Source organism: uncultured Pseudomonas sp., from assembly GCF_913774235.1.
Taxonomy (GTDB): domain Bacteria; phylum Pseudomonadota; class Gammaproteobacteria; order Pseudomonadales; family Pseudomonadaceae; genus Chryseomonas.
This window is the reverse complement of sequence record NZ_CAJYDW010000006.1, coordinates 57,480-112,081: the sequence shown is the minus strand read 5'-3', so window position 1 is coordinate 112,081 and position 54,602 is coordinate 57,480. Positions and strand designations below refer to the sequence as shown.

Below are 54,602 nucleotides of genomic sequence, written 5' to 3'. Positions count from 1 at the left end.
GCCGACCGCGACCACTGCCTGCAATACATGATCGCCGTGCCGCTGCTGTTCGGCGACCTGATCGCCGAACACTACGAGGACGCCTTCCACCAGGCCCATCCGCGTATCGATCAACTGCGCGAGAAGATGGAGATCGTCGAGGACGAGCGCTACAGCCGCGAATACCTGGAAGCCGATAAGAGATCCATCGCCAACGCCCTGCAGGTGTTCTTCACCGACGGCAGCAGCACCGAGAAGATCGCCGTGGAATATCCCATCGGCCATCGCCGGCGCCGCGAAGAGGGCATTCCGCTGCTGGAGCGCAAGTTCCAGAACAACCTGGCCACGCGCTTCCCGGCCGGTCGCTGTGCCCAGATCTTCGACCTCTGCAAGGACCAGGCAGGGTTGGAGGCCACCCCGGTGCACCGCTTCGTCGATCTCTTCGTGCTGTAAATAGAAGAGGCGACTCGCTCGATCCTGGAGGGCCATCCGGGATCAGGCGAGTCGCCTCGAAGGTGGGGCAGGGCGCGGCGGGTGTTCAACTACCTGCCGCGCCCTTTTTCATTGCTAGTAGTAGCGATCCACATAGGCCGGCTGCTGCTGCCGGCCGGCCAGGCGCCAGTGCTCCTGCAGGGCGGCGTGGACGCTCCTGATGAAGTTGTCGTCCGCGGCCGCCGACTTGCCAACGTAGCCGCCACCCTTGTTGTAGGTCTTGAAGCGGATGCGCAGGCTGGGATGGCGCTCCTCGAATTGCTCGGGCGTCTCGCCGCCGGGCAGGCGGTCGACGTGTACCGCGCCGCTCTCGCAGACCCAGAGGATGTGGTTGTGGTTCTTGTCCTTGAGCCGGGCGAACAGCTGCTTGAGATCGTCCAGGCTGGGGTTGTCGTTCAGGTTCATGAGCGTGTCCTCCACAGTGGCCGTGATCAATGGAACTGGTTCATGGTGTTGTCCTTACCGGCCGCCTTGAGCGCGGCTTCCCCGGCAAAGTATTCCTTGTGGTCATCGCCCATGTCCGAGCCGGCCATGTTCTGGTGCTTGACGCAGGCGATGCCCTGGCGGATCTCCTGGCGCTGCACGCCCTTGACGTAGGCCAGCATGCCTTCCTCGGCGAAGTAGCCCTTAGCCAGGTTGTCGGTGGACAGCGCCGCGGTGTGGTAGGTGGGCAGGGTGATCAGGTGGTGGAAGATGCCCGCCTCCCGGGCCGCATCGCGCTGGAAGCTCTGGATGCGCGCATCGGCCAGGCGACCCAGTTCGGTGTCGTCGTAGTCCACGCTCATCAGCTTGGCGCGGTCGTAGCCGGAGACATCCTTGCCCTCGGCCTGCAGGGCGTCGAACACCTGCTGGCGGAAGCTCAGGGTCCAATTGAAGGAGGGGCTGTTGTTGTAGACCAGCTTGGCGTTGGGCACGACTTCGCGGATGCGGTCGACCATGGCCTTGATCTGGCCGACGTGGGGCTTCTCGGTCTCGATCCACAGTAGGTCGGCGCCGTTCTGCAGCGAGGTGATGCAGTCCAGCACTACGCGATCCACGCCGCTGCCGGCACGGAACTGGAACAGGCCGCTGGCCAGGCGCTTGGGCCTAAGCAGCTTGCCGCCGCGGCTGATCAGCACATCACCGTTGCCCAGTTGGCTGGCGTCCACCTCGTCGCAGTCGAGGAAGCTGTTGTACTGGTCACCCAGGTCGCCCGGCTGCTTGCTCACGGCGATCTGCTTGGTCAGGCCGGCGCCCAGGGAGTCGGTACGGGCGACGATGACGCCCTCGTCCACGCCCAGTTCGAGGAAGGCGTAGCGCACGGCGTTGATCTTGGCCAGGAAGTCCTCGTGGGGCACGGTGACCTTGCCGTCCTGGTGGCCGCACTGCTTCTCGTCGGAGACCTGGTTTTCCAGCTGGATGCAGCAGGCCCCGGCTTCGATCATCTTCTTGGCCAAGAGGTAGGTGGCCTCGGCGTTGCCGAAACCGGCGTCGATGTCGGCGATGATCGGCACCACATGGGTCTCGTAATTATCGATCTTGGCCTGGATGGCGGCGGCCTTGGCGTTCTCGTCGGCGGCGCGGGCGGCGTCCAGCTCGCGGAACAGCATGCCCAGCTCGCGGGCATCGGCCTGGCGCAGGAAGGTGTAGAGCTCTTCGATCAGCGCCGGCACGCTGGTCTTCTCGTGCATGGATTGGTCCGGCAGCGGGCCGAATTCCGAGCGCAGCGCGGCGATCATCCAGCCGGACAGATAGAGGTAGCGGCCTTGAGTGCTGCCCAGGTGCTTCTTGATGGCGATCAGCTTCTGCTGGCCGATGAAGCCGTGCCAGCAGCCCAGGGACTGGGTGTAGGCGCTGCTGTCGGCGTCGTAGGCGGCCATGTCCCGGCGCATGATGGCCGCGCAGTGGCGGGCGATGTCGAGGCCGGTCTTGAAGCGATTCTGCAAGCGCATCCGCGCGGCGTATTCCGGATTGATGGCGCTCCAGTGATTGCCGGCAGTGGTCTTGAGGGCGGCGATGGCCTGAACGTCGTTCTCGTAAGCGGACATGAGTCGATCCTTTCGATGAGGTTGGCTTGGGTACCAGTCTTTTCCCAACGCCTGGCCGCGGGGTGGCGGTTGCCACCTGGCTGCCAGTCGCGAAGACGAGAGGTCTACCCAGCTGTCGAGTCATGTCGCCGTGCGTACCTGCATGGATCCGGACGTCACCTCTGGCGACGCTGCCTCGAGCAGCGTGGCATTCCAGTCGTCTTCTCTTGTAGTGCCTCTTGAGCATCACTACGCAAGACGGCCCGAGGGTCACCCGGAGCCCAGGCGCGACCCGCATGGATAGGGGGTTCGCGTCCGGTGCACCTAGAGATTTGCAGGAGATCGAGGCGTCGTCAATCGAGTTTTGTAGTGCTTTCGTATAGTCACTACAAAAGTCGTAGGCCGCTCCAAGAGTGGGTTTCGGGCGTCTATTGCTGACTCGTGGGTCGCGACACAGGCCAAAAGAGGGCCGCAAGCCACGGCGTTGGCCGTGACCCTACGGTCAGAGGAGGGGTATTTCCTTCACCGCCGGTGCTGTGCGCCGGTCGCTATCGCCAGGTGCGCGAGGCAGGCGACTGGCCGGTCGATGCCGACGAACGGTCATGGCGGCGGATGCTGCCGGTGAAGGTGTTCACTTAGAGAGTGATGTGCGATACACCAACGAGGACTAGACGTCGTCGGGCTGGCCATGCTCGGCGAACAGCTCCGCGCCGGTCAGCTGGCGAGTCTGGTTGGCGAAGCAGTACCAGGCCGGCTTCTCTTCGATGAAGACCTCGCTGGCCAGGGTCCAGTCCTCGCCTTCGAGCAGGCCCACTGGAATGGCGTAATGCGGCTCGGCCTTGAGGCGGTAGAAGAGATGGGTACCGCAATGGATGCAGAAGCCGCGCTCCGCCCAGTCTGACGAGGCATGGATGCCAAGGGCATCGCCGCCGCCGATCACGGGAGGCTGGGCGCATTCCACCGCGAGCAGCGGACCGCCGCCCCAGCGGCGACAGGTCTGGCAATGGCAGGCGGATACGTCGGTGTTGTCGAGACGACAATCGAGCTGGACGGCGCCGCACAGGCACTGGCCGTGACGTTCGAGGAGAAGGGACAAGGCGCTATCCTCACGAGGGCAGGGGAGTCTGCAGGATAGCCGGGAACGCGGGCGGAGGGAGAAACGACGCTCCCGCACGGCGCGGGAGCGTCCGCGGGATCAATCCTCGCGGCTGGTGACTTCCACCAGGTGGTAACCGAACTGGGTCTTCACCGGACCCTGCACCTGATGCAGCGGGGCGCTGAATACCACGGTGTCGAATTCCTTGACCATCTGGCCCGGGCGGAAGGTACCCAGGTCACCGCCCTGGCGGCTGGAGGGGCAGCTGGAGTTGTCCTTGGCCACCTGGGCGAAGTCGGCGCCCCCTTCGATGGCGGCTTTGAGTTCGTTGCACTTGGCTTCGCTGGAAACCAGGATGTGGCGGGCAGAGGCTTTGGCCATGGGATGACTCCTATTGAATTGACCGGCGAGCCTAACCCAATCACCTCTGCAAGCAAACTGCCATCCGTTCCTCGGTTGGCGAGACGTCGGGCTTGCGCCTCGGGATCAGGCCGGGTACACAGCGCTTCCCTGTTCCTTGATCGGCTCGTGCATGTCTCGTTTGCTCGTTATTTCCCTATCGCTCACCACTGGCCTGCTGGCCAATACCGTCCTGGCGGCCACACCGGAGGAGGCGCGGCTGGTCGGTCTCATCAATGCCTATCGCGCCGCGCCCCAGGGCTGTGCTGGCGCTCGCGCCGCTGCACCCTTGGCCGCGGACAACCGCCTGGCAGCCGTCCGCCTGACCGGTCGCGACCGCCTGCAGAGCGACCTGCGCGCCGCGGGTTATCAGGCCGCGGCGGTGCAGGTGATCATGCTGGCCGGTGCGCCCACCGCCCAGGCGGCCATGGCCGGTTTGCGCCAGCAGTATTGCCGGCCGCTGACCAGCGCCGACTATGCCCAGATCGGCGTGAGCCAGCAGGGACCGCGTTGGCAACTGGTGTTGGCGCGGCCGGTGGTGAGTGCCGGCCTGGGCGACTGGCAGGCCGCCGGTAAGGCCGTGCTGGCCGAGGTCAATCGCGTCCGGGCCCAGGGGCGCACCTGCGGTACCCGCCGCTTTGCCGCGACTGCACCGCTGCGTTGGAATCCGGCGCTGGCCAATGCTGCCCTGGCGCACAGCCAGGACATGGCCAGCCGCGACTACTTTTCCCATACCGCGCCGGGTGGCGCCACCGTGGCCGAGCGCGTAGCCAAGCAAGGCTACGGCTGGACCCGCATCGGCGAAAACATCGCCGCGGGCGCCGGCTCGGTAGCCCAGGCCATGCAGGGCTGGCTGGCCAGCCCCGGTCACTGTGCCAACCTGATGAACCCGGAATTCACCGAGATGGGCGCGGCCTACGCGCTCAATCCGCGCAGCACCCATAGTCTCTACTGGACCCAGGTGTTCGGTCGGCCGCGCTAGGTTCAGGCCTGGTACTCGGCTATCTCGATCAGATTGAGATCCGGATCGCGCACATAGACCGAACGGATCGGCCCCGTGGCACCGGTACGGTCCACCGGGCCTTCCACGATCGGCCAGCCTTCGCGCTGCAAATGGGCGATGACCGCGTCGAGCGGCTGGGAGGCGATGAAGCAGAGATCCAGCGCGCCCGGCACCGGCAGGTGCGCCTTGGGTTCGAATTCCCGGCCGCGCTCGTGCAGGTTGATCTTCTGGTTGCCATACCTCAGCGCCTTGCGTCCTTGGCCGAACACCTCCAGGCGCATGCCCAGCACCCGGGTGTAGAAATCCTCGCAGGCGGCGAGGTCCACGGTGGTCAGGACCAGGTGATCCAGGTGGTCGATCAGCATGATGACGATCTCCGTGACAGGACTGGCCTTGCACTGTGCCAGTCCCGCGCGTGTTCGGCCATCGCTTGCCTGGAGCCGGCTTGGCTGTCGGCCTTGGCCCGGCTGGACGTCTTCGACCTTCCCTAGCGTCTCGTGCTGGTCAGTTGCGGGGTCAGGAAGGACTGGCGGAAATATTCGCGGAAGGCCTGCATCGCGGGCGTCAGCTCACGCTCCCGGTGCCAGGCCAGGCCCACGCTCATCGAGGGGACCGGGTCGAGCAGGCTCAGCGTCTCGATGCGTTTACCTTCCAGCGACCAGGGCCGGTAGACCAGGTCGGACAGGATGGCGACGCCAGAGCCATTGGCGACCATGCTGCGGACGGCTTCCACTGAGCTGGTGCGCAGGATCACCTGGGGCTCCTGTCTGCTGGCCCGCCAGTAACGCATCGAGGACTCACCGGCTTCGTCGACCGTGAGCATGATGTACGGCTGAGCGGCGACATCGGCCAGGCCCACCGCGGGTTGCTCAACCAGCGGATGACGCGCTGGCAGCCAGAGCCGGCGCGTCGAGCTGAAAAGGGTTTCCGCGGCGATCTGCGGCTCGGTCAGGTTGCCGGTAAGCACTACGGCCATGTCGTAGCGGCCGTCGAGCAGCCCCTTCTCGATATCCACCCGTTCCCGTTCGTGTAGGTGCATGTGCAGGTCCGGATACCACTGCGCCAGGCGTTGCAGGTGGTGCGGCAGGAAATAGCCCATCACGGTGTAACTGGCGGCCACGTTCAAGCTGCCGTTGAACTGGGTGTCTGGCAATGGACTGTTCAGCGCGTCGTCGACGCTGCGCAGGATCGAATAGGCGTGGTTGAGGAAGTGCCGGCCGTTATCGGTCAGCGTCATGCCCTGAGCCGTGCGTGTGAACAAGGCGGCGCCGAGCAGTTGCTCCAGATCCTGGATCGCGCTGGTGATCGCCGATTGCGAGATGTGCAGATTCGCCGCCGCTTGGGAAATCTGTCCGAGCTCGGCGGTGGCGACGAAGTAACGCACCTGACGCAGGGTGAAGGCCATGGGACTGCTCGGGTAGGTATCGATTTTTCAGAAACTACTCTATCGGATAATAAATCTACCCAATACTACCCCTGCGACTTAACGTCACTGCACTGACCTTGCACCTTCGAAGAAAGAGGCCACGCGGTGATGAAAACAGTCGATCTCAATTCCGACATGGGTGAAGGTTTCGGCCCCTGGACCGCCGGCGATGGCGTGGATGAGGCGATCATGCCGCTGATCAGCAGTGCCAACATCGCCACCGGTTTCCACGCCGGTGATCCGAACATCATGCGTCGTACCGTCGAGCGGGCCCTCGAACTCGGCGTAGGCATCGGTGCCCACCCCGGCTTCCGTGACCTGGTCGGCTTCGGCCGCCGCTACATCGACGCGCCCATCACCGAGCTGATCAACGACATGCTCTACCAGCTCGGCGCCCTGCGTGAATTCGCTCGCCTGCATGGCGCGGCGCTGCAGCACATCAAGCCTCACGGCGCCTTGTACATGCACCTGGCGCGAGACGAGCGGGCCGCCCACGAATTCGTCGAGACACTGCAGCGGGTCGATCCGCAGCTCCTGCTGTTCTGCATGCCTGGCTCGGCCATCTGGCGCGTCGCCCAGGCGTTGGGTCAGCCGACGGTGCGCGAGTTCTACGCCGATCGCGATTACGACAACAGCGGCTCCATCGTCTTCATCCGCCGAGTCAAGGCGCTCGATCCGCAGGAGGTTGCCGCCAAGGTGCTGCGGGCCTGCCAGGAGGGATGCGTGCACACGGTCGAGGGTGCCGATGTCGAAATCGCCTTCGATTCGATCTGTATCCACAGCGACACCCCCGGCGCGCTGGCGCTGGTCCAGGCTACCCGAGCGGCCCTGCAGGACGCTGGCATCACCATCAAGGCGCCGCGCTGAGCGCCCCCCCGCACGACGGGACCCCTTGTTGAATCTGCCCTCCACACATTCGAATAATGAGGAACAGCCATGGCCGAACATAATGTGCAGTCGCCCTTGCCGGGCACCTTCTACCGCAAGCCGACGCCGGATGCCCCGGTCTATGTGGAGGTGGGCCAGGGGGTCGAGCCTGGCAGTGTGATCGGGCTGATCGAGGTGATGAAGCAGTTCTCCGAAGTGCTCGCCGAGCGTGCCGGTACCCTGCAGGCCTTCTTGGTGGAAGACGGCGATCCGGTCGAGCCGGGACAGGCCCTAGCGACCATCAGCGTCGACGCGTGAGGGCCGGAACATGCTGAAGAAACTGCTGATCGCCAATCGTGGCGAGATCGCCGTGCGTATCGTCCGCGCGGCGCGAGCCCTGGGGATTCCTACCGTAGCGGCCTGCAGCGAAGCGGATGCCGATTCACTGGCGGCGCGCCAGGCCGACGAAGTAAGGATCATCGGTCCGGCCCGGGCCGACCGCAGCTACCTCAATGCCGAGGCCTTGCTACAGGCGGCGCGGGATACCGGGGCGGACTCGATCCACCCCGGCTATGGCTTCCTCTCCGAGAACGCCGCCTTCGCTCAGACGGTGGTCGATGCCGGACTGATCTTCGTCGGCCCGGATGCGCAGACCATCCGCCGCATGGGCGACAAGGCCGAGGCGCGGCGTACCGCAATGGAGGCCGGTGTGCCGGTGGTGCCGGGCTCGCCGGGTGAGCTGGAGGACCTCGAGTCGGCATTGCGCTGTGCGCAGGAGGTCGGCTATCCGTTGTTGATCAAGGCTTCCGCCGGTGGTGGCGGGCGTGGCATCCGCATCGCCCAGGATGCCGATGAACTGCTCCGCGAATTTCCGGTTGCTCAGCGCGAGGCGCAGGCGGCGTTCGGCTCCGGTGCGGTGTATCTGGAGCGCTTCATCCACCGGGCGCGACACATCGAAGTACAGATTCTCGGTGATGGCGAGCGTGTCGTGCACCTGTTCGAACGCGAGTGTTCGCTGCAGCGTCGCCGGCAGAAGGTCTTCGAGGAAGCACCCTCGGCCGTGCTGAATGAAGGCCAGCGCGAAGCCCTCTGCGCGAGTGCGGTACGCCTGGCGCAGGGCCTGGGGTATCGCGGTGCCGGCACCCTGGAATACCTGTTCGATGAGCACAGCGGCGAATTCTTCTTCATCGAGATGAATACGCGCATTCAGGTCGAGCACCCCGTCAGCGAGATGATCACCGGCATCGATTTGGTGCAGGCCATGCTGCGCATCGCCGGTGGCGAGCCCCTGACGCTGCGCCAGGATGCCATCCGTTTACAGGGCGCGGCACTGGAGATGCGCATCAATGCCGAGGATCCGGCGCGCAACTTCTTTCCCTGTCCGGGCGTTGTGGAAAGTCTGGGTTGGCCGCAGGGCGAGGGCGTGCGCGTGGACAGCCACCTGTATCCCGGCTATCGCGTGCCGCCATACTACGACTCGCTGCTGGCGAAGATCATCGTCTACGGCCGGGATCGCGCGGAAGCCTTCGCCCGAGCCCGGCAGGCGTTGGCGGACACCGAGCTGACGGGCATGGCGACCACCCTGTCGCTGCACCGCTGGCTGCTGGCCGATGCACGCATTCAGGCGGCGCAGTTCGATACCGGTACCTTGGAAACCTGGCTGGCCGAGCGTTCGGCCACCGCGGAGGTGTGAGATGCATGAGCAGATCCGTTACAGCTTCGGCGGCGACGAGCACCTGTTCGCCGAGGTCGCCGAGTCCATGTCGTTGGCGGCGTTCTTTCGTGGCATGGCCGTTACCCGCGCGATCGAGCAGCAGCGGATTCCCGGTGTGCTGGACGTCTGCCTGGCCAACGCCTCGTTCCAGGTACGTTTCAATCCCGACCTGATCGCTCCGCAGGCGCTGCTCGACCGGGTGCGTGACCTGGAAGCGCTGGCCACCACCGAGCGGCGTATCCAGACACGGATCATCGAGATCCCGGTGCTGTACAACGACCCCTGGACCCACGAGACGCTGATGCGCTTCCGTGACCGCCATCAGGACCCGGCCGCCACCGACCTGGAATACGCGACGCGGATCAACGGCTACCGGGACACCCAGGCGTTCATCGAGGCGCACAGCGGCACGCCGTGGTTCGTCTCCATGGTCGGCTTCGTCGCCGGCCTGCCGTTCATGTACCAGATGGTCGAGCGCGAGCGGCAGTTGCAGGTGCCCAAGTACCTGCGGCCGCGCACCGACACGCCGAAACTGACCCTCGGTCACGGCGGCTGCTTCGGTTGCATCTACTCGGTACGGGGCGCTGGCGGCTACCAGATGTTCGGCGTCACCCCGGCGCCGATCTACGACCCGCAGCAGCGCCTGGACTACCTGAAGGAGTCGATGGTGTTCTTCCGCGCCGGCGACATCGTGCAGTTCAAGCCCATTGAGCGTGCCGAGTACGACCAGGCGATCGCCGCCGTGGAGGCGGGTAGTTTCGCGTTGCGTATCCGTCCGGTCGAGTTCGACCTCGACGCTTTCCTCAACGATCCCCAGGGCTGCACGCAGCGCCTGCAGGAGGTGCTTCATGTCGCTTAAGGTGCTCAAGCCCGGACTTGCGACCTCGGTGCAGGATGGCGGCCGCGAGGGTTACTACCACTTGGGCATCCCGCCGTCCGGGGCGCTCGACCAATACGCGTTGCACGCCGCCAACCTGCTCGTGGGCAATCCGGCCACCGCGGCGGTGCTCGAATGCACGCTGCTCGGCCCGCAGTTCGAATTCCAGCGCGACGCGCTGGTGGCGATCTGCGGCGCGGCCATGACCCCGCGCCTGGAGGGCGCCGAGATGCCGCTGGACACCGCCTTCCGGGTGCGTGCCGGGCAGGTGCTGGGCTTCGACTTCATCAAGGCGGGCGCCCGCGGCTATATCGCCATCGACGGCGGCATTGCCGTGCCGCCAGTGCTGGACAGCCGCTCGACCTACGGCCTGGGGGCCATCGGCGGGTTCAACGGTCGGCGCCTCCAGGCCGGCGACGAGTTGCCGCTGGGCGAACCGAGCGGACGCGGGCGCGAAGGCCTGGGGTTGCCGCGTTCGCTGCAGATCGACGTCGGCGGTGAGGTCAGTCTGCGGGTGCTGCCCGGCCTTTATCACCATCGCCTGACGGCGCAGGCCGCTGAGCAATTCTTCGCCGACACCTGGATCGTCGGTTCCGAGGCGGATCGCACCGGCTACCGCTTCAAGGGGGGCACCCCTCTGGCGTTCGAGCCGCGCGAGCAGCCGTTCGGCGCCGGCTCCGATCCGTCGAACATCGTCGACGCCTGTTATCCGATCGGCTCGATCCAGGTGCCCGGCGGGCTGGAGCCAATCATCCTGCACCGCGATGCGGTATCCGGCGGCGGCTACGCCACCATCGGTACGGTGATCAGCCCGGATCTCAACCGCATGGCCCAGATGCAACCCAACCAGAAGGCCCGCTTCGTCGCCATCACTCTGGAGGAGGCCCTGGCGGCGCGCCGTCGCTACAACCAACAACTCGAAAAACTACATCGCTTCTTTCTTGCCTAGCCAGTAAAACGCCGCGGCGGTACGACACCGGGTGGTGCCCCCGAGGGCGCCCCTTGGTGTCCTGCTGCCGCTCGCCAACCCTTATCTTGCGGAGCAACCAAGATGGTCGATCAGCAGGATGACGATCGCCGTGACAGGACTGGCCTTGCACTGTGCCAGTCCTGCGCACGCTGGGCTGTCACTTGCCGTGGGCCTTGATCCAGCGGTTGAGCTGATCGATTTCCTTCTGCTGGGCTTGGATGATGTTCTCGGCCAGCGTGCGCATCTCCGGGTCCTTCCCGTGCTGGAGCTGGTAGCGGGCCATGTCGACGGCGCCTTCGTGGTGGGCCAGCATGCCCTTGGCGAAGGCGAGATCCGGGTCCTTGGCTTTGAGGCCTTCTTCCATGCCCTGGTGCATGGCTTCCATGCTCTTCTGCATGTCCTGGTGGGCCTGGTGGTTGTCCTCGGCGGCATTGACGACGCCACTCGCCAGCAGGGTGAGGGCGAGCAGGGTGGTGGGAAGGACGAAACGCATGGGAGAAGCTCCTGGAAGAAGGTGACGATGCCGAGGCTAGAGCTTGCCCTTAGGGCAAGGTCAACCGCTACGCCTCGCCTACTTGGCGCCTGGCGCCGCAGAAAGGTTTCGCGATGTTTTGTCGCAGCGGGGGAGGCCTAGCGTCGCGTGAAAAAGCTCTGCCGAACAAGGAGTTGGCGTCAAGACTTAGACAAGCGTCGGACAGTTGGGAACCCGTGGCGGTTGTGGTTGCCCGAAGCAACGGCGTAGAATTTTTACTACATTCAATACCAATCCTCCCTACGGCAACTCTCTCGCTCGCGACCCCTTCGTCGCAGGCGGGTAGCGGTTTTGCTCGTGGGTTTTCGTCGTCGGGCCTCAGCAAGGCCGCGATCCACCCACCCGCTCTGGAGTAGAAGATCTTTGATGGATGCTAACGCCGAAGCCCGGAAACCCACTTGGTCCGGTGTCATCGCCTTGGCCCTGGCCGCCTTCATCTTCAACACCACGGAATTCGTCCCGGTGGCGCTGCTCAGCGACATCGGCCGCAGCTTCGACATGCGCGCCTCCCAGGTCGGCCTGATGCTGACCATCTATGCCTGGGTGGTCGCCCTCATGTCCCTGCCGATGATGCTCGCCACCCGCGCCATCGAGCGACGGCGCCTGCTGGTGTTCGTCTTCGTGGTCTTCATCGCCTGCCATGCGCTGTCAGGCGTGGCCTGGAGTTTCGAGGCCCTGGTGGCCAGTCGGGTCGGCATCGCCTTCGCCCACGCGGTGTTCTGGTCGATCACCGCTTCGCTCGCCGTGCGCATCGCCCCGCCCGGCAAGCAGACCCAGGCCCTCGGCCTGCTGGCCACCGGTACCTGTCTGGCCATGGTACTGGGCATTCCCCTCGGGCGGGTGCTGGGTGAGCTGCTCGGCTGGCGCTACACCTTCCTCGCCATCGCCGCGGTGGCCGTGGGCACGGTGATCTGGCTGGCGCGCAACCTGCCGCTGCTGCCCAGCGAGAATTCCGGTTCCCTGGCCAGCCTGCCGGTGCTGTTCAAGCGCCCGGCACTGCTCTGCGTGTACCTGCTCACGGTGCTGGTGGTGACCGCCCATTTCACCGGCTACAGCTATATCGAGCCGTTCGCCATCGAGGTGGCCGGCATGAGCGGCATGATGATCACCGCGCTGTTGCTGCTGTTCGGCGGTTCCGGGGTGATCGGCTCGCTGCTGTTCAGCCGTTACAGCCTGAGATTCCCCAATGGCTTCCTGGTGGTGGCCATCGCCGGCATCGCCCTGTCGCTGCTCCTGCTGCTGCCGTTCGCCTGGAAGGGCTACCTGCTCGAAGGCCTCAGCGTGGTCTGGGGCATCGCCATCATGAGCTTCGGCCTGGCGCTGCAGGCCAAGGTGCTGGCCCTGGCCAAGGACGCTACCGACGTGGCTATGGCGCTGTTCTCCGGCATCTACAACGTCGGCATCGGCGGCGGCGCGTTGCTGGGCAGCGTGGTGGGCACCCATGTCGGTATGCCCTACATCGGCCTCGTCGGTGGTGGCCTGGCGGTGGCTGGCCTGGCCTTCGCGGTGTTCATGACCCGTCGCTACGCCGAGCAGCTCAACGCCAATCCGCTGTGACGCCTTGCCGGCGTCTCGGTCCGTACGAGACGCCTGCGATCACGCGACTCGAGGGTCGCGAACTGTCTACCGAGCCGCGCCCGGCGAGCGTGGAGCGGCCCGGGGCGACGCGCTAAGCTGCCAGGCACCTGGCGCTCCGGCCAGGCCGCCGGATGCGCTTGCCATGAATCGACTGCTGTTCAATCTCTTCGTCTGGACCAAGGTGCCCATCGCCAAGCTCGCCGGGCTGCGCCTGCGCCAACTGGATACGGCCGGCTGCCAGATCCAGGTGACTCTTGGCTGGCTGAACCAGAATCCCTTCAAGAGCATGTTCTGGGCGGTGGAGGGCATGGCGGCGGAGTTCTCCACCGGCATCCTCGCCGACTGGCACATCCGCCGTTCCGGCCAGCGCTACGCCATGCTGGTGGTGGCCTTGAACGCCCGCTTCACCAAGAAGGCGGTGGGCACCCTCGTCTTTCGCTGCGACCAGGGCGAGGCCATCGCCGCTGCCCTGGCGCTCGCCCGGGAGACCGGTGAACCCCAGCAGGTGGAGTTGCGCAGTGTCGGCATCGATGAAAGCGGTGAGCAGGTGGCGGAATTCTTTTTCACCTGGAGCTTCAAGGCGCGGACGCCGCTAGGGACGGCCCAATAGGAGCGACTGTCTTTCTTTATCGCGGCCATGGCGGTCCGCCGATGCGGCCGTTCTAGCTTGGACTATCGCGGCCATGGGCCGCTCCTACAGGAGCATCACTCCCCGTAGGAGCGGCCCATGGCCGCGATCGGTAGCGTGGTCCACGGATAGGGCGCTTCAATGGGTGGATAAGGCTTCGCCGTTATCCACGCTACCCGGCTGATCGCGGCCAAGGCGGTACACCGATGCGGCCGTTCTGGCTTGGACTATCGCGGCCATGGGCCGCTCCTACAGGAGCATCACTCCCCTGTAGGAGCGGCCCATGGCCGCGATCGGTAGCGTGACCGCTGGCGACTTTCCGCTCTGCCTAGCGCCCGAAGCGTCCACCGCGGCGTTCGCCGCGTCCCTGGCGGCGCTCGCCTTTGCCCTTGCCCTGACCCTTTTCCTGGCCGCGGGGTCGGCGGCGGCGTGACAGTTCGCGGGTGATGGCCTCGTTGAGCAGGCTGCGATGCTCTTCACCGCGCGCCAGAGCCGGAAACAGCTCCGGTAGGCTACGCGCCAGGTGCAGATAGGTTTCCACCACGTGCAGGGCGCTTTCCAGGCCGGCGAGATCGGTGCCCAGAGGGATGCGCGGCAGGTCCACCGGTTCGCCCCGCGCGACGCTTCTCAGCCAGCGCTGGGCCTGGCCGCTGGCCGGGCCGTCCAGGCCGCCACGGATCGGGGTGCAGGCGAAGATCCAGCGCAGCTGGAAGTCGATACCGGGCAGGTCGATCAGCTTGATCCACTCCGCCAACTCATCGGGCAGTACCGAGACGAAGGCGTCGCCGTAGTTGATGTTGCGATTGAAGGTCAGCCAGCTGCGCAGCAGGCTGGGCTCCTGCATGAAGTCCGAGAGGGCGCGCAGGTGCTCCAGGCTCGGCCGCACCTGGAACTGGTGCAGGTCCACCGGGTCGTCCGGGCTGTGGAACAGCCGCTTGATGTTGCGCAGCACATGGGGCGCCAGGGCGGTGATCTCGCCCTCGGCATGGTGACCGAAGCGCCCGGCGCGGCCACCGATCTGCTTGACCTCCTGCACCCGCAGCGGCCGATTCTCCACCCCGTCGAATTTCTCGTCGGTGTAGAAGCACAGGGTGTGGGCGGGCAGGTTGAGGCCCATGCCGACCGCGTCGGTGGCGACCATGATCTCGGTCTCGCCTTCGCGGAAGCGTCGCGCCTGTTCGCGGCGCACCTCCGGCGAGAGGGCGCCGTAGACCACCGACACCCGGCGTCCGGCCATTTCCAGCAGGCCCTTGAGTTCCAGCACCACCCGGCGACTGAAGGCCACCAGCAGCGAGCCGGGCTCCAGCCGCTCCAGGGTAGTGCTGTGGCGCGCCACCGTGACCGGCGACAGGCGCTTGGTGGGCCTGATCTCCAGGCGGTCCTCGCACAGCGCGCAGAGGGTGCGCAGCGAGGGCTCGATCAACGCCGGGCCGGTCATCAGCAGGCGCTTGGTCTGGGCGCTGACCAGGGCATCGACCCAGGCCCAGCCGCGTTGTGGGTCGGCCAGCATCTGCACCTCGTCGACCACCACCACCTCCCATTGCTGGCGGCGGAAGCGGGCGAACTCCTCCACGGTGCAGCAGAAGTGGGTGGCGCCTGGGCGGATGATCTCTTCCTCGCCAGTGACCAGGGAGCAGGGCACGCCGAGAGATTCCAGGCGCTCCTGGTTCTCCAGGGCCATCAGCCGCAGGGGGGAAAGATAGATGGCATGGGTGACCGCCGCCATGGCCTCGATGGATCTGTGGGTCTTGCCGCTGTTGGTAGGGCCGAGCAGGGCGACCCAGGTGCGGGTCAGGCGGCGGGCGGGATAATTCTGGTGGTACTGGCCGAAACGCGGGTTATGTTCCAGCAGCACGGCGAAGGCCATCTTCTCGCGCTGCTGCTCCACCGACTGGCGCAGGGCCCGGCGCAACTTGTCGTGCTCCAGGCGCAGCAACTCCTGCAGACGGGGGATGCCCAGTTGGTGCAGGTCGAAGTCCAGGCTGTCAGCTTCATTGACCAGCACGGCGAAGCGCGCGCGCAGTTCCTGCTCCGCCTCGGTCTTGAGCGCCAGGACATCGGCCTCGCTGAGCAGCCGGCCCTGGTTGGCCGCCAGGCGCCGGGGAATCTCCAGGCGAATGTCGTCGTGGACCAGCACCACGCTGAATCTCAGCTCATGGCGGACTTCGTTGAGGATGTCCGTCACCCGCGGCAGGAAGTCGTCCAGGCGGATCAACGCCTGGGGGACCCGCTCCAGCACGCGCTGGCGATCCTCTTCCGCCATCTCGCCGAAGGGCTGCTGCAACACCTTGAGGCGCTCACGCACGGCCTCACCCAGCCGCTGCTGGACGACCGCCGCGAAGGTGGCGGCCGAGTCGCTATCGTCCAGGCTCAGCGCCCAATGAGCGTCGAGCAACTCACTCGCCGCACCACCGGTGAAGAGCTTGGGGCTGCCGAAGACGTCCACGGGATAGCCGAAGGTCTTGCCGGCACCGAGCAGGGCTTGGCCGAGCAGGCTGTCGGGATCGGGCGCGCTGCCGGCGGCTACCGCGGCGGTTTCGTCGAGGCCCAGCCAGAAGGCCTTGGCGATCCGTCCCAGGTGCGGCAAGGGATAGCCGGCGTAGGGTTTGATCCACAGTTCCTGGTGCTGTTGCTTGGCGACGAAGGCCGGATGGGTACGGCTGGCCCAGTCGAGGAAACGCTGCAGGCGGTCGAGACGGCGTTGCTTGCGGAGGCGGTGATCGCTCATGCGGGAGGAGGCTTTCCTGGGGGCTATAGGGCATGGGACCCCGGCCGGGGCGCCGGGGTCACGGCCGGGCGCACCATTCGGCAGACCGGGGGCACCGCGGCTGCGTTGACGCAGTCTCCATCATGAGCATGGCGTTCGTCACTCGCTCTTCTTCTTTCGTTCTGGATCACACGCACTCATGACTTTTCTCGTCTGGGTCGGGGTGCTGGGATCGCTGTTGATGATCCTAGCCCTGACCTCCGCTTACCTGCGCTGGCTGCCGGTGACCACCTCGGTGGTCTGCCTGGGCTTCGGCATGCTTATCAGCCCCATCGGCCTGGGGCTGGCCGAGGTCAATTTTCAGCAGTCGGCGACCTGGATCGGCCATCTCACCGAAGTGGCGGTGCTCTTCTCGCTGTTCGTCAGCGGCCTCAAGCTGCGGCTGTCGTTCCATCGTTCATCCTGGCATGGCGCCTATCTGCTGGCCGGGCCGGTGATGATCCTCAGCATCGCCGGGGTCTGCCTGGTCGCCCATTACCTGCTGGGCCTACCCTGGGGCGTGGCGCTGCTGATCGGCGCCATTCTCGCGCCCACCGATCCGGTGCTGGCCGGGCTGGTGCAGGTCAACCACGCCCAGGATTTCGACCGGGTGCGCTTCGGCCTCTCCGGTGAGGCAGGGCTCAACGACGGCACCGCCTTTCCCTTCGTGCTGCTCGGCCTGCTGCTCTTGCAGCACGGCGAACTCCAGTGGGGCTGGACCCTGGAGTGGTTTCTCAAGAACGTGGTCTGGGGCGTGCCGGCGGGCCTGCTGCTGGGCTATGTCATGGGCAAGGGGGTGGGCCGCTTGATGATCTACCTGCGCACCCGCCATGGCGACAGCACCATCTCGCCCAACGATTTCCTCGCCCTGGCGCTGATCGCTCTGTCCTATGTGCTGGCCGACGAGATCGGCGCCTTCGGCTTTCTCGCGGTGTTCGCCGCCGGCCTGGGCCTGCGCCAGGCCGAGGTGCAGACCTCCGGCCATGCGGAAACGCCTTCCGAGCACCTGGCGCAGCCGGTGATCGGGCATCTCACCGGAGCGCCGGAGCGCGCCACCGTGGCCAATGCCGAAGACCTCGAAGAACCGCGCATGGCCGCCGGGGTGATGATGGGCGACATGCTCGCCTTCGGCAGCCTGGTGGAGCGCTCCTTCGAGGTGCTGCTGGTGACCCTGCTCGGCGTGGTGCTCATCACCCACTGGGACAGCCGCGCGCTGCTGTTAGGCGCCTTGCTGTTCGTGGTGATCCGCCCGCTGGGGGTGTCTACCGTGCTGCCCTTCACCCGTATCGATCGCCACCAGGGGGCGCTGATCGGCTGGTTCGGCATCCGCGGCATCGGTAGCCTGTATTATCTGTGCTACGCGCTCACGCACCAGGTCACGGCCGACTGGGCCGGGACCATCGTCGACCTGACCCTGTCGGTGGTCGCCCTGAGCATCGCGGTCCATGGCGTGTCCATCCAACCGCTGCTCGACCGCTACGAGCGCCTCACCAACCGTCGCGAGGACTCGGCGAGACCCTGAACCGGCCCTTGCGCCCTGAATGACGGAGGACGCATGTACCACGGCGAACGGCTCAATGCCTGGACCCATCTCATCGGCGCCCTACTGGCCCTGGCCGGTGCCATCACCCTGGTGGTGCTGGCCAGCCTGCAGGGCGATCCCTGGCGCATCGTCAGCGTCACCATCTATGGGGTGGCGCTGGTGATCCTCTACAGCGTGTCCACCCTCTATCACAGCGTGAAGGGGCGGGCGAAACGCCTGCTACAGAAGCTCGATCACCTGTCGATCTACTTGCTCATCGCCGGCAGCTACACACCCTTTTGCCTGGTGACCCTGCGCGGCCCCTGGGGCTGGACGCTGTTCGGCATCGTCTGGGGGCTGGCGCTGATCGGCATGCTGCAGGAGATCAAGCCGCGCTCCGAGGCGCGCGTCCTGTCGCTGGTGATCTACGCCACCATGGGCTGGATCGTGCTGGTGGCGGTCGGGCCGCTCAAGGCCCAGTTGGGAGAGGCCGGCTTCGCTTGGCTGGTGGCGGGCGGGGTGCTCTACACCGTCGGCATCCTGTTCTTCGTCTTCGACGACCGCTTCCGCCACTGGCACGGCATCTGGCATGGCTTCGTCATGGCCGGCAGCGCCCTGCATTTCGTCGCCATCCTGAGGTACGTGCTGCCCGCGCGCTGAGCCGGGCGTGAGGGATGCATCACAGATGGGAAGGCCATTGGCCAGCTCCGCCGAACCTCTCGGCGACTGGCCCGCTCAGAGCTAGACGATCTACCCCTGCGTTGCCTCCCCAGAACGAAGAAGAAGAGGAAGGTGAAACGTGTTCCTCCGTCCCAGATTTGTCGTTTTGCTCTTGGTCCTCGCCTGTACCGCCTGCCAGGAAAAGGACGCCAAGACCGTCGCGGCGCCGGTCAAGAAGGAAGCCAGCTTCGAACAGCGCGGCAAGGCGTCCTTCTATGCACGCAAGTTCCATGGCAAGGAAACCGCCAGCGGTGAGACCTTCAACAACAACGAGCTGGTCGCCGCCCACAAGACCCTGCCACTTGGCACCCGGGTCAAGGTAACAAACCTGGAGAACGATCGCGCCGTTATCGTGCGTATCAACGACCGCGGCCCCTATATCCGCGGGCGCATCATCGATCTTTCCCGTGCTGCTGCGCGGCGGGTGGACATGGTCGAGGATGGCACCACCCCGGTGAAGGTGGAAAAGCTGGAGTAGGGCGTTCAGGCGGACCAGATGGCCTGGTCCTTGCCCTGGTGCTTGGCGAGGTAGAGCCCCTCATCGGCGTGCTTGAGCAATTCGGCCAGCGGAGTTTGCGGGTGCAGCCGCACCACACCGGCGCTGAAGGTGATCTGCGGCTGTTCCATCTGCCTCAGGCGCGTACGCAACTCGCCGAGCAATTCCGTCACGCGCTGATCCGACAAGCCTTGCGCCAGCAAACCGAACTCCTCGCCACCCAGTCGCCCGGAGGTGAGCGCGGAATCGAGGGTGCTCATCGTCCTGGCCACCAGTCTGAGCACCTCGTCTCCCGTGTGATGCCCGTGCTGATCGTTGATGCTCTTGAAGTTATCGATGTCGAGCATGATGAAATGCCCGGCGCTCTGGTGGCTGGTGCCCAGCGCGGCTTCCACCGCCTGCAGCAACTTGCGGCGATTGGCGATGCCCGTCAGCTCATCGGTCTCCGAGAGCAGGCGGTAACGCTCCTTGAGCAGGAAGGTCCGGCGCATCCAGTGGCTGTTGACGGCGTTGTAGGCGATACCGATGGCCAGGGCGGCGCCGATCAGAATCCAGACCAGTTGCCAGGGCATGGTTTCCGGTGCCAGGCGATCCTCCCCGATGAAGAGGATGAACCAAGAACCGGCAATGATGAGGAGATAGCCGGACATGCGAAAGATGAGGCCGCAGGTGCTCAGGGTGATCAGCAGGGCGACGGGAAGATTCCAATAGAGGCCAAGAGGGCCTGAATCATCGATCTGGATCCGAAAGGCAAAGGCAATCGACCAGACATTGATGGTGAAGGCGAGGATCATCATGCCGGCGCTGCGGGCCAGGCCAAATAGGATACTGGCGGCCAGTAGCGCACTGACGCTCACCAGCAGCGTCATGATGCCCAGGTAGCGCAGTTGGTAGGGGTTGGCGATGAGCGGATTGCTCAGCAGGCTCAGGGGCCAGATCGTCAGCAGTAGCGGCTGTAGCAGGAGCAGAGGAAGCTTCAGGAGTCGCCTGGCGTGGTGATCGTAGCGAAATTCTTCGTCCATGAACGTCTCTAGGTAGCCAAGCGCGGATGCGTTGAGGGGCCTGGAGAAGTTTGTCGGCTATCGCTGCCAATACTTTAGCGGCTATGGGCTATCACTGTCCTCTTCCCAGCCCTCTGGATCGGGGCTCTAGGTGCGTCTCACAGGCGCCTGAGCCAAGGCGATTCGCTCAGCGCGAAGGCGAAGGACTAGCCGTTCCAGACCACCTGGTTCCGGCCTCTACGCTTGGCCCGATAAAGACACTCGTCCGTGCGGCGCAGAAGCTCGTTGAGCGACACCTCTGGGGTAAGTTGCATCACGCCGGCGCTGAAGGTGATGCCCAGCGGGGCGGCGTTCATCAGGCGCTTGCGCAAGTCGACCAGCAGCCGGTCCACCTCGGCTGCGTCCAGTCCGGTGATCAGCAGGCCGAATTCCTCCCCGCCCAGCCGCCCGCCCTGCAGGGCCGGATGCAGTTGGCCGATCTCCCGGGCAATGGCGATCAGCACCTCGTCACCGACCTGGTGGCCGTGCCTGTCGTTGATCGCCTTGAAATGGTCGATGTCGAGCATGACGAAATGGTCAGGCGACGTGCGCTGGGCAGCCCGTGCCGTTTCCATTAGCTGCAACAGCCGGCGCCGATTGGCGATCCCGGTCAGTTCGTCGGTTTCCGCGAGGAGGCGATAGCGCTCCTTGAGCCTGAACGTCCGCCGCATCCACTTGCTGTTGGCATGGTTGTAGGCGATGCCGATGGCCAAGGCCGCGGCGATCAGCAACCAGACCAACTGCCTGGGCATGGCCGCGGGCGCCAACTGCTCCTGACCGGCCAGGAGGATGACGCCGGCGCCGGTCAGGGTGGTCAAATAGTGGGAAAGGCGATAGGTCATGCCGCAGGTGCCCAGAATGACGATCAGGACGATGGGCAGGTTCCAGTAATGACCCACCGCGCCGCCATCGTGGATCTCGAGGCGAAAGGCGAGGGCGAGCGCCCAGATGTTACCGGTGAAGGTCAGACTCATCATGCGTGAACTGCGCGCCACGCTGAGCAGCGCGCTGATCGCCAGCAACAGCAGCATCATGAGGTAGTAGCGCGTCTGGTAGGGGCTGTCGATCAGGGGATTGATCCACAGACTCAGGGGCCACGTGGCCAGCATCAAGGGCTGCAAGAAGAGTAGGGGAGTACGCAGGACGCGTCTGACATGCTGCTCGTAACGCGTTTCGTCGTCCATAACGTCTCTGACTGGGAAGCGGGCCGCTGGGTGACTGGCGAATCGGGTGAGAGGCCCGGCCGGGGCGTTACTTTAATGGCCAGGGGCTATTACTCAAAGGGGAGAGTCGTGCAATCGCGCGTTTTAGAGCGGTTGGAACGGGAGGTGTCGGTGTATGGGTGGCTTCGCGGGGCACTGTATCTGTTCGGGACCACCCGGCAGGGCCAAGAATCTCGATTCAACCCGTCCCCCAGGTACCACCATGCACCTCGCCATCCTCACCTTCGACGGCTTCAATGAACTGGATTCCCTGATCGCCCTGGGCATCCTCAATCGCATCAGGCGCCCGGACTGGCGAGTCTCCCTGATGGCGCCCACGCCCTGGGTGACCTCCATGAATGGCGTCCGCTTGGAACGTCAGGCCGGCTTCGACGAACTGGCGGACTGCACCGCTGTTCTGGTGGGGAGTGGCAGCCGTACCCGAGAATTCGCTCAGGACCAGGCGTTGCTGAAGCAGTTGTCAGTACTCGATCCCAAGCGTCAGCTGATCGGTGCCCAGTGTTCCGGCACCCTGCTGCTGGCCCGGCTCGGCCTGCTCGACGGGGTCCCCGGCTGCACCGATCTCACCACCAAGCCCTGGGTGCAGGAGGCCGGCATCGAGGTGCTGGAACAGCCCTTCTTCGCCCGCGGCAACCTGGCCACGGCCGGTGGCTGCCTGGCGTCCAGCTACCTCGCCGCCTGGGCTATCGCCCGCCTGGTAGGCCGCGAGGCCGCGGCTGAGGCCCTGCACTACGTGGCACCGGTAGGGGAAAAGGAAGACTATGTGCAGCGGGCGCTTGGCAATATCGACCCCTATCTCAGCTACTCACCCCTGGAGGTCGCCTCGGCATGCTGAAAGTTCTTGGCCGCATCTCTTCGATCAATGTCCGCAAGGTGCTCTGGTGCCTCGACGAACTGGGCCTGGGCTATGAGCGCGAGGACTGGGGCGCCGGCTTTCGCTCGGCGCAGTCCGCCGAATACCTGCGGTGGAATCCCAATGGCCAGATCCCGGTGCTGCTGGACGGCGATTTCGTGCTCTGGGAATCCAACAGCATCCTGCGCTACCTGGCCAATGCCCATGGCGGCGAGGCGCTCTATCCCACCGCACCGCGCGCCCGGGCGCGGGTCGATCAGTGGCTGGACTGGCAGGCCTGCGAACTCAATCCGGCCTGGAGCTACGCCTATCTGGCGCTGGTCAAGCAGCAGCCAGCGGAACCCGATCCGCAGCGCCTGGCGGAGGGGATCGCCGCCTGGAACGGCCGGGTCGCCATTCTGGAAGCCCACCTGGCGCAGCACGGCCCCTATGTGGCCGGCGAGTTCAGCCTGGCCGACATCGCCCTGGGTCTGTCGCTGCACCGCTGGCGCAGCACCCCAATGGAGCGCATTGCCGCGCCGGCCATCGAGGCCTATCTCGAACGGTTGGGCACGCGACCGGCCTGGGCCTGCTATGCGAGCGATGCCACGCCCTGAGCAGGGGAATCGGAGCGAGAAAGACAGCAGGGTGTTTCGAGACAGGTTGGAGGGTAGGAGTTACCTGGAAGGGTAGGCACTTGTAGCGAACTGCCGGAGTCCTGTACGGGCTCCGGCAGTGATGGCAGGCGGAAGCCGCGGCGTACCTCTATTGCGCGAGCTTCGAATCCCGCACGCCTCCCTTGCCTTCGCTTTCCGGTACCAGGGTCAGCTTGGCGCCACCGACGAAAACGCCCAGCTTGATCGATTGCCGGACGTAGTAGTTCTGGCCCGCCTTGGCATCCAGATCGAGAGTGTTCTCCCCGAATTCGGATTCGGTGGCCAATACATGGTGACCTGGAGTAATGAGTCGATAGAAGTAGGTATGGGGGGCGGTTTCGCCAATCGTCTGGCCGTCGATCTTCACCGTCTTCTTCAGGGAGCCGCCGAGCGAGGAGTCCCGGAATATATAGAGGCCCGCTTGGTTTTGCGGCGGAGCGGTGAAGGTTTTCAGCGCCTGGTCCTTTTCCGGTGACTCCATCGGAACAGAGGCACAACCGGTCAGCAGTGCCAGGCCCAGGGCCGCCGAACCCAACAGCAATTTTTTCAGCATAGGTACTCTTCCTGAGTATGAACATGGCGACGCTCCGTCGAGCGTCGGGCCACGTTTTAGCCTTGCTGCCAGGCGTCGAACAAGCGGTCGCCGGAATACCGGCGCCATCTGTATGACGAGCGGTAGCCCACTGGGCAGATAGGTCGCCGATGGAAGGTTCTCTAGCAAGGGCTTTCCATCGGCCTTCCGGTCAGGCGAAAACGAAATACTTGCGTACCGTCTCGACCACTTCCCAGGTGCCCTTCATGCCGGGTTCGACGACGAAGATGTCGCCGGCTTTAAGGTGGATGGGCTCCTGGCCATCGGGAGTGATGATGCAGTAGCCCTCCTGGAAGTGGCAGTACTCCCACTTCAGGTAGTCGACGCGCCACTTGCCGGGGGTGCAGATCCAGGTGCCCATGATCTTGCTGCCGTCATCGGAGGTGTAGGCATTGAGGTTGACGGTATGGGGCTCGCCCTCGATGCGCTCCCATTTGCAGGCATCGACCACGGGCAAGGGTTGGGTGTCGCGCAGAACGGTGATGGGCGGGTTGGCCATGGCGGCTCTCCTGGTGATGGAAGCCGCCAAGGGTGAAGGGTCGCCCCGAAGCTGAGTTGTCCAGGGTCGACGTCTATCAGCGCGTTTGCGCTGTCCGGCCGACTAGCGCTCCACCTGCCGATTCCAGCGGGCGTTCCATTGCGGCCGCACCTTGTTGACCTCGTCCCAGTCGATGGTCACGGCGGTCTTCAGGTAGTTCTGCATGGCCTCCACCTGGCCGCGGGTCTTGTCGGTGGTTGGGGTGTTGGGGTTCGACGGGATCTGGTCGCCCAGTTCCAGCGCCGGCGCCTGGGCCTCGGGGGTCAGCAGGTACTCCGCCAGTTGCTGGGCCAGCTCCGGCTGATCGTTGTTGGCGGTCACGCATTCGGCGACGTTGAGCACCACGGCGCCTTCCTTGGGCGGCGCGTATTCCACCGGGATACCCTTGAGCTTGAGCGCGGTGACCTGAGTGGGCGTCAGTGGGAACAATGCCGCCTCGTCGGTCTGCACCATCTCCGAGAGCTTGGCCGAGCTGGGGATGTACTCCAGCACATTGGGGCCGACGGTGGTGGGCCAGGCCTTGAAGCCGGGGTCGACGTCCTGCTCGGTGCCGCCCTTGAGGCGGTTGAACATCAGGAAGCCATGCAGGCCGAAGGTGGACGAGGACAGCGACTGGAACACCACCTTGCCCTTGTACTTGGGATCGGCCAGGTCCGCCCAGGAGGTCGGCGCCGCCCAGCCCTTGTCCTTGAACAGCCGGCTGTTGTAGGCGAGACCGGTCACCCCCAGGCTGACGGCGGCCGCCTGGTCCTTGATCTTGGCCTTCTCGGGGATCTGCGCCAGGGACGCGCTGGGCTTGAGCGGGCTGCACAGATTCATGCCGATGGCGCGATACATGATGCCGTCGTCGAGGAACATCACGTGGATCGGCGGCTTCTGCGGGCTGGCCTGGACCTTGGCGAGGATATCCGCCGAGGTGCCGGGCACGATCACCACCTTGACGTTGTGCGCCTTCTCGAAGGCGGGCAGCACGCTGTCGGCATAGAGGCGCTCCATGGTGCCGCCATTCATGCCGAGGTAGAGCGTCGGTTCGGCCAGGGCGGCCAGGGGCAGGCCGGTGAGGGCCACGAGCAGGGCAGGGGTCAGGCGCATGGTTGGGAACTCCTGGGCTGGGAAGGGAAACGGGCGATGGAAAAGGCTTGCAGGCTGTGCCGGGGCGTGCCCTGCAGGATGCACTCGGCCAGGGCTTCGCCAGCCGCCGGCCCGATCTGGAAGCCCGCGCCGGCAAAGCCGAAGCCGTGCAGCAGGCCGGGGGTGGTGAGACTGGGGCCGAGCACCGGCTGGTGATCCGGCAGATAGCCCTCGACGCCGCTCCAGGTGCGGATGGCCTGGGCACCGCTGAGGGCCGGATAGAGTTCGGTGGCGTTTCTGAGGATGTCGAGGATGGCCAACTGGCCGGGGCGGGCGCGGTCGGCGTCGAGAGCGAAGCCGCGCCCGCCGCCCAATACGCAATTGCCCCGCGCCACCTGGCGGGCATAGATGCCGCCGCCTTCCACGCCGGTGCTGGCGGTCATGAACAAGGGTAGCGGTTCGGTCACCAGCATGGCCGGATGGGCGGCGGTAAGAGGGACGGGCTCGCCGAAGCGGGCGGCCAGCTCCGCCGCCCAGGCGCCCGCGCAATTGAGCAGCCAGGGGGCGCTCAAGGTCAGGCCACTGGCGGTGCGGATCTGGAAGCGCTGGCCAGCGTGCTCGACCTTGGTCACGGCGGTCCGCTCGAAGACCTGGGCACCGGCACGGGCGGCCGCCTGGGCGAAGGCCGGCGAGACCAGCCGCGGATTGGCGTGGCCGTCCTCCGGGCAAAAGGAGGCGCCCACGGCGATGTCGCCGACCCAGGGAAAGCGCCGGCGCAATTCGCTCCGGTCGAGCAGTTGCAGATCAAGGTCGAAGCCCTGACTGGCCTGGGCATAGGCCTGCAGGGAGGCGAAGTCGGTGTCGCTGCGGGCCAGCTTGAGGTGGCCGGATCTGAGGTATTCGCCATCGGTACCCAGCAGGTCCTGCAGACTGCCCCAGATCTGATGGGCACGACTGGACAGCGGCAGCTGTACCAGCGGCCGCCCCTGGCGGCGCACCCCGCCATAGTTGACGCCACTGGCCTGGGCGCCGCAGAAGTTGCGTTCCAGCAGGGCGACGCGCTGGCCGCCCTGGGCGAGGAACAGCGCCGCGCTGCTGCCGACGATGCCGCCGCCGATGATCAGGACATCCACGTCCAGCCGGCTCATGGTGCCAGCTCCACGCCAAAGGGCAACGGCTTGATCGGCGCCTGGGCGCGCAACCGGCCGATCTGGTCCAGCGGGCGGCCACTGGCGCAGGCGATCAACTCGGCCGCTGCCGCGCCACAGATCCGGCCCTGGCAGCGCCCCATGCCGACCCGGCAGGTGGCCTTCACCCTGTTGATTTCCCAATGACCCTGGGCCACGGCGGCGCGGATCTCGCCGGCGCTGATCTGCTCGCAACGGCAGACTGTGACTTCGTCCGGCGCCTTGGCCGCCCAGTCGGCGGGAAAGGGAAAGGCGCGCTCCAGGCCCTGGCGAAAGACCTCGAAGCGCGCCAGGCGCCCTTGCAGGGTTTCGACTCGCGCCGCGTCCACCGCCACACCGCGATCTGCCAGCAGACTCAGGGCCGCCAGCTCGCCGGCCAGTTCGGCGGCGTCGGCGCCCTGGATACCGGCACCGTCGCCGGCCAGGTAGACCCCGGCCTGGCTGCTGCGCCCGCCGGCATCGCGGACCGGCAACCAGGCGCGATTAAGGGGATTCCAGGCAAAGTCACAGCCCAGCAGATCGGCCAGCTGGGTTTCGCTGCGCAGCGTCTGGCCGAAGCCCAGGGCGTCGCACGCCAGCCGGTGCTCCTCGCCATCGGCGGCGCGCCAGCGCACGGAGTGCACCCGACGTTCGCCTTCGACCGCCAGGAGCTCGGCGCTCTGGTGCACGGGTACGCCGTGCAGCGCCAGCCAGCTGCGGTAGTAGAGGCCCTTGGCGAAGGTGGCCGGTTGGCCGAACAGGGCGGGGGTAGCCGCGGCCTGGTCGCGGAAGGGCGCGCTGTCCAGCACCGCCAGCGGCTTGGCCCCGGCCTTGGCGTATTGATAGGCCACCAGATAGAGCAGCGGTCCCGTACCGGCCAGCACCGGGCGGCCGCCGATGGCGCAGCCCTGGAACTTGAGCGCCACCTGGGCCGCGCCCAGGCTGTAGACGCCCGGCAGGGTCCAGCCCGGTACCGGCAGGATGCGGTCGGTGGCGCCGGTGGCGACGATCACCTGGTCGAAGGCCAGGCGATCGACAGTGCGGCCCTGGCTCAGGGTATCCAGGGCGCGTGCTTCGGCATTCCACACCAGGGTGTCGGGTCGATAGTCCAGCTGTGCCTGCACGGCTTCCAGCGCGCCGTGCAGCGCCTGGGCCTTGCCGGCTTCGAAGCCGTACAGCGCCTTGCTCGGCCGCCGGAAATTGCCCGGTTGCTGGCGATAGATCTGGCCGCCGCCGCGGGCGCTTTCGTCCAGCAGCACCGGCGCAAGGCCATGGGCGACCAGCGTCTGGGCCGCGCGAATGCCCGCCGGTCCGGCGCCCACCACCACGACGGCGCTCACAGCGGCCGCCCCGGATCGCGGCTGACCTGCTGGCCCGCTTCGAGAAAGGTGGCGCAGGCGCGCACCCGGCGACCGTCGGCCAGGCGCACCCAGCAGTCCTGGCAGGCGCCCATCAGGCAGAAACCGGCGCGGGGTTCGCCGCCGAAGTCGCTACCGCGCAGGTGATCGCTCTGGGTGAGGATGGCGGTGAGCAGGGTATCGCCCTGCAGGCCCTCGGCCGGCTGGCCGTCGAGGGTGAAGGCCAGGGTCGGGCGGTCGCGTTCGGCCACCCGCTTGAGCAGTGCCATGGAGGGGTCTCGGCTGTTCATTGTTTGCCCACCAGCACGCGATCCAGGCCATAGATGCGGTCGAGCAGGATCATGGTGGCCGCGGTGAGAGCGATCACCAGGGCCGATACCGCCGCCATCATCGGGTCGATGGATTCGGTGGCGTAGACGTACATTCGCACCGGCAGGGTCTGGGTCGCCGGGGAGGTGACGAAGATCGACAGGGTCACCTCGTCGAAACTGTTGATGAAGGCCAGCAGCCAGCCGCCGGCAACGCCTGGCAGGATCATTGGCAGGGTGATGCGGCAGAACAGCGTGGTGCGACTGGCGCCCAGGCTCTCGGCGGCCTGCTCGGCGCTACGGTCGATGCCGATGGCGGCGGCGATCACCAGGCGCAGCACATAGGGGGTGATCACCACCACGTGGGCCAGCACCAGCCAGCTGAAGCTGCCGTTCACCCCCAGCAGGGCGAACAGCCGCAGCATGGCCACGCCCAGCACCAGGTGCGGGATGATGATCGGCGAGAGGAACAGGCCGTTGAGAAAGCCCTGGCCGGGAAAGCGGTAGCGGGTGATGGCCAGCCCCGCCGGCACCGCGATCAGCGTTGCCATGGTGGCCGAGAGAGCGGCCAACTGCAGACTGTTGTAGAAGGCGGTGAGGAAGTCCGCCCGCTCGAAGACGGCGGCGAACCAGCGCAGCGAGAAGCCGGCGGTGGGCAGGCTGAGGGTGTTCTCCGGGGTGAAGGCAACCAGGCAGACCACCACTAGCGGCGCCAGCATGAAGACCATCACCAGGGTATGGAAGGCGAGCCCGAGCGGGCCGTTGCGGGTCATGGCTTCAGACTCCCAGGGCACGTTTGTAGCGGCGTTCCACCAGGCGATTCCAGCCCAGCATCACCAGCAGGTTGAGCAGCAGCAGGGCCACCGCCAGGGTGGCGCCCATCGGCCAGTTGAGTTCGGCCAGGTACTGGTCGTAGATCAGGGTGGCGACCATCTTCAACCGGCGTCCGCCGAGCAGACCGGGGATGGCGAAGGAACTGGCGGCCAGGCCGAAGACGATCAGCGTGCCGGAGAGCACCCCGGGCATCACCTGGGGCAAGACGATGCGGCGGAGCACCGTCCAGTGACTGGCGCCGAGGGACAGCGCGGCCTGTTCGGCGGCAGGATCGAGTTTCTGCAGCGAGGTCCACACCGGGATGATCATGAAGGGCAGCATCACGTGGACCAGGCCGACGACTACCGCGAAGGGGGTGTAGAGCAGCTTCAGCGGTCGCCCGCCCAGGGCCATGATGGCCTGGTTGACCAGCCCATCGGCGCCCAGCAGCAGACTCCAACCGAAGGCGCGCACCACCACCGAGATCAGCAGCGGCGTCAGCACCAGGATCAGGAAGATGGAGCGCCAGGGCGCGCCCATGCGGCTGAGGACGATGGCCTCCGGCACCCCGATCAGCACGCAGAGCAGGGTGACCAGGGCACTGATCCAGAAGGTGCGCAGGAAGATCTCGTAGTAGTAAGGGTCGCTCAGTAGCGCCAGGTAATGGGCCAGGGTGTAACTGCCTTCCTTCACCCCGGTCTCGTAGTCGAAGACGTTGAACGACAGCACCACGGTGAGCGCCAGGGGTAACACCAACAGTGCGGCGAACAGCACCAGGGCCGGGGCGCTGAGCAGATAGGCACGACCGGTGCCGCGCAGCAGGGTGCTCATGCCGCCGCCTCCGTAGCTTCCAGCCGACGCAGCAGACCGTCGTCCCAGTGCAGTCCAACGTCCTGGCCCTCGTCCAGCGGTGGCTGGCCGTCGTTGCTGCGCAATACCGACAGCTCGCCGAGGGTGGTCTCCAGGCGATACAGCCATTGGCTACCAAGGAAGAAGCGGGTCAGCACCCGTCCCTGCAGCCGACCCTCGCCGACGGGGCGCAGCTCGATCTTTTCCGGCCGCAGCGAGATCGCCAAAGCGCCACCAGCGGCGATCTGCGGCCGGCCCTGGGCATCCAGGCTGCCCGGCAGCAAATTGGCCTTGCCGACGAAGTCGGAGATGAATCTGTTGCGCGGGTGTTCGTAGAGGCGATAGGGCGCATCCACCTGGGTGATACGCCCGGCTTCCATCACCACCACCCGGTCGCTGATGGACAGCGCCTCGGACTGGTCGTGGGTCACCATCAGGGTGGTGATGCCGACTTCGCGCTGGATGCGGCGGATCTCGAACTGCATCTCCTCGCGCAGATGGGCGTCCAGGTTGGACAGCGGCTCGTCCAAGAGCAGTACCGGCGGCGCTATCACCAGCGCCCGCGCCAGGGCCACCCGCTGGCGCTGGCCACCGGACAATTCGCGCGGATAGCGCTCGGCATGCTGGCCCAGGTGCACCAGGCCGAGGGCCTCCTCGACGCGGCGCGCCAGCTCGGCGCCCGCCACCTTGCGCATGCGCAGGCCGAAGGCGACGTTGTCGCGCACCGTCATGTGCGGAAACAGCGCATAGCTCTGGAAGACCACCCCGAGACCACGGCTGGCCGGTTTGGCGTGGGTGATGTCCTGGCCGTCGAGCAGGATGCGTCCGCTGCTGACGTCGACGAAGCCGGCGATCATCTGCAGGGTGGTGGTCTTGCCACAGCCGGAGGGGCCGAGCAGGGAGACGAATTCGCCGCGCTCGATGGCCAGGGTCGAACCGGCCACCGCATAGGTCTCGCCGTAGCGCTTGCTGAGATTGTCGAGAGTCAGGAAAGCCATGGCCGCAATGCTCCTCCGGTCGCGCCCACGCAGACGGCGGGCAGGGTTTGGGCAGGGCGAAAGACAGCCTGGAACTGGACGTTGGCGCTCGCTCGACTTGGCGGCGTCCGGTGATTGTGAGTATCGCCCTATGGACCCGAAGGTAAGGGCGATCTAGGATGCCGGACAAGCGAGTTTTTCACTGATCGAACTATTTTTCTGAATTTATTCACTCAGTGAAATTTAAAGGAATTATCGAGATGGAAAATTCCACAGAGAGCAAGGCCGCCTCAGGCGAAGCAGGCGTCGGCGCCATTAGCCGGGTGTTCGCCGTGGTGCGCGCCCTGGGTGAGGGCGATCCCGAAGGCGAGAAGGTCACCCGCCTGGCCGAGCGCGTGGGGCTGTCGCAACCCACCACCCACCGGCTGCTGCGCGGTCTGGTGGAGGAGGGCATGGTGGAGCAGTGCGCCCGCAGCAAGAGATACCGCCTGAGCCTGGACTTCTTCGCCCTGGCGGCCCGCGCCGGCCAGGTCGGCAACCTGCGCGACCTGGCGCGGCCGAGTCTGCTGCGGCTGTCGGCGTCCCTGGGCGATTCGCTGTTCCTGCTGGCGCGCAGCGGCTTCGACGCCATGTGCCTGGATCGCAGCGAGGGGCCCTATCCGATCCGCACCTTCACCGGCGACATCGGCGGCCGCGTGCCCCTGGGTGGCGGCCAGGGCGCCCTGGCGATCCTGGCCTTCCTGCCCGAGGAAGAACGCGAAGAGGTGATCCGCTACAACCTGCCGCGCCTGCGCGACGCCCATCACTACGATGAGGTGCTGCTGCGCGCCGAAATCGATAACGTCCGCCGCCTGGGCTACGCCGCGCGCAACACCGGGGTGCTGGAAGGCATGGCGGGCCTTGCCGTCCCTATCCTTGACCGCAACGGCCGGGCGGTGGCGGCGCTGAGCGTGGGCACCCTGAGCGAACGCCTCAACGCCCAGCGCCTGCCCACGGTGATCGAATTGCTCAAGCGCGAGGCCGGGGTGATCGCCGCGCGCATCAACCCCTTCGATCCAGTCTTGCGCCGGCCGACCCAGGGTTTTGGTTAAAAACTCTTAGAACAGCGGACCAGAGCGGGTGTTATTGCCTTTGGCCAAGCGGTCGTAGAGCACCACATTGACAGTGGCCGCGAGATTCATGCAGCCCTGGGTGGGGATGTACACCACGTCCTCGCACCAGTCGCGCAGCTCCTGGCTCAGCGAACCGTCCTCGGCACCGAACAGATAGAGCGCACGGTCGGGATGGGTGTACTCGGGCAACGGCCGGGCACCGTCCACCAACTCCACCGCCACCGGCACGCAGCCCAGCGGCAGGATGCGGCGCAGGTCGTCGATGTTGATCAGCGGGATGTCCTGGTGGACCTTCTTGGTGTCGGTGACGAAATCCTTGGCGCGGTCGTAGCGGGTGCCGGTATAGAACACCGAGGCTACCCCGTAGCAGCCAGCCGCCCTCATGATGGACCCGACATTGGACGGCGACTTGGGGTTGCTCAGGCCGATGCAGGCGTATCTCTTGTTGCTCACGTCAGGAGACTCTCGGGAAAACCGCCAGTATAAAGGCTCGATCACGGCTAAAACCGACTAAGATGCGCGCCCGCGTCTCCAGCCCCGAGCCCCTGCGATGTCCGCCACCGCCCTCTATACCGACCTGTCGGCCTACTACGACCTGCTTTGCGCCGACATCGACTACCAGGCTCAGAGCCAGGCGGTGCTGCGGCTGCAGCGGCTGTTCGGCAACGGCGGCAGCCGTCACCTGGACCTCGCCTGTGGCACCGGCCCCCATGTGCGGCACTTTCTCGATGCCGGCTTCCAGAGCAGCGGGCTGGACCTCAATCCACCGATGCTCGCCCAGGCCGCACTGCGCTGCCCGGAGGCCGAATTCTCCTGCCAGGACATGTGCGCCTTCGAATTGGAGCAGCCGGTCGATCTGATCACCTGCTTTCTCTACTCCCTGCACTACAGCGCTAGCCTCGCACGGCTCCAGGCCTGTCTGGAGTATGTTTACGCGGCCCTGACCCCAGGCGGCCTGTTCTGCTTCAATGCCGTCGACAAGCGCCGCATCGACAATGGCTCCAGCGTCGGCCACAGCGTCGCGCGGGCCGATGGCCACTTCAGCTTCGCCTCCGCCTGGCACTACCCGGGCGAGGGCGAGCACCAGCAACTCCGCCTGCGCATCGAACGCCGCCACGCCGGCCAGCAGCAGACTTGGCAGGACGAGCACCCCATGGTGGCGGTGGACTTCCCTGAATTGCTGGCCCTGCTGGAGCCGCACTTCGAGGTCCAGGTACTGGAGCACGACTACCAGCGCATCGAACCCTGGGCCGGCGAGGCCGGTAATGCCCTGTTCGTCTGCGTCAGGCGCTAGTGGGCATGAGCATGCATCCCGCCGTCCACCGCAATGACACCGCCGGTGAGGTAGCGCGCCAACGGTGAGGCAAGAAAGGCCACCACGTGTCCTACGTCTTCCGGCTCGCCGAAATAGCCGATGGGAATGTGCCGGGCGATAAAGGCCTGGCGCGCCTCCGGCGTCGGATGCAGCCGCTGCAGGATCTGCTCGGAGTTGATCCGCCCGGGCGCAATGGTATTGACCGTGATGCCTTCGGCCGCCAACTGGCTCGCCAGACCCTTGGACCAGAACTGGAGCGCCGCCTTGGCCGCGCCGGCCGCGTTGATCTCGCGGGGCTCCATGCTGCCGCTGAAATTCACGATCCGTCCCCAGCGTCTTTCGCGCATTCCACCCAGCAGCGCCTGGGTCAGGCGGCGGGTCGCGGTGAAGTTGAGATTCCAGGCTTCGTCCCAGGCCGCATCATCCGCGGTTACCGAAAGCGGTCTTGTGCCGCCGGCGTTATTGACCAGGATATCCACCCGGCCCAGCCCTTCCTCGGCTTCCCGCGCCAGACGCTGGACATCTTCGGCATTGGTGATGTCCGCCGCGATCACCAGCGGCCGGGCATGACCCGCCGCCACGATCTCCTCGGCCAGGCCCTCCAGAGCGTCCAGCCGCCGCGCGGTGATTGCCAGCCTAACGCCTTCGGCCGCCAGGACGCGGGCGATGCCCGTGCCTATGCCCACGCTGGCGCCGGTGATCAGCGCGGTACGCTCGTGCAGTTGCAGATCCATGTTCGATTCTCCACTTCAGGATCGGTAGGGTGGAAAACGGCGCAGCCTTTTCCACGCGTTTGGCTGAGCGCAGCGAAGCCCGACAGGACCGTCGCCACTCAGTACACCCCTAGCCTCACCCAGCACCCAGATGAGATAAACGCTGCTCCAGTGTTGGGATTCCTCATCCGGAGTGTGGAATGGATCTGCTCGACAGCATGCAGGTGTTCGTCGCCATAGTGGAGCGCGGCAGCCTGGCCGCTGCGGCCCAGGCGCAGGGTATCTCGCCGACCATGGCCGGCAATCACCTGCGCAGCCTGGAAAAGCGCCTGGGTCTGCAGTTGCTGGTGCGCACCACCCGGCGCCAGCGCCTGACCGCCTTTGGCGAGGGCTACTACGCCCGCTGCCGCGAGATCCTTGCCCTGGTCGCCGACACCGACCGCCAGGTCGAAACCCAGCGCCTGGCGCCCGCTGGCATCCTGCGCGTGTCAGCGCCGGTGTCCTTCGGCACCTACGGCCTTACGCCTCGACTGGGCGACTATCTGGCGCGGCATCCGCAGGTCACCCTCGATCTGGTACTGAGCGACCGGGTTCAGGATCTGGTGGAGGAGGGCATCGATATCGCCATCCGCATCGGCGAACTGGACGACTCCTCCCTGGTGGCGCGCCCTTTGGCACCCTATGTCCTGTGGTGCTGCGCTGCGCCGGATTATCTCGCCCGACGCGGCACGCCCGAACATCTTGCCGACCTGGAAGCCCATGACTGCCTCGGCATGGACCCCCGCGCCCTGGCCCAGTGGCGCGCCCAGACCGGCGCCACCTTCGGCCGTCTGTCACCCGGCCGCCTGCACCTCGCCAACGGCCCCGCCCTGCGCCTGGCCGCCCTGCAAGGCCTCGGCATCATCCTCCAGCCGGCTTTCCTGCTGCAGGACGACGTCGCCGCCGGCCGTTTGGTGCGTCTCTTCCAAGGCCAAGAACTTACTCGGCCGCTGAGTGCGCTCTACCCCCAGACGAGATGGCGCTCGGTGACGGTGAGAAGTTTCGTAGAGTTTCTGCTGGCAGAGTTCGCCCCGTAACGTGGAAAACGGCGCAACCTTTCCACTGATCCACCCAGGCAAGATCCCAAGACCCACGTGGACAAGCTTCGCGTTGTCCACCCTACCGCCCAGGCCCCGTAGCGTGGAAAACGGCGCAACCTTTCCACTGATCCACCCACGCCTGACCCAAGCCCCCGCGTGGACAAGCTTCGCGTTGTCCACCCTACCGCCCAGGTCCCGTAGCGTGGAAAACGGCGCTAGCCTTTTCCACTGAACTGATGCCACCAATGCATGACCCCGCGAGGACAGACTCCGCGTTGTTCACCGTATGGCGCTACTCCCCCCAACGTCCCGTCTCCACCACGAAATCCCCACCCCAATCCTCCGGATACAGTCCCTCCCGCACCGCCCGATGAAAGCTCGAATAGGGCCAGTCTTTCACCGCCTGCACATGGCCATGCTTGACCGGATTGAAGTGGACGTAATCCAGATGCCGCTGGTAGTCCCGCTCGTCCCGTAAGAGATGCTCCCAATACCTTCGCTGCCATACGCCGCGCTCACCCCGTGCTTGTTGCGTTGGCGTACGAACTTCATCCGCCGGCAGGCGCTTGGAGAACCCGAACTTGATCACCTTCCAACGCAGCGCGAAATCCACGTCGCCCTCGGGCAAGGTCCAGACGCAATGGAGGTGGTCCGGCAGGGTGACCCAGGCATCGATATGGAAGGGATGGCGCCGTCGTGTTGCCCGCACCGTCTCGCGGAGCAGATCGATATGACGTATCAGCAGATCGCTATGCCGATCCGCCAAGACCACGGTGAAGAAGTAGGAAGCTCCCGGAATTCGGGCACGACGAAATCGAGACATGGCAGCTCTTCCTTGAGCAGAGGCAGAAACGATAGCTCAACCCCGTAGCGTGGAAAACGGCATAGCCTTTTCCACTGATCCCCCCAGGTAAGATCCCAAGACCCGCGTGGACAAGCTTCGCGTTGTCCACCCTACCGCCCAGGCCCCGTAGCGTGGAAAACGGCGCAAGCCTTTTCCACTCGCACCGACCAAGGCAACGCTTCAAGGCTCTACCGGTACCAATTGCTTCTCCATAAACACACTCAACGGATCATCCCGATACCCACCAAAAGGCCCCCGCCTTTGGTAGCCCGCCGCCCCATACAAGGCCAATGCCTCGGGTTGGTAAGGACCGGTCTCCAGCATCGCTCTCCTGCATCCTGTCTTGAGCGCCTCAGCCTCCAGGCGAGAAAGCAAACGCCTACCCAACCCCTGACCCCGCCCTGAGGGACTCACGTACATCCGCTTGATCTCTCCATAGCCCTCGTTGAGCACCATGGCGGCGCAGCCGAGCGCTTGGCCGCCTGCGCCACGCGCTACCAGGAACAGCACGTTCGGCTGCATCAACGAGGCGAGATCCAAGGCATGACGACTCTCGGGCGGATAGAGGCCATCCTGGTAGGCGTCCAGGTCGGCGATCAGGGCGATCACCTCGGGTTGGTCGGGTGATTCGAGGGCGATGGGCATGGCGACTCCGCTCAGATGATGGCGCAAGCCTAAGCGATCATCCGGTCGCCCTTCACCCCTTGCTCACCCGCACCCCATCGCGTCCGCCGCGCTTGGCCTCGTACAGCGCCCGATCACCTTGCGCCAACAGGTCCGCCAGGTTGCGCGGCGGTTGATCGAACAGCACCGCGCCGATGCTCAGGGTGACCCGCTCGGGGGTAGCGAGGCGTTGGGTCGCCAGCAGGCTGAAGCGCTCACGCAGGCTGTCCGCCAGGGCTACCACCTCGGCGTGGCTCGCGCCGCCCAGCAGCGCCACGAACTCATCGCCGCCCAGCCGCGCCGCCAGTGAATGACGGGGCAGGGCGCTGCGCAGCAGCTCGCTCAGGGCGATCAGCAGGCTGTCGCCCGCGGCGTGGCCGTGCAGGTCGTTGGCCTGCTTGAAGTTGTCCAGATCGATCAGCAGCAGGGCACCCGGGCGCTCGGGCGTCGCCATGCCGAACAGCCGGGGTGCCTCCGTCTCCAGGGCGCGCCGGTTGTGCAGCCCTGTCAGCGGGTCGCTGCCCGCCAGGCGCTCGATGCGCTGCTCACGGCGATAGCGCACCGTGCCGGTCATCGACAGGGCGATCAGCATCACCGCCATCACTCCCTCCACCAGCGACACCTGGATGATCGTCCCACGATAGGACTCCAGGTTGAGCAGGGCGCCGGGCATCAGCGGTGGGATCATCTTGGCGAAATAGAAGGCCCCGTGTCCCACCAGCACAAAGCGCAGTTGCCGCTCGCCGGCGTGGCGCCGCCGCAGCAGCAGACCCGCCCGTACCGCCAGGATGCCGATCAGCGCCGACTGCACCACCAACATCACCTTGGACCACCAGGGCTCGTTCGGCAGCAGCAACAGCCCTAGCCAGATCGGCACGAAGGCCCACCAGCCCAGGCTCAGCCGGCGCCCGGTGAAGCGCGCGACGCCGAGCAGGAACAGCCCATGGACAAAAACCAGCAGACCGTTGGCGAGCCAGATTCCCACCAACAGGAACCCCTGGCTGCGTAGCAGGGCGAGCAAGCTGCCCACGCCGATGAGGGCGAAACCGGTGCTCCAATAGAGCAGCGCGGCCTCGCGTACCGAGCGCCATTCGATGGCCAGATAGCCAGCCGCGGCCGCCGCCAGGGCGATGGTAATGGTCAGGAGAGTAGGGGCATCGAGAGCCATGGGGGAAGGCGGACCTATGCAGCGTGCAACGAATACCGGAGTCTGCCCGACGTGCCGTGGGGCACGCCGCGGACAAGGAGAAACCTGGCGCAGGCCGCCAGTTTACCGTGGTCGGGCGCCCTGTCTGATGTCCGATAGGCTAAGATGCCCGCGGCAAGCCACCAGGGTTTGGCCGCAAGCGCAGCCGCTGGAACGCTATCGGCCAGACCCATCCTGTCTTGAGGGCGGAAGCGAGAGCGCGCCGTCGCCGGGGTGACATCCGCGCCCTGGCTAATCGGTAGCGCCGAGCAGGGTTCCCGGCCGCGAGGCGAGCACGTCGCTCAATACCCCTGGTTGAGCCGCAAGCGCGGTCCGATCACGTCCGCGACGTCGGCGAGTTTCACCCAGTACTGGTCACGCCAGCACAGCCGGCTCAGCGGCTGGCCGTCGAGCAGCAACTGGCCTTCGCCGGGTTGCAGGAGGCGACTGAAGAACAGCTTCAGGCAGTCGCGCCTGAGCCACTCCTCGAAGGGCCCGGCGCGCTCGCTGGTGCTGCCGATCAGCAGGCGCAAGGTGTTGGGGAGATCGATCAGCAGGGTGGGTCGTTCGCCAGGGCCCTGGTGCACGCCGTCGCGATTGCAGTGGCTGCGCACGGCTTCCAGCGGGTCCGGGTAATCCAGCAGCTTGGCGACCTCGCGGCAATCGAACCACAGCTGCCCATCGAAGAACTGATAGACCCGCAGGGGACGACCCGCGAAATGCAAAAGATGGGGCGTGGGCATTGCCTGACCTCCGTATCTAGGCGCAGTCGCTGGGAACTCAGCCACCGAGCGGCCGCTGCCCACCGCAGGACCCTCATGGTCCTCCTACTGCCTGGATGAAATCATGAATTTCAATTTTTACGCAATCGAATGTTCAGTCCAGGCTGGAAGCGGACTTTAACGTCCGCCCCATGAACGACAAACTCGACTTCGCCCAGCGCCTGCGCGCCGCCATGCTGGCGGCCGGCTATCCTGACCGACCCGCGGTGTTGGAGCGCGAGTTCAACTCTCGTTACTGGGGGCGCTCCGTGACCTTCCAGGCGGTTTCCCGCTGGCTGGGTGGCAAGTCCATTCCCGCCCAGGACAAGTTGCAGGTTCTCGCCCAGTGGCTGCAGATCGAACCCCAGGTCCTGCGCTACGGCGAGCAGGCCGTGGCGAACGTGCGCGAACCCCGGGGAAACTGGGCAACCACTGAAAATTACCCCGAGCGCGACGCCATCGAAGCCTTCCTCAGCCTGCCGGACGAACAGCGCAAGGTCGTACGCGAGGTCATCCTCGCCTTCGTCAAGGCCGGCCCCAGCCAGCCGAGCGCCAAGGGCGGCAAAGGGAAAAAGTGATCCGGCGCCACCGTGCGGCGCCGCCTTCAACGATAGGCTCCCACGCCAACCTGCTCACACCGCAACGGCACCGGCCGGGCCTTATAGGCGAGTGACGGAAGCGCTCCTCCGTAACGTGGAAAACGGCGCAGTCTTTGCCGCTCACGCCGGGCTGCGTGGACGAGCTGCGCGTTGCCCACCCGACGCCCGCTCAAGCCACTCGCTGGACGCTTTCGCCCGCGCATAGCCGCGGACTGAAGCCTCACGCTCACGCCTGCGAAGGCTGGCCCTTGGATTCGCCTAGGGCCTCACCAATGCCCGAATCGCCGTAGCCGGCAACCGCGCCGTGCTGCCATCCGCCAGGCGCAGCACGATCGCCTCGCCCAACGACCAGACCACCTGCACATCCTGCAGCACGCACTGCTCGTTGGTAGGTAGCACCCTGGCCTGTTCTTTGGCGCAATAGGACGCATCCAGCACGATGGCCTTGGCTTGGTAGTTACCCAGGCCCAGCGTCTTGACCATCGTCTCGGGCAGAGTGGTCAGCACCCCGCTATAGCCGGCCAGGAAGAGGGCGAAAAACAGCGAAAACATCAGTGCCGCATTCCAGCCAGCGATGAACACCATGGACGTCATCGTCACGACGAAGCTGATGATGAAGGGGGCGATGGCCAGGGCGCCCCACTTTAATAACGGCTGCCAATCGCTCACCAGTGGATAGGCTTGGGCTAGCATCCAGACAATGAACAGGCCGACGACCATCGTTGGCAGGTAAGCCTCCCAGACGAACTTCAGGAAACTGAAGCGGCGCAAGTCGAATAGCCCCTGCACGGCAATGCCCGCCAGTAGCGTGATAGGAATGGGCGCAAGCAAGGCAACGCCGACGAACAGCTCAGGATCGACGAAGAGAATGGCCGCATCGCTGAACCCCGCCAACAGATAGGGCACGAAGAACACCAGCATCATCAACAGCATGATCTTGCGAAAGCGCCCTTCGGTGCGATAGGGCAGGGCGTAGGTGATGTCTTCCTTGATCGCCGGCGTATTGATGAAGCGGTAATAGACCCAGGCGCCTGGCAGGAACAGCGCGGCAACGAATGCGCCTATGGTCAAAAAGCCCAGGCACGCTGCAGCCAACAGCAGCGACGAGAACTGGAAGAGGTCGAAGCTGGGATAGAAGTGATTACGGGCGAAATAGGCTAGGAACATCCCGAAGCCGAAGGTCGGCGGCAGCACCTTGGCCAACAGCGAAGCATGGCGCCGCAGGACGGTGCCGGAGAATTTTAGGATGAAATCGAAGACGGCATCCGTGTCGGTGGCGGGTTGGTCGGTCCAACGGGGCATGGTTCATCCTTGAGTATAAATGGCTCTCAGCAGAAATTCGTTGGGCTTCCGTAGCGTGGAAAACAGCTTAGCCTTTTCTATTGGAGAGCGGCTGTCAAAGTAGGACGAAAAACCTACGGCCAATATTTAGATGCATAGGTCTTGAGTTTCCATTGCAGGATACTTTTAGCTATAAAATCTAACGCCGCAGCCCGGCTAATCTCTTTTTATCTAAATTAATTTGCTTTAGGCGTAAGCTTTTGCTGCTCAATGCGCTTAGTAATGGTGTTTTTTGTATTGATGAAATACTTACTTGTACAGCCTAGTTCTTCTGCCTGATTAAGGTGTTGCAGCGCATCCTCAATTTTCTGATTATCCTCACTTCTAGCAATGAAGAAGTTTGCTTCTGCGCTAAATTGCGCTAGGCTGAGTTTGGGCGCAGCAGGCGCTGCAGCAATCTCCTCCATTGAGGCTTTCTCATCGAGGGAAGGCAAATCCATGCAGTCGGGACGCTGGAAGGCTTGGATTGGATAATACTTTGAATAGGGGTCATGCTTTGACAGGTTGGAGGCTATGTCGCTTACAAAGCCCTGCTGAGCCTCAATCATTTTCTTCGGGTCTGTTTGTTGTCCAATACAAGCAGTTGTTCTCGCTAAGCTGGATGCGAGCAAACCTTGGTGGGATGCAAGATCAAGCAGCTCACAGATCTTTTTATTATCCTTAGAGCGCTCGTGCTTAAGGGTATATGCAAGAAGATGCTGAGCGGGTGCGAATCCAAGGTTTGCAGATGCTTCTAGGCTTGCTCTATATGCAATTGCATTGTCAGTGAGTTGTTTTTTTGTTTTTTCATCTATCGCGTTTTTATCTCCTCTGGCCAGGAGGTCTTTTGCTATAGATATGGTCTTTTGTAAGTGCTCTGCGGTCTTTAGTGCTTTTTCATAATCTTCTGCGCCAGCTGATGAATAAGCAAAGCTAACGTTGCCTGTCAGACTGGCTAGTAGTATCAGTAAAAGACGTAGAGTATGCATCGCTGTCCTTTTAAGAAAAGCCCCGCATTAAGCGGGGCTATGATTCCTTTGCTAGCCCGAATGTCTACTCCCGGGTAAAGCGTTGCTATTCAATCTCAATGTCTTAGCTTGGTAATCAATCCCAGCTCAGCGCCCCACCCGTCTGATACTCGATCACCCGCGTCTCGAAGAAGTTCTTCTCCTTCTTGAGGTCCATGATCTCGCTCATCCAGGGGAAGGGGTTGGTGGCGCCCGGGTATTCTTCCTTGAGGCCGATCTGGGTCAGGCGGCGGTTGGCGATGAACTTGAGGTAGTCCTCCATCATCGCCGCGTTCATGCCCAGCACGCCGCGGGGCATGGTGTCGCGGGCGTATTCGATCTCCAGCTGGGTGCCCTGGAGGATCATCTGGGTGGCTTCGTCCTTCATCTGGGCATCCCACAGATGGGGGTTCTCGATCTTGATCTGGTTGATCATGTCGATGCCGAAGTTCAGGTGCATGGACTCGTCGCGCAGGATGTACTGGAACTGCTCGGCGGTGCCGGTCATCTTGTTGCGGCGGCCCATGGAGAGGATCTGGGTGAAGCCGCAGTAGAAGAAGATGCCTTCCAGCACGCAGTAGTAGGCGATCAGGTTCTTGAGGAACTGGCGATCGGTCTCCGGGGTGCCGGTCTTGAACTCGGGGTCGGAGATGGAACGGGTGTACTTCAGGCCCCAGCTCGCCTTTTTCGCGACGCTCGGGATCTCGTGGTACATGTTGAAGATCTCGCCTTCATCCATGCCCAGCGACTCGATGCAGTACTGGTAGGCATGAGTATGGATCGCCTCTTCGAAGGCCTGGCGCAGGATGTACTGGCGGCACTCCGGGTTGGTGATCAGGCGATAGACGGCCAGCACCAGGTTGTTGGCGACCAGGGAGTCGGCGGTGGAGAAGAAGCCGAGGTTGCGCTTGACGATGCGGCGCTCGTCCTCGGTGAGGCCGTCCGCGCTCTTCCAGGTCGCGATGTCGGCATTCATGTTCACTTCCTGGGGCATCCAGTGGTTGGCGCAACCATCCAGATACTTCTGCCAGGCCCAGTCGTACTTGAAGGGCACGAGCTGGTTGAGGTCGGCGCGGGCGTTGATCATCTGCTTGTCGCCGACGTGCACGCGGGCGGATGAGCCTTCCAGGTCGTCCAGGCCTTCCTGGATGTCCAGCTCGTTCAGCGCGGCCTTGGCGCGGGCCACGGCGGCGGAGTCGGTGGCGTCCACGGCGCGGGCGTCATGGGCCAGGGCGTCGCCCTCGGAGTCCAGACGCTCGGTCTGGGCGGGGGCCTGCTGGCCAGCGGCCTGGACGGGCTTGGCGGTGGTGGTGTCGTCGTCTTTGTCGAATTCTTCCCAGTTCAGCATGGGGTGTCTCCTGGGTGGCTGTGTGGTGGGGGCGGGGCAGTTGGGGCCCTCACCCTAGCCCTCTCCTGAAGGGAGGGGATCTAGAGCTTTGGGTGTAGGGGTTTGCCCTCACCCTAACCCTCTCCCAGGGGGAGAGGGGATAAAGAGCAGCCCTCTGCTAAGAGAGGGCTTGGGTACTTACTGGCAGGCTTCGCACTCGGGATCGTCGAGGCTGCAGGCCTTGGGCACCGGAGCCGGTGCGGGGGCGGGAGCAGCTTCGACCTTCTGCGCCGGAGCGGGCGCTGCGCTGGCCTGGACGCCGGTGATGGGATCGGCGCTCACGGCGTTCAGCTTGCCGGTGTTGATGGTGGATTTCTCGGTGCTGGTGGCGGCCAGGGCACGGAGGTAGTAGGTGGTCTTCAGACCGCGGAACCAGGCCATGCGGTAGGTCACGTCGAGCTTCTTGCCCGAGGCGCCGGCGATGTACAGGTTCAGCGACTGGGCCTGGTCGATCCACTTCTGGCGACGGCTGGCGGCCTCGACGATCCACTTGGTCTCCACTTCGAAGGCGGTGGCGTACAGGTCCTTCAGATCCTGCGGGATGCGCTCGATCTGCTGCACGGAGCCGTCGTAGTACTTGAGGTCGTTGACCATCACCGAGTCCCACAGGCCGCGGGCCTTGAGGTCGCGTACCAGGTAGGGGTTGATGACGGTGAATTCGCCCGAGAGGTTCGACTTCACATAGAGGTTCTGGTAGGTCGGCTCGATCGACTGGGACACGCCGGTGATGTTGGCGATGGTCGCGGTCGGGGCGATGGCCATGATGTTGGAGTTGCGGATGCCTTTCTTGGCACGCTCGCGCAGCGGGGCCCAGTCCAGGGTCTCGGACAGGTCGACCTCGATGTACTTGGCGCCGCGCTCTTCGATCAGGCGCTTCTCGGAATCGATCGGCAGGATGCCCTGGGACCACAGCGAACCTTGGAAGCTGGAGTAGCTGCCACGCTCTTCGGCCAGGTCACAGGAGGCCTGGATGGCGTAGTAGCTGATCACTTCCATGGAGGTGTCGGCGAACTGCACGGCGGCATCCGAACCGTAGGCGATGTGCTGCAGGTACAGCGCATCCTGGAAGCCCATGATGCCCATGCCGACCGGACGGTGCTTGAGGTTGGAGTTCTCCGCCTGGGGCACCGAGTAGTAGTTGATGTCGATGACGTTGTCGAGCATGCGCACGGCGGTCTTCACGGTGCGGGCGACCTTGGCCACGTCCAGCTTGCCGTCGACGATGTGGTTCACCAGGTTCACCGAACCCAGGTTGCACACGGCGATCTCGTCCTTGTTGGTGTTCAGGGTGATCTCGGTGCAGAGGTTGGAGCTGTGCACCACGCCCACGTGCTGCTGCGGGCTGCGCAGGTTGCACGGGTCCTTGAAGGTCAGCCACGGGTGGCCGGTCTCGAACAGCATGGAGAGCATCTTGCGCCAGAGGTCCTTGGCCTTGATGGTCTTGTGCAGCTTGAGCTTGCCGTACTCGGTCAGGGCTTCGTAGTACTCGTAGCGCTCTTCGAAGGCCTTGCCGTAGAGGTCGTGCAGGTCGGGTACGTCGGCGGGGGAGAACAGGGTCCAGTTGCCGTCCTCGAAGACCCGCTTCATGAACAGATCGGGGATCCAGTTGGCGGTGTTCATGTCGTGGGTACGCCGACGGTCGTCACCGGTGTTCTTGCGCAGCTCGAGGAATTCCTCGATGTCCAGGTGCCAGGTTTCCAGGTAGGCGCAGACCGCGCCCTTGCGCTTGCCGCCCTGGTTGACCGCCACGGCGGTGTCGTTGACCACCTTGAGGAAGGGCACGACGCCCTGGCTCTTGCCGTTAGTGCCCTTGATGTAGGAGCCCAGGGCGCGCACTGGGGTCCAGTCGTTGCCCAGGCCGCCGGCGAACTTGGAGAGCATGGCGTTATCGTGGATGGCGCCATAGATGCCGGACAGGTCGTCGGGCACGGTGGTCAGGTAGCAGCTGGACAGCTGCGGACGCAGGGTGCCGGCGTTGAACAGGGTCGGGGTCGACGCCATGTAGTCGAAGCTGGCCAGCAGGTTGTAGAACTCGATGGCGCGGGCTTCTTTATCTTTCTCCATGTGCGCCAGGCCCATGGCCACGCGCATGAAGAACAGCTGCGGCAGCTCGAAGCGGGTGCCGTGGCTGTGCAGGAAGTAGCGGTCGTAGAGGGTCTGCAGACCGAGGTAGGTGAACTGCTGGTCGCGCTCGTGATCGATGGCGGCGCCCAGCTTGGCCAGGTCGAAGGTGGCCAGCTTCGGGTCCAGCAGCTCCAGCTCCACGCCCTTGGCGACGTAGGCGGGCAGGGCCTTGGCGTAGAGGTCGGCCATCTCGTGGTGGGTGGCGGACTCGGCCACGCCGAGGAAGCTCAGGCCTTCGGCACGCAGGCTGTCCATCAGCAGGCGGGCGGTGACGTAGGAGTAGTTCGGCTCGCGCTCGACCAGGGTGCGGGCGGTCATCACCAGGGCGGTGTTGACGTCCTTCTCGGCCACGCCGTCATACAGGTTCTTCAGGGTTTCCTTCTGGATCAGCTCGCCGTTCACCTCTTCGAGGCCTTCGCAGGCTTCGCTGATGATGGTGTTCAGGCGGCCCATGTCCAGCGGCTGGGTGGTGCCGTCGGCCTTGGTCACGCGGATGCTCGGGTGCGGCTCGGCGATGTCGCTGGCAGCGCCCTGCTTGCGCTCCTGGCTGCGGGCTTCACGGTAGATCACGTAGCTGCGGGCGACCTTCTGCTCGCCGGCGCGCATCAGCGCCAGTTCGACCTGGTCCTGGATCTCTTCGATATGAATGGTGCCACCGGAGGGCATGCGGCGCTTGAAGGTGCTGCTGACCTGGTCGGTGAGCTGCTTGACGGTGGTGTGGATGCGCGAGGAGGCCGCGGCGGTACCGCCTTCCACGGCGAGGAAAGCCTTGCTGATGGCCACGGTGATCTTGTCGTCGGTGTAGGGGACGACGGTACCGTTGCGCTTGATGACGCGCAGTTGACCGGGAGCGGTGGCGCCCAGGTCCTGGCTGGTCTCTTGCGCGGGGCGGCCCTGCTGGGCTTGCTCGCGGGTCAGGTCGGTGTGCATGCGGATCTCCCTTGATCTGAAATAGGGGACCATCGGCGAGCCGGTGGTCCGGAAGCGGGTTGGCCCAGGGCCTGCGCGACGCGAGCGTCGCGCGACTACCAATGAAGATTCCAACGAAAAGCCGTGCCGACGCCGACTCCCGAGGGCGTCGACGGGCGGGGTCCAGGGACCCTGGAAATTCATAATTCGGGCGACAGGATAAGCCCTCATCGTAAGGGAAGACAGTCTTGACAGGGGGGTGTTTCGCCGTCCCAGTCCCCACCGACGAACTGCTATATATGGTGTTGTACTACGTCCGGGGCCACTAGATGTCGCGTTTATCACGTTTTCGGCTGTGGATAACGCGTGGATAAGCTGTTCGGCATTGGGGGGTATCCTGGGGGCGGGCCCATGCCAGCCCTCGCCAACTCCGGTCTCAGGGCCTGCTGATCAAATAACGTACAGGCGCCGACTATGTCGCATCCAGAAAAGTGGCTGGATATACCGGTTCGCTATGAGCGTCCCAGCCGACATAAGAAAACGGTAGATAGACGGTGCGACCTTCTGCCTCGGCGCCGTTTTTGACCCTGAGCGCTACCCCCTTCCTTATTTGAGCGCTACCCCCTTCCTTATTAAGGCCGCGGATGAGCATGCGCTGCTAGGCGCGCACGGCCAGCAACGTCAGCAGCCGCTGCTCGTCATCCACTTGGAAATGGCCACTCAACTCGGCTCCGGCCGTCCAGCGCGGGGACAGGTCGATGAGCAGGCGGATGGCGAAGTGGCCGGTGGCGAGGTCCCACGCCAGGATCTCGGCGTCCTGGAAGAAGAACATCTGTTGCACCTGGGGATGGAGAGCCTTGAACAGACTTTCCTTGGCCGAAAAGGCCAGGGTGATGGCGAGGGCTTGCTGGCTTTCGTCGAGTGGATGCAGGCGCGCGAGTTCGGTCGGGGTGAGGATCTGGTCGACCAGGCGCAGGGCCTTGGCGGGTTCGAGTAGCGACTCGGCGTCCAGGCCTATGCCCAGATATTCCTCCTGGTGACCCACCGCCGCCGCGGCCCAGCCATGGCTATGGGTGATGGCGCCCACCTGGCCCGCCGGCCAGGCCGGGCCGCGGTCCTGACTGCGGTGCCCCGGGACCGCGGGGCTGCCGGTCAGGCGCCGCAGGGCCTCCCGGGCGCAGAGGCGCCCCGCGAGGTATTCGGCCTGGCGCTTGGCCACGGCGCGCCAGAGGTTGTCCGGTGGCTGCACGCCCAGGCGCAAGGTGTCGCGCTCGAAGTCGACCTGGGCGGGGTCGAAGCGGCAACAGATGATTTCCAGTGATGCCAGGTCTTCGCCCAGGGGGGCGAGGGGAGTGGGCGCGGTGCAGCAGCCCGGTAGATCCTTCTCTTGCATGGTGGGCACGGTGGCAGGGTGGTCCCGGCATTCTACTCGGCGGGGAAGGTGGCAGCTCATGCCGGCGCTTCCGAAAAGGCGAGCTGAGGATAGCCGACTACCGATCTGCATGGGCGGAAAACCGCCTTGGGCGGTGGGGGATTTCCGCCCGTTTTCGTCGGATGGCGGAGTCTCGCCCTGGTTTCGCAACTAGACTTTCGGCTGAAAGGTGCATGAAAGCTGGCCATTTGATTGCGCAGACAAAAGTGGAACGGCTATTGCTTAGTTACAGGCAGATACCGGTGTCACCGTCGCGCGGCCATCGGATCCACAACAAAAAGCTCTCAGGATGAGAGAGCCACTTTCAGTCAGGTGCCCACTCGAGACAGGACGTCAGGTAGTGGCCACAAGGGAAAGAGCCATGACCGCCACCGTCGACACAACAACAACGACTACTGCTCCCGCACCCAAGCGAAACGTCAAGCAACCCCTCTACAAGAGTCTGTACTTCCAGGTGATCGTCGCCATCATCCTGGGTGTGCTGCTCGGCCACTTCTATCCCCAGACCGGCGCTGCCATGAAGCCGCTGGGCGATGGTTTCATCAAGCTGATCAAGATGGTCATCGCGCCCATCATCTTCTGCACCGTGGTAACGGGTATCGCCGGCATGCAGAACATGAAGGCGGTCGGTAAGACCGGTGGCATGGCCCTGCTGTACTTCGAAATCTTCTCCACCGTCGCGCTGCTGATCGGCCTGATCGTGGTCAACGTCGTCCAGCCGGGCGCCGGCATGAACGTCGACGTCAGCACCCTGGACACCAAGGGCATCGCTGCCTACGCCGCGGCTGGCGAGAAGCAGAGCACCATCGACTTCCTGATGAACATCATCCCGTCGACGGTCGTCAATGCCTTCGCTACCGGTGAGATCCTGCAGGTACTGTTCTTCGCCGTGCTGTTCGGCTACGCCCTGCATCGCCTGGGCGAGACCGGTCAACTGGTGTTCAACTTCATCGACCGCATCTCCCACGTCTTCTTCAACATCATCAACGTCATCATGAAGCTCGCCCCCATCGGCGCCTTCGGTGCTATGGCGTTCACCATCGGCAAGTACGGCGTCGGCACCCTGGTGCAGCTGGGCTACCTGATGGCCTGCTTCTACATCACCTGCCTGCTGTTCGTGCTGGTGGTGCTGGGTGCCGTGGCGCGCGTGCACGGCTTCAGCATCCTCAAGTTCATCAAGTACATCCGTGAAGAACTGCTGATCGTGCTGGGTACCTCGTCCTCCGAGTCCGCCCTGCCGCGCATGCTGACCAAGATGCAGAAGCTGGGCGCCGAGAAGTCGGTGGTTGGCCTGGTGATCCCCACCGGCTACTCCTTCAACCTCGACGGTACTTCCATCTACCTGACCATGGCCGCGGTATTCATCGCCCAGGCCACCAACACCCAGATGGACATCACCCACCAGATCACCCTGCTGCTGGTGCTGCTGATCTCCTCCAAGGGTGCTGCAGGCGTCACCGGTAGCGGCTTCATCGTGCTGGCCGCCACCCTGTCCGCCGTCGGTCACGTACCGGTCGCCGGTCTGGCGCTGATCCTGGGTATCGACCGCTTCATGTCCGAAGCCCGCGCCCTGACCAACCTGGTCGGTAACGGCGTGGCCTCCATCGTGGTCGCCAAGTGGTGCGGCCAGCTGGACGAGCAGACCCTGCAGACCGAACTCGCTCGCGGCCCGAACGCCGTCGAAGTCGAGGAAGCTCGCCAGACTGCCTGAGCCTCGCGCGAGGGCTGCTCCTGAAGCGGTCCCTGCGGTAACGACAAGACGCCCGTATCGAAAGATACGGGCGTTTTCTTTTGCGCAGGATTCGGTGCGGGGAGGGCGTCGGTGATGTGCCCGGCTGAGAGTGCCGAGCGATCCATAGGCGGGAGACTCAGGGTGACGGCCAGGATTCCAGGGCGGCAGCTCCAGCGCATTGCCAAGTGGCAGCCAAGCTATGGCGAAGGGCGGCAGCGCGCCCTGGGCGGGCCTTGCGATGTCGGGGAGAGGGGATGCTCGCCGGCGTCGTACAGGTGCGTACGGCCCACCAGGCTGCGGGGTCGTAGGCGGGTTGTCGTGAAAGCGGGATAGGGGGCGGAGCAGGAGGGACGAAGCGCTGGCAGGGCGCCAGCGCTTCGAGGGGGATCAGCGACGCAGGGTGGGGCGGTAGCCCATCACGCCGTAGAACAGGATGTAGAGGTAGCAGGCCAGGGGGATCAGGAAGGAGGGCAGCAGGCCGATGGTATCGGCGAAGTAGCCCTGGATGGCCGGCACCAGCGCACCGCCGACGATACCCATGCACAGCAGGCCCGAACCCTTGGAGGTGAACTTGCCCAGGCCCTTGAGGGCCAGGGAGAAGATGGTCGGGAACATGATGGAGTTGAAGAAACCGATCGCCAGCAGCGCCCACATGGCGACCTTGCCGCCCTGCAGCACGGCCACGGCCAGCAGCACGCCGATGGCGATGGCATTGAAGCTCAGGGCCAGGTTCGGGCGTACCTTGGTCATCACCACGCCGCCGATGAAGCGGCCGATCATGGCGCCGCCCCAGTAAAGGGACAGGTACTTGGCGGCGGTGGCGGCGTCCAGGCTGGCCACATCCGGGCTTTCCATCAGGCTCACCAGGTAGCTGCCGATGGACACCTCCGCGCCCACGTACATGAAGATGCCGACCACGCCGAGCAGCAGGTGGCGATAGGCCCAGACGCTGTTGGCGGTCAGGGCGTTCTCGTCGGTGGCGTTGTCCTGTTCGGTGTCCTTGATCTGCGGCAGGCGGAACAGGCCGATGATCACGGCCAGAGCGACCAGCATGCCCGCCAGGATCAGGTAGGGCAGCTGCACCGAGTGGGCGGCGGAGTCTTCACCGACCAGCGCCAGGATGGTCACTGCACCCACCAGCGGGCCGACGGTGGTGCCCAAAGAGTTGAAGGCCTGGGTGAGGTTGAGGCGCGAGGCCGCGGTTTCCGGCTTGCCGAGGATGGTGACGTAGGGGTTCGCCGCTACCTGCAGTACGGTGATGCCGGCCGCCAGGACGAAGAGGGCGGTCAGGAAAAAGCCGTAGGATTGGGCGCCGGCCGCCGGATAGAAGAGTACACAGCCGACACCGGCGGTGAGCAGGCCAACGATGATGCCCTTCTTGTAACCCAGGCTCTCGACCAGGCGACCTGCCGGGAAGGAGACGATGAAGTAGGCGGTGAAGAAGCAGAACTGGATCAGCGAGGCCTGTAGATAGCTGAGGGTGAAGACCGCCTTGAGGTGGGGGATCAGGATGTCGTTCAGCGAGGTGATCAGGCCCCACATGAAGAACAGCATGGTGAGGACGATCAGGGGTCCGCGGTAGCTCTGGTTTTGATTGTGCATTGGGGCTCCATGGGTACGACGGTTTCTTGTGTCTGTCCACTATGTTCGGACAGCGCTGTCTAAGGCAGCTGTGCAGGCACAGCGAAGCGGCGCGAGATTAAGCTATTCGCGCTGCTGAATCCATTCTTCCTGGAGGTTCGCAGGCGAAGCGCTGGCGCCTTCGACCGCGGGGGGCCATGACCGGTTCAGCCGGGCAGGGAGCAGAAATGAAAAACGGCGCCAGAGGCGCCGTTCGGGTCACACGAGCGAGGGCCTATCAGCCCTGCCAGCGCTTGAGGACCAGGGTGGCATTGGTGCCGCCGAAGCCGAAGCTGTTGCTCATGATGAGGTTCAGCTTGGCGTCTTCCTTGGTCTCGCGCAGGATCGGCATGTCGGCGACTTCCGGGTCCAGCTCGTCGATGTTGGCCGAGCCGGCGATGAAGTTGCCTTCCATCATCAGCATGCAGTAGATGGCCTCGTGCACACCGGCAGCGCCCAGGGAGTGACCGGACAGGCTCTTGGTGGAGCTGATGACCGGAGCCTTGTCGCCGAACACGGCGCGCACGCCCTTGATCTCGGCCACGTCGCCCACCGGGGTGGAGGTGCCGTGGGTGTTCAGGTAGTCGATCTCGCCGTCGACGGTGGACAGCGCCTGCTGCATGCAGCGGATGGCGCCTTCGCCGCTCGGGGCGACCATGTCGTAGCCGTCGGAGGTCGCGCCGTAGCCGACGATCTCGGCATAGATCTTGGCGCCACGGGCCAGGGCGTGTTCGAGTTCCTCGACCACCACCATGCCGCCGCCGCCGGCGATGACGAAACCGTCACGCTTGCTGTCGTAGGCACGGGAAGCCTTTTCCGGCGTCTCGTTGTAGTCGCTGGAGAGGGCGCCCATGGCATCGAACAGCATGCTCTGGGTCCAGTGCTCTTCCTCGCCACCGCCGGCGAAGACCACATCCTGCTTGCCGAGCTGGATCTGCTCCATGGCCAGGCCGATGCAGTGGGCGCTGGTGGCGCAGGCCGAGGCCACGGAGTAGTTCAGGCCCTTGATCTTGAAGGGAGTGGCCAGGCAGGCGGAGACCGTGCTGCTCATGGTCCGGGTCACGCGGTAGGGACCGACGCGCTTGACGCCCTTCTCGCGCAGGATGTCCAGGGCTTCCATCTGGTTGAAGGTGGAAGCGCCACCGGAGCCGGCGATCAGGCCGGTGCGGGGGTTGGACACCTGCTCTTCGGACAGGCCGGAATCCTTGATCGCCTGCTCCATCGCCAGGTAGGCGTAGGCGGCGGCATCGCCGACGAAGCGCTTGACCTTGCGGTCGATCAATTCTTCGAGGTTCAGGTCGATGGAACCGGAAACCTGACTGCGCAGACCCATCTCGGCGTATTCCGGGTTGTGACGGATGCCGGCACGGCCCGCGCGCAGGTTGGCGGAAACGGTGTCTTTATCATTGCCCAGGCACGAAACGATACCCAGACCGGTAATGACGACGCGACGCATGCGAAAAGCCCTTAGAAGCTATCGGTGGAAGTGAACAGGCCGACGCGCAGACCTTCGGCGGAGTAGATCTCGCGGCCGTCCACGCTTACGGTGCCATCGGCGATGGCCAGAATCAGCGACCTGTTGATGGTGCGTTTGATATGGATATTGTAGGTGACCTTCTTGGCGGTCGGCAGTACCTGGCCGAAGAACTTCACTTCGCCGGAGCCCAGGGCGCGACCGCGACCCGGATTGCCCTGCCAGCCAAGGTAGAAACCGACCAACTGCCACATGGCATCCAGGCCCAGGCAACCCGGCATCACCGGGTCACCCTCGAAGTGGCAACCGAAGAACCAGAGATCGGGACGGATATCGAGTTCCGCCACCAGTTCGCCCTTGCCGTATTTCCCGCCTACCTCGCTGATATGCACGATCCGATCGATCATCAGCATGTTCGGCGCGGGCAGTTGGGCGTTGCCCGGCCCGAAGAGCTCGCCACGGCTGCAGCGCAGCAAGTCTTCGTAGGTAAAGGCGTGTTGTTTGGTCATGCAAGCTCCTGTAGCTGGCCTAGGTCCAGGCTCTGGCGACTCCAATGGTCGCTCTGGGTATGGCTTCGTGTAGCAGTAGACTGCCGGGGCATGGGGAAAGTCACAGGCCAGCGCCCCGCTCGTTAACGGACCATTGTGCACTTTCCGCAGTCAATTCTCCATCCTGGGCCGCGCGAGCGGCTGCCGTATACTGGCGACGAGGCCGCGCGATCGCGGTGAAGACGAGAGTTTCGATGACAGTCCAATCCCCCATCGCCGTCCTGGGCGGCGGCAGTTTCGGTACCGCCCTGGCCAATCTGGTCGCCGAGAACGGGCTGCCGGTACGCCTGTGGATGCGCGATCCGCAACAGGCCGAGACCATCCGTCGCGAGCGGGAGAATCCCCGCTATCTGAAGGGTATCAAGGTGCACGCCGCGGTCGAGGCGACCAGCGATCTGCAGGGCGCCATCGCCGATTGCGAGCTGGTATTGGTGGCGCTGCCGTCGAGCGCCCTGCGCCAGGCCCTGGCGCCCATCGCGACCCAGTTGGAAGGCCGCTTCCTGGTCAGCACCACCAAGGGCATCGAGGCACATTCCTTCATGCTGATGAGCGAGATCCTCGCGGAGATCGTGCCGCGGGCGCGCATCGGCATCATTTCCGGCCCCAATCTCGCCCGCGAGATCGCCGAGCACCAGCTCACCGCCACCGTGGTGGCGAGCGAGGACGAGGAAGTCTGCCGCCGGGTCCAGGCGGCGCTGCATGGCCGCACCTTCCGCGTCTACGCCAGTGCCGACCGCCTCGGTGTGGAGCTGGCCGGGGCCTTGAAGAACGTCTACGCCATCATCGCCGGCATGGCGGCGGCACTGGAAATGGGCGAAAACACTCGCAGCATGCTGATCACCCGCGCCCTGGCCGAGATGACCCGCTTCGCCGTGCAGCGCGGTGCCAACCCCATCACCTACCTGGGCCTGGCCGGGGTAGGGGATCTGATCGTGACCTGCTCGTCGGAGAAGAGTCGCAACTACCGGGTGGGTCACGCTCTGGGTCGCGGGCTCAGCCTGGACGACGCGGTAGCCCAGATCGGCGAGACCGCCGAGGGTGTCAATACCCTGCGCGTGCTCAAGGAAAAGGCGGATGAACTGGGCGTCTACATGCCCCTGGTCAACGGCCTCTATGCCATTCTGTTCGAGGGCCGCAGCCTGGGCCAGGTGATCGAGGCCCTGATGGGCGGCGAGCCCAAGACCGATGTCGATGTGGCGGACGCATTCGGTTGATCCGCTACACTGTCTGAAAAGAGGAATTTCCATGTCTCAACCCGAGCATTCCCGCGAGCTGCTGGGCCTGCGCCTGATCTGGATGCTGCTGTTCCTGTTCGTCTGGCTAGGCGCGCAATATGTGCTGGCGATGGTGGTGCTGGTGCAGCTGGTGGTGCGCCTGGTCAAGGGCGAACCCCATCCTGGCCTGACCGGTTTCGGCGCCGCGCTGGCGACCTACCTGGCGCAGATCGTGCGGTTCGGCACCTTCGCCTGCGAGGCGAAACCCTGGCCCTTCGCCGACTGGCCGGCCGAGGAATTGCCCGAAGACCGCTCCGCCACCGCGCCATGAAGCTCTGGCTGCTCAGGCATGGTGAAGCCGAGGCGCGGGCGGCGAGCGACGAGCTGCGTGAGCTGACCGCGGCCGGTCGCGCCGAGGTGCTGCGCAGTGCCCTGCAACTGCGGGATGCCCGGCTGCAACTCATCCTGGCCAGTCCCTATGTGCGAGCGCAGCAGACGGCGGCCCTGGTTCAGCAGCAGTTGGACTGGCCAGGCGAGCGGCACAGCGTCTCCTGGGCCACGCCCGATGGCGATCCGGAACGCGCCTTGGCCGAACTGGCGCGACTGGAGGTGGAGGAGCTGCTGCTGGTGACCCACAATCCCTTCGTCGGTGAACTGGCCGGCTGGTTGCTGCACGGTCATCGACAGGCTCCGGTGGCCATGGGTACCGCTTCCCTGTTGTGCCTGGAGGCACCGCTGCCCCTGGCCGGCGGTTTCGATCTGGTCAGTCGCTTCCACGGCTGACGCCCTTTCAAGGAAAGCACATGAGCATCTGGCAGACCCTTCCGGATCCTGAGGACCTCGAGCGCGCGCTGGAGAACACCCTGGCCGAACACCTGGACATGCGTATCGAAGCCTGGGACGACAGCAGCCTGACCGCCAGTATGGTGGTTGACCGGCGTACCCATCAGCCCATGGGGCTGCTGCACGGCGGTGCCTCGGTGGCCTTGGCGGAAACCGTGGGCTCGATCGCCAGCATGCTCTGCGTGGATCGTTCGCGCTTCTATTGTGTGGGGCAGGAGATCAATGCCAATCACCTGCGCGGCGTAC

At 64.8% G+C, this 54,602-nt stretch carries 56 protein-coding genes (2 of these 56 cut by a window edge); 23 read left to right on the top strand and 33 right to left on the bottom strand.

The genetic code is table 11. The features are described from left to right. On the top strand, positions 1-432 hold the end of the coding sequence (prpD, locus tag QZ471_RS05680) for a 2-methylcitrate dehydratase (RefSeq protein WP_295461641.1). 1,053 nt of this gene lie to the left of the window's left edge; the window shows 432 of its 1,485 coding nt (coding positions 1,054-1,485); the start codon falls outside the window, past its left edge; its stop codon occupies positions 430-432. 114 nt (positions 433-546) lie between these two features. Here the strand turns inward: prpD and QZ471_RS05675 are convergent, their stop codons facing one another. From QZ471_RS05675 to QZ471_RS05660, 4 genes are all read right to left on the bottom strand, one after another. Next, positions 547-876 carry a hypothetical protein gene (locus tag QZ471_RS05675; RefSeq protein ID WP_058764486.1) on the bottom strand — a complete coding sequence of 110 codons (330 nt, stop codon included), beginning with the start codon at positions 874-876 and terminating at the stop codon, positions 547-549. Positions 877-902: 26 nt separating this feature from the next. Beyond that, positions 903-2,498: an isocitrate lyase gene (locus tag QZ471_RS05670; RefSeq protein ID WP_295461639.1), complete on the bottom strand. Its 1,596-nt coding sequence runs from the start codon at positions 2,496-2,498 to the stop codon at positions 903-905. Positions 2,499-3,144: 646 nt separating this feature from the next. Next, the gene (locus QZ471_RS05665; RefSeq protein WP_295461638.1) at positions 3,145-3,573 is read right to left on the bottom strand and encodes a GFA family protein; all 429 of its coding nucleotides are present in this window, start codon (positions 3,571-3,573) and stop codon (positions 3,145-3,147) included. Between the two features lie 99 nt (positions 3,574-3,672). Continuing rightward, positions 3,673-3,954 (bottom strand): peptidylprolyl isomerase, encoded by a 282-nt coding sequence (locus tag QZ471_RS05660; protein WP_007160531.1) that lies wholly within the window; start codon positions 3,952-3,954, stop codon positions 3,673-3,675. Positions 3,955-4,105: 151 nt separating this feature from the next. On the opposite strand from QZ471_RS05660, the gene QZ471_RS05655 reads away from it, so the two are divergent. Next, a complete protein-coding gene (locus QZ471_RS05655; protein WP_295461634.1) occupies positions 4,106-4,954 on the top strand; it encodes a CAP domain-containing protein in 849 nt (282 codons plus the stop codon). A 2-nt stretch (positions 4,955-4,956) separates the two neighbouring features. On the opposite strand, the gene QZ471_RS05650 is transcribed toward QZ471_RS05655, so the two are convergent. Continuing rightward, positions 4,957-5,337, bottom strand: coding sequence for a VOC family protein (locus QZ471_RS05650; protein ID WP_295462176.1), 381 nt, complete (start codon positions 5,335-5,337; stop codon positions 4,957-4,959). Positions 5,338-5,462: 125 nt separating this feature from the next. Beyond that, positions 5,463-6,380 carry a LysR family transcriptional regulator gene (locus QZ471_RS05645; protein ID WP_295461632.1) on the bottom strand — a complete coding sequence of 306 codons (918 nt, stop codon included), beginning with the start codon at positions 6,378-6,380 and terminating at the stop codon, positions 5,463-5,465. Positions 6,381-6,509: 129 nt separating this feature from the next. Here QZ471_RS05645 and QZ471_RS05640 point away from each other — a divergent pair, with 129 nt between their 5' ends. The 5 genes from QZ471_RS05640 (at position 6,510) to QZ471_RS05620 (ending at position 10,808) form a co-directional block, all read left to right on the top strand. Further along, the gene (locus QZ471_RS05640) at positions 6,510-7,268 is read left to right on the top strand and encodes a 5-oxoprolinase subunit PxpA (RefSeq protein ID WP_295461631.1); all 759 of its coding nucleotides are present in this window, start codon (positions 6,510-6,512) and stop codon (positions 7,266-7,268) included. A 69-nt stretch (positions 7,269-7,337) separates the two neighbouring features. Next, entirely contained in the window at positions 7,338-7,586 is a 249-nt protein-coding gene (locus QZ471_RS05635; RefSeq protein ID WP_295461629.1) for an acetyl-CoA carboxylase, read from the top strand. A gap of 10 nt (positions 7,587-7,596) precedes the next feature. Next, positions 7,597-8,961, top strand: coding sequence for an acetyl-CoA carboxylase biotin carboxylase subunit (locus QZ471_RS05630; RefSeq protein ID WP_295461626.1), 1,365 nt, complete (start codon positions 7,597-7,599; stop codon positions 8,959-8,961). Position 8,962: 1 nt separating this feature from the next. Further along, positions 8,963-9,841 (top strand): allophanate hydrolase subunit 1, encoded by an 879-nt coding sequence (locus QZ471_RS05625; protein ID WP_295461624.1) that lies wholly within the window; start codon positions 8,963-8,965, stop codon positions 9,839-9,841. Further along, positions 9,831-10,808 carry a biotin-dependent carboxyltransferase family protein gene (locus tag QZ471_RS05620; protein ID WP_295461623.1) on the top strand — a complete coding sequence of 326 codons (978 nt, stop codon included), beginning with the start codon at positions 9,831-9,833 and terminating at the stop codon, positions 10,806-10,808. Before QZ471_RS05625 ends, QZ471_RS05620 begins: the two co-directional genes overlap by 11 nt. 178 nt (positions 10,809-10,986) lie before the next feature. Here the strand turns inward: QZ471_RS05620 and QZ471_RS05615 are convergent, their stop codons facing one another. Next, positions 10,987-11,322 (bottom strand): DUF305 domain-containing protein, encoded by a 336-nt coding sequence (locus tag QZ471_RS05615; protein WP_295461621.1) that lies wholly within the window; start codon positions 11,320-11,322, stop codon positions 10,987-10,989. A 405-nt stretch (positions 11,323-11,727) separates the two neighbouring features. Here QZ471_RS05615 and QZ471_RS05610 point away from each other — a divergent pair, with 405 nt between their 5' ends. Both QZ471_RS05610 and QZ471_RS05605 read left to right on the top strand, forming a co-directional pair. After that, a complete protein-coding gene (locus QZ471_RS05610) occupies positions 11,728-12,918 on the top strand; it encodes a sugar transporter (protein ID WP_295461619.1) in 1,191 nt (396 codons plus the stop codon). Between the two features lie 163 nt (positions 12,919-13,081). Continuing rightward, positions 13,082-13,549, top strand: coding sequence for a DUF4442 domain-containing protein (locus tag QZ471_RS05605; RefSeq protein ID WP_295461617.1), 468 nt, complete (start codon positions 13,082-13,084; stop codon positions 13,547-13,549). Between the two features lie 346 nt (positions 13,550-13,895). On the opposite strand, the gene QZ471_RS05600 is transcribed toward QZ471_RS05605, so the two are convergent. Beyond that, entirely contained in the window at positions 13,896-16,295 is a 2,400-nt protein-coding gene (locus QZ471_RS05600; protein ID WP_295461615.1) for a DEAD/DEAH box helicase, read from the bottom strand. A gap of 178 nt (positions 16,296-16,473) precedes the next feature. Here QZ471_RS05600 and QZ471_RS05595 point away from each other — a divergent pair, with 178 nt between their 5' ends. From QZ471_RS05595 to QZ471_RS05585, 3 genes are all read left to right on the top strand, one after another. Continuing rightward, positions 16,474-17,835, top strand: coding sequence for a cation:proton antiporter (locus QZ471_RS05595; RefSeq protein ID WP_295461613.1), 1,362 nt, complete (start codon positions 16,474-16,476; stop codon positions 17,833-17,835). A 33-nt stretch (positions 17,836-17,868) separates the two neighbouring features. Next, positions 17,869-18,495, top strand: a complete 627-nt coding sequence (locus QZ471_RS05590) for a hemolysin III family protein (protein ID WP_295461611.1) — start codon at positions 17,869-17,871, stop codon at positions 18,493-18,495. 139 nt (positions 18,496-18,634) lie between these two features. Then, positions 18,635-19,033 (top strand): septal ring lytic transglycosylase RlpA family protein, encoded by a 399-nt coding sequence (locus QZ471_RS05585; protein ID WP_295461609.1) that lies wholly within the window; start codon positions 18,635-18,637, stop codon positions 19,031-19,033. 5 nt (positions 19,034-19,038) lie between these two features. Here QZ471_RS05585 and QZ471_RS05580 read toward each other — a convergent pair whose 3' ends face one another. After that, positions 19,039-20,073 (bottom strand): GGDEF domain-containing protein, encoded by a 1,035-nt coding sequence (locus QZ471_RS05580; protein WP_295461607.1) that lies wholly within the window; start codon positions 20,071-20,073, stop codon positions 19,039-19,041. Positions 20,074-20,258: 185 nt separating this feature from the next. Next, complete coding sequence (locus QZ471_RS05575) at positions 20,259-21,200, bottom strand: GGDEF domain-containing protein (RefSeq protein WP_295461605.1); 942 nt, start codon at positions 21,198-21,200, stop codon at positions 20,259-20,261. Positions 21,201-21,516: 316 nt separating this feature from the next. Between QZ471_RS05575 and QZ471_RS05570 the strand changes: the two genes are divergently transcribed. Beyond that, on the top strand, positions 21,517-22,149 hold the full coding sequence (locus QZ471_RS05570) for a DJ-1/PfpI family protein (RefSeq protein ID WP_295461604.1): 633 nt from the start codon (positions 21,517-21,519) through the stop codon (positions 22,147-22,149). Beyond that, positions 22,143-22,763, top strand: coding sequence for a glutathione S-transferase family protein (locus QZ471_RS05565; RefSeq protein WP_295461602.1), 621 nt, complete (start codon positions 22,143-22,145; stop codon positions 22,761-22,763). The genes QZ471_RS05570 and QZ471_RS05565 overlap by 7 nt, the downstream gene beginning before the upstream one ends. A 148-nt stretch (positions 22,764-22,911) precedes the next feature. Here the strand turns inward: QZ471_RS05565 and QZ471_RS05560 are convergent, their stop codons facing one another. From QZ471_RS05560 to QZ471_RS05520, 9 genes are all read right to left on the bottom strand, one after another. Then, complete coding sequence (locus QZ471_RS05560; RefSeq protein ID WP_295461600.1) at positions 22,912-23,355, bottom strand: DUF2846 domain-containing protein; 444 nt, start codon at positions 23,353-23,355, stop codon at positions 22,912-22,914. A 190-nt stretch (positions 23,356-23,545) separates the two neighbouring features. After that, positions 23,546-23,893, bottom strand: a complete 348-nt coding sequence (locus tag QZ471_RS05555; RefSeq protein ID WP_295461598.1) for a cupin domain-containing protein — start codon at positions 23,891-23,893, stop codon at positions 23,546-23,548. A gap of 102 nt (positions 23,894-23,995) precedes the next feature. Then, positions 23,996-25,024, bottom strand: coding sequence for an ABC transporter substrate-binding protein (locus QZ471_RS05550; protein ID WP_295461596.1), 1,029 nt, complete (start codon positions 25,022-25,024; stop codon positions 23,996-23,998). Next, positions 25,015-26,151 carry an FAD-binding oxidoreductase gene (locus QZ471_RS05545; RefSeq protein WP_295461594.1) on the bottom strand — a complete coding sequence of 379 codons (1,137 nt, stop codon included), beginning with the start codon at positions 26,149-26,151 and terminating at the stop codon, positions 25,015-25,017. The genes QZ471_RS05550 and QZ471_RS05545 overlap by 10 nt, the downstream gene beginning before the upstream one ends. Further along, positions 26,148-27,509, bottom strand: a complete 1,362-nt coding sequence (locus QZ471_RS05540; RefSeq protein WP_295461592.1) for an FAD/NAD(P)-binding oxidoreductase — start codon at positions 27,507-27,509, stop codon at positions 26,148-26,150. Before QZ471_RS05540 ends, QZ471_RS05545 begins: the two co-directional genes overlap by 4 nt. Continuing rightward, entirely contained in the window at positions 27,506-27,796 is a 291-nt protein-coding gene (locus tag QZ471_RS05535; protein ID WP_007160508.1) for a (2Fe-2S)-binding protein, read from the bottom strand. Before QZ471_RS05535 ends, QZ471_RS05540 begins: the two co-directional genes overlap by 4 nt. Positions 27,797-27,813: 17 nt before the next feature. Beyond that, positions 27,814-28,608 (bottom strand): ABC transporter permease, encoded by a 795-nt coding sequence (locus tag QZ471_RS05530; RefSeq protein WP_295461590.1) that lies wholly within the window; start codon positions 28,606-28,608, stop codon positions 27,814-27,816. Between the two features lie 4 nt (positions 28,609-28,612). After that, positions 28,613-29,479, bottom strand: a complete 867-nt coding sequence (locus QZ471_RS05525; protein WP_295461588.1) for an ABC transporter permease — start codon at positions 29,477-29,479, stop codon at positions 28,613-28,615. Then, entirely contained in the window at positions 29,476-30,495 is a 1,020-nt protein-coding gene (locus QZ471_RS05520; RefSeq protein WP_295461586.1) for an ABC transporter ATP-binding protein, read from the bottom strand. The genes QZ471_RS05525 and QZ471_RS05520 overlap by 4 nt, the downstream gene beginning before the upstream one ends. A gap of 239 nt (positions 30,496-30,734) precedes the next feature. On the opposite strand from QZ471_RS05520, the gene QZ471_RS05515 reads away from it, so the two are divergent. After that, positions 30,735-31,565 (top strand): IclR family transcriptional regulator, encoded by an 831-nt coding sequence (locus QZ471_RS05515; RefSeq protein WP_058764424.1) that lies wholly within the window; start codon positions 30,735-30,737, stop codon positions 31,563-31,565. A gap of 6 nt (positions 31,566-31,571) precedes the next feature. On the opposite strand, the gene QZ471_RS05510 is transcribed toward QZ471_RS05515, so the two are convergent. Continuing rightward, on the bottom strand, positions 31,572-32,039 hold the full coding sequence (locus QZ471_RS05510) for an RNA methyltransferase (RefSeq protein ID WP_007160503.1): 468 nt from the start codon (positions 32,037-32,039) through the stop codon (positions 31,572-31,574). Between the two features lie 97 nt (positions 32,040-32,136). On the opposite strand from QZ471_RS05510, the gene QZ471_RS05505 reads away from it, so the two are divergent. Further along, positions 32,137-32,880, top strand: a complete 744-nt coding sequence (locus QZ471_RS05505; RefSeq protein WP_295461578.1) for a class I SAM-dependent methyltransferase — start codon at positions 32,137-32,139, stop codon at positions 32,878-32,880. Here QZ471_RS05505 and QZ471_RS05500 read toward each other — a convergent pair. Further along, the gene (locus tag QZ471_RS05500) at positions 32,877-33,635 is read right to left on the bottom strand and encodes an SDR family oxidoreductase (RefSeq protein ID WP_295461576.1); all 759 of its coding nucleotides are present in this window, start codon (positions 33,633-33,635) and stop codon (positions 32,877-32,879) included. The two genes, QZ471_RS05505 and QZ471_RS05500, sit on opposite strands and share 4 nt — an antisense overlap. Before the next feature lie 179 nt (positions 33,636-33,814). Here QZ471_RS05500 and QZ471_RS05495 point away from each other — a divergent pair, with 179 nt between their 5' ends. Then, positions 33,815-34,690, top strand: coding sequence for a LysR family transcriptional regulator (locus QZ471_RS05495; protein WP_295461574.1), 876 nt, complete (start codon positions 33,815-33,817; stop codon positions 34,688-34,690). Between the two features lie 295 nt (positions 34,691-34,985). Here the strand turns inward: QZ471_RS05495 and QZ471_RS05490 are convergent, their stop codons facing one another. The 4 genes from QZ471_RS05490 to QZ471_RS05475 all read right to left on the bottom strand — a co-directional run bounded on the left by QZ471_RS05490 (position 34,986) and on the right by QZ471_RS05475 (position 38,129). Next, complete coding sequence (locus QZ471_RS05490) at positions 34,986-35,516, bottom strand: transposase (RefSeq protein WP_295461572.1); 531 nt, start codon at positions 35,514-35,516, stop codon at positions 34,986-34,988. Between the two features lie 201 nt (positions 35,517-35,717). Further along, the gene (locus QZ471_RS05485; protein ID WP_295461570.1) at positions 35,718-36,182 is read right to left on the bottom strand and encodes a GNAT family N-acetyltransferase; all 465 of its coding nucleotides are present in this window, start codon (positions 36,180-36,182) and stop codon (positions 35,718-35,720) included. A 52-nt stretch (positions 36,183-36,234) separates the two neighbouring features. Beyond that, a complete protein-coding gene (locus QZ471_RS05480) occupies positions 36,235-37,368 on the bottom strand; it encodes a GGDEF domain-containing protein (RefSeq protein ID WP_295461568.1) in 1,134 nt (377 codons plus the stop codon). A 320-nt stretch (positions 37,369-37,688) separates the two neighbouring features. After that, a complete protein-coding gene (locus tag QZ471_RS05475) occupies positions 37,689-38,129 on the bottom strand; it encodes a Bro-N domain-containing protein (protein ID WP_295461566.1) in 441 nt (146 codons plus the stop codon). A 170-nt stretch (positions 38,130-38,299) separates the two neighbouring features. Between QZ471_RS05475 and QZ471_RS05470 the strand changes: the two genes are divergently transcribed. Beyond that, the gene (locus QZ471_RS05470; protein ID WP_295461564.1) at positions 38,300-38,725 is read left to right on the top strand and encodes a transcriptional regulator; all 426 of its coding nucleotides are present in this window, start codon (positions 38,300-38,302) and stop codon (positions 38,723-38,725) included. Positions 38,726-39,004: 279 nt separating this feature from the next. Here the strand turns inward: QZ471_RS05470 and QZ471_RS05465 are convergent, their stop codons facing one another. From QZ471_RS05465 to QZ471_RS05445, 5 genes are all read right to left on the bottom strand, one after another. Continuing rightward, positions 39,005-40,048 (bottom strand): hypothetical protein, encoded by a 1,044-nt coding sequence (locus tag QZ471_RS05465; RefSeq protein ID WP_295461562.1) that lies wholly within the window; start codon positions 40,046-40,048, stop codon positions 39,005-39,007. 215 nt (positions 40,049-40,263) lie between these two features. Then, positions 40,264-41,055, bottom strand: coding sequence for a hypothetical protein (locus QZ471_RS05460; RefSeq protein WP_295461560.1), 792 nt, complete (start codon positions 41,053-41,055; stop codon positions 40,264-40,266). Positions 41,056-41,170: 115 nt separating this feature from the next. Next, the gene (locus tag QZ471_RS05455) at positions 41,171-42,421 is read right to left on the bottom strand and encodes a ribonucleotide-diphosphate reductase subunit beta (RefSeq protein WP_295461558.1); all 1,251 of its coding nucleotides are present in this window, start codon (positions 42,419-42,421) and stop codon (positions 41,171-41,173) included. Positions 42,422-42,598: 177 nt separating this feature from the next. Further along, positions 42,599-45,514 (bottom strand): ribonucleoside-diphosphate reductase subunit alpha, encoded by a 2,916-nt coding sequence (locus QZ471_RS05450; protein WP_295461556.1) that lies wholly within the window; start codon positions 45,512-45,514, stop codon positions 42,599-42,601. 637 nt (positions 45,515-46,151) lie between these two features. Continuing rightward, positions 46,152-46,886, bottom strand: a complete 735-nt coding sequence (locus tag QZ471_RS05445) for a 4'-phosphopantetheinyl transferase superfamily protein (protein WP_295461554.1) — start codon at positions 46,884-46,886, stop codon at positions 46,152-46,154. 400 nt (positions 46,887-47,286) lie between these two features. On the opposite strand from QZ471_RS05445, the gene QZ471_RS05440 reads away from it, so the two are divergent. Next, positions 47,287-48,636: a dicarboxylate/amino acid:cation symporter gene (locus QZ471_RS05440; RefSeq protein WP_295461552.1), complete on the top strand. Its 1,350-nt coding sequence runs from the start codon at positions 47,287-47,289 to the stop codon at positions 48,634-48,636. Positions 48,637-49,044: 408 nt separating this feature from the next. On the opposite strand, the gene QZ471_RS05435 is transcribed toward QZ471_RS05440, so the two are convergent. From QZ471_RS05435 to fabA, 3 genes are all read right to left on the bottom strand, one after another. Beyond that, a complete protein-coding gene (locus tag QZ471_RS05435) occupies positions 49,045-50,259 on the bottom strand; it encodes a sugar MFS transporter (protein WP_058765900.1) in 1,215 nt (404 codons plus the stop codon). A 256-nt stretch (positions 50,260-50,515) separates the two neighbouring features. Then, positions 50,516-51,733 carry a beta-ketoacyl-ACP synthase I gene (gene fabB, locus QZ471_RS05430; protein WP_295461548.1) on the bottom strand — a complete coding sequence of 406 codons (1,218 nt, stop codon included), beginning with the start codon at positions 51,731-51,733 and terminating at the stop codon, positions 50,516-50,518. Positions 51,734-51,744: 11 nt separating this feature from the next. Continuing rightward, complete coding sequence (gene fabA, locus QZ471_RS05425) at positions 51,745-52,260, bottom strand: 3-hydroxyacyl-[acyl-carrier-protein] dehydratase FabA (protein WP_058761548.1); 516 nt, start codon at positions 52,258-52,260, stop codon at positions 51,745-51,747. Positions 52,261-52,493: 233 nt separating this feature from the next. Between fabA and QZ471_RS05420 the strand changes: the two genes are divergently transcribed. The 4 genes in view from QZ471_RS05420 to QZ471_RS05405 are tightly spaced (at most 31 nt apart) and all read left to right on the top strand, a layout consistent with a single transcriptional unit that may run on beyond the window. Further along, positions 52,494-53,513 carry an NAD(P)H-dependent glycerol-3-phosphate dehydrogenase gene (locus QZ471_RS05420; protein ID WP_295461543.1) on the top strand — a complete coding sequence of 340 codons (1,020 nt, stop codon included), beginning with the start codon at positions 52,494-52,496 and terminating at the stop codon, positions 53,511-53,513. Between the two features lie 31 nt (positions 53,514-53,544). Then, on the top strand, positions 53,545-53,844 hold the full coding sequence (locus QZ471_RS05415; protein WP_295461541.1) for a DUF4389 domain-containing protein: 300 nt from the start codon (positions 53,545-53,547) through the stop codon (positions 53,842-53,844). Then, the gene (sixA, locus tag QZ471_RS05410; RefSeq protein ID WP_295461539.1) at positions 53,841-54,296 is read left to right on the top strand and encodes a phosphohistidine phosphatase SixA; all 456 of its coding nucleotides are present in this window, start codon (positions 53,841-53,843) and stop codon (positions 54,294-54,296) included. The genes QZ471_RS05415 and sixA overlap by 4 nt, the downstream gene beginning before the upstream one ends. 20 nt (positions 54,297-54,316) lie before the next feature. Next, positions 54,317-54,602 carry the 5' portion of a hotdog fold thioesterase gene (locus tag QZ471_RS05405; protein WP_295461538.1) on the top strand. Its footprint extends 158 nt past the window's final position, so only the first 286 of its 444 coding nucleotides appear in the window; it begins with the start codon at positions 54,317-54,319; its stop codon lies beyond the right edge, outside the window.

What these genes read in the sequence shown, in the direction of transcription:
- QZ471_RS05675 (WP_058764486.1), bottom strand. Translation starts at nt 876, where the DNA reads ATGAACCTGAACGACAACCCCAGCCTGGACGATCTCAAGCAGCTGTTC.
- QZ471_RS05670 (WP_295461639.1), bottom strand. Translation starts at nt 2,498, where the DNA reads ATGTCCGCTTACGAGAACGACGTTCAGGCCATCGCCGCCCTCAAGACC.
- QZ471_RS05660 (WP_007160531.1), bottom strand. Translation starts at nt 3,954, where the DNA reads ATGGCCAAAGCCTCTGCCCGCCACATCCTGGTTTCCAGCGAAGCCAAG.
- QZ471_RS05655 (WP_295461634.1), top strand. Translation starts at nt 4,106, where the DNA reads ATGTCTCGTTTGCTCGTTATTTCCCTATCGCTCACCACTGGCCTGCTG.
- QZ471_RS05645 (WP_295461632.1), bottom strand. Translation starts at nt 6,380, where the DNA reads ATGGCCTTCACCCTGCGTCAGGTGCGTTACTTCGTCGCCACCGCCGAG.
- QZ471_RS05640 (WP_295461631.1), top strand. Translation starts at nt 6,510, where the DNA reads ATGAAAACAGTCGATCTCAATTCCGACATGGGTGAAGGTTTCGGCCCC.
- QZ471_RS05635 (WP_295461629.1), top strand. Translation starts at nt 7,338, where the DNA reads ATGGCCGAACATAATGTGCAGTCGCCCTTGCCGGGCACCTTCTACCGC.
- QZ471_RS05630 (WP_295461626.1), top strand. Translation starts at nt 7,597, where the DNA reads ATGCTGAAGAAACTGCTGATCGCCAATCGTGGCGAGATCGCCGTGCGT.
- QZ471_RS05625 (WP_295461624.1), top strand. Translation starts at nt 8,963, where the DNA reads ATGCATGAGCAGATCCGTTACAGCTTCGGCGGCGACGAGCACCTGTTC.
- QZ471_RS05620 (WP_295461623.1), top strand. Translation starts at nt 9,831, where the DNA reads ATGTCGCTTAAGGTGCTCAAGCCCGGACTTGCGACCTCGGTGCAGGAT.
- QZ471_RS05615 (WP_295461621.1), bottom strand. Translation starts at nt 11,322, where the DNA reads ATGCGTTTCGTCCTTCCCACCACCCTGCTCGCCCTCACCCTGCTGGCG.
- QZ471_RS05610 (WP_295461619.1), top strand. Translation starts at nt 11,728, where the DNA reads ATGGATGCTAACGCCGAAGCCCGGAAACCCACTTGGTCCGGTGTCATC.
- QZ471_RS05605 (WP_295461617.1), top strand. Translation starts at nt 13,082, where the DNA reads ATGAATCGACTGCTGTTCAATCTCTTCGTCTGGACCAAGGTGCCCATC.
- QZ471_RS05600 (WP_295461615.1), bottom strand. Translation starts at nt 16,295, where the DNA reads ATGAGCGATCACCGCCTCCGCAAGCAACGCCGTCTCGACCGCCTGCAG.
- QZ471_RS05595 (WP_295461613.1), top strand. Translation starts at nt 16,474, where the DNA reads ATGACTTTTCTCGTCTGGGTCGGGGTGCTGGGATCGCTGTTGATGATC.
- QZ471_RS05590 (WP_295461611.1), top strand. Translation starts at nt 17,869, where the DNA reads ATGTACCACGGCGAACGGCTCAATGCCTGGACCCATCTCATCGGCGCC.
- QZ471_RS05580 (WP_295461607.1), bottom strand. Translation starts at nt 20,073, where the DNA reads ATGGACGAAGAATTTCGCTACGATCACCACGCCAGGCGACTCCTGAAG.
- QZ471_RS05575 (WP_295461605.1), bottom strand. Translation starts at nt 21,200, where the DNA reads ATGCTGGCCACGTGGCCCCTGAGTCTGTGGATCAATCCCCTGATCGAC.
- QZ471_RS05570 (WP_295461604.1), top strand. Translation starts at nt 21,517, where the DNA reads ATGCACCTCGCCATCCTCACCTTCGACGGCTTCAATGAACTGGATTCC.
- QZ471_RS05565 (WP_295461602.1), top strand. Translation starts at nt 22,143, where the DNA reads ATGCTGAAAGTTCTTGGCCGCATCTCTTCGATCAATGTCCGCAAGGTG.
- QZ471_RS05560 (WP_295461600.1), bottom strand. Translation starts at nt 23,355, where the DNA reads ATGCTGAAAAAATTGCTGTTGGGTTCGGCGGCCCTGGGCCTGGCACTG.
- QZ471_RS05555 (WP_295461598.1), bottom strand. Translation starts at nt 23,893, where the DNA reads ATGGCCAACCCGCCCATCACCGTTCTGCGCGACACCCAACCCTTGCCC.
- QZ471_RS05550 (WP_295461596.1), bottom strand. Translation starts at nt 25,024, where the DNA reads ATGCGCCTGACCCCTGCCCTGCTCGTGGCCCTCACCGGCCTGCCCCTG.
- QZ471_RS05545 (WP_295461594.1), bottom strand. Translation starts at nt 26,151, where the DNA reads ATGAGCCGGCTGGACGTGGATGTCCTGATCATCGGCGGCGGCATCGTC.
- QZ471_RS05535 (WP_007160508.1), bottom strand. Translation starts at nt 27,796, where the DNA reads ATGGCACTGCTCAAGCGGGTGGCCGAACGCGACCGCCCGACCCTGGCC.
- QZ471_RS05530 (WP_295461590.1), bottom strand. Translation starts at nt 28,608, where the DNA reads ATGACCCGCAACGGCCCGCTCGGGCTCGCCTTCCATACCCTGGTGATG.
- QZ471_RS05525 (WP_295461588.1), bottom strand. Translation starts at nt 29,479, where the DNA reads ATGAGCACCCTGCTGCGCGGCACCGGTCGTGCCTATCTGCTCAGCGCC.
- QZ471_RS05520 (WP_295461586.1), bottom strand. Translation starts at nt 30,495, where the DNA reads ATGGCTTTCCTGACTCTCGACAATCTCAGCAAGCGCTACGGCGAGACC.
- QZ471_RS05515 (WP_058764424.1), top strand. Translation starts at nt 30,735, where the DNA reads ATGGAAAATTCCACAGAGAGCAAGGCCGCCTCAGGCGAAGCAGGCGTC.
- QZ471_RS05505 (WP_295461578.1), top strand. Translation starts at nt 32,137, where the DNA reads ATGTCCGCCACCGCCCTCTATACCGACCTGTCGGCCTACTACGACCTG.
- QZ471_RS05500 (WP_295461576.1), bottom strand. Translation starts at nt 33,635, where the DNA reads ATGGATCTGCAACTGCACGAGCGTACCGCGCTGATCACCGGCGCCAGC.
- QZ471_RS05495 (WP_295461574.1), top strand. Translation starts at nt 33,815, where the DNA reads ATGGATCTGCTCGACAGCATGCAGGTGTTCGTCGCCATAGTGGAGCGC.
- QZ471_RS05490 (WP_295461572.1), bottom strand. Translation starts at nt 35,516, where the DNA reads ATGTCTCGATTTCGTCGTGCCCGAATTCCGGGAGCTTCCTACTTCTTC.
- QZ471_RS05485 (WP_295461570.1), bottom strand. Translation starts at nt 36,182, where the DNA reads ATGCCCATCGCCCTCGAATCACCCGACCAACCCGAGGTGATCGCCCTG.
- QZ471_RS05480 (WP_295461568.1), bottom strand. Translation starts at nt 37,368, where the DNA reads ATGGCTCTCGATGCCCCTACTCTCCTGACCATTACCATCGCCCTGGCG.
- QZ471_RS05475 (WP_295461566.1), bottom strand. Translation starts at nt 38,129, where the DNA reads ATGCCCACGCCCCATCTTTTGCATTTCGCGGGTCGTCCCCTGCGGGTC.
- QZ471_RS05470 (WP_295461564.1), top strand. Translation starts at nt 38,300, where the DNA reads ATGAACGACAAACTCGACTTCGCCCAGCGCCTGCGCGCCGCCATGCTG.
- QZ471_RS05465 (WP_295461562.1), bottom strand. Translation starts at nt 40,048, where the DNA reads ATGCCCCGTTGGACCGACCAACCCGCCACCGACACGGATGCCGTCTTC.
- QZ471_RS05460 (WP_295461560.1), bottom strand. Translation starts at nt 41,055, where the DNA reads ATGCATACTCTACGTCTTTTACTGATACTACTAGCCAGTCTGACAGGC.
- QZ471_RS05455 (WP_295461558.1), bottom strand. Translation starts at nt 42,421, where the DNA reads ATGCTGAACTGGGAAGAATTCGACAAAGACGACGACACCACCACCGCC.
- QZ471_RS05450 (WP_295461556.1), bottom strand. Translation starts at nt 45,514, where the DNA reads ATGCACACCGACCTGACCCGCGAGCAAGCCCAGCAGGGCCGCCCCGCG.
- QZ471_RS05445 (WP_295461554.1), bottom strand. Translation starts at nt 46,886, where the DNA reads ATGCAAGAGAAGGATCTACCGGGCTGCTGCACCGCGCCCACTCCCCTC.
- QZ471_RS05440 (WP_295461552.1), top strand. Translation starts at nt 47,287, where the DNA reads ATGACCGCCACCGTCGACACAACAACAACGACTACTGCTCCCGCACCC.
- QZ471_RS05435 (WP_058765900.1), bottom strand. Translation starts at nt 50,259, where the DNA reads ATGCACAATCAAAACCAGAGCTACCGCGGACCCCTGATCGTCCTCACC.
- fabB (WP_295461548.1), bottom strand. Translation starts at nt 51,733, where the DNA reads ATGCGTCGCGTCGTCATTACCGGTCTGGGTATCGTTTCGTGCCTGGGC.
- fabA (WP_058761548.1), bottom strand. Translation starts at nt 52,260, where the DNA reads ATGACCAAACAACACGCCTTTACCTACGAAGACTTGCTGCGCTGCAGC.
- QZ471_RS05420 (WP_295461543.1), top strand. Translation starts at nt 52,494, where the DNA reads ATGACAGTCCAATCCCCCATCGCCGTCCTGGGCGGCGGCAGTTTCGGT.
- QZ471_RS05415 (WP_295461541.1), top strand. Translation starts at nt 53,545, where the DNA reads ATGTCTCAACCCGAGCATTCCCGCGAGCTGCTGGGCCTGCGCCTGATC.
- sixA (WP_295461539.1), top strand. Translation starts at nt 53,841, where the DNA reads ATGAAGCTCTGGCTGCTCAGGCATGGTGAAGCCGAGGCGCGGGCGGCG.